The 57671-nt window shown below is 44.3% G+C and carries 47 protein-coding genes and 1 pseudogene (1 of these 48 running past the window's edge); 33 read left to right on the top strand and 15 right to left on the bottom strand.

All coding sequences use genetic code 11. The features are described 5' to 3' along the window. Positions 1 to 35: 35 nt before the first annotated feature. The 3 genes from I3248_RS05475 to I3248_RS05485 all read left to right on the top strand — a co-directional run bounded on the left by I3248_RS05475 (position 36) and on the right by I3248_RS05485 (position 2510). A complete protein-coding gene (locus I3248_RS05475) occupies positions 36 to 635 on the top strand; it encodes a YigZ family protein (RefSeq protein ID WP_238062905.1) in 600 nt (199 codons plus the stop codon). A 239-nt stretch (positions 636 to 874) separates the two neighbouring features. Next, positions 875 to 1921, top strand: a complete 1047-nt coding sequence (locus I3248_RS05480; protein ID WP_238062857.1) for an alpha/beta fold hydrolase — start codon at positions 875 to 877, stop codon at positions 1919 to 1921. 40 nt (positions 1922 to 1961) lie between these two features. After that, entirely contained in the window at positions 1962 to 2510 is a 549-nt protein-coding gene (locus I3248_RS05485) for an acyl-CoA thioesterase (protein ID WP_238062858.1), read from the top strand. 653 nt (positions 2511 to 3163) lie between these two features. Here the strand turns inward: I3248_RS05485 and I3248_RS05490 are convergent. Then, a complete protein-coding gene (locus tag I3248_RS05490; RefSeq protein ID WP_238062859.1) occupies positions 3164 to 4108 on the bottom strand; it encodes an alpha/beta hydrolase in 945 nt (314 codons plus the stop codon). A gap of 306 nt (positions 4109 to 4414) precedes the next feature. Between I3248_RS05490 and I3248_RS05495 the strand changes: the two genes are divergently transcribed. Further along, the gene (locus I3248_RS05495; RefSeq protein WP_192994479.1) at positions 4415 to 4573 is read left to right on the top strand and encodes a hypothetical protein; all 159 of its coding nucleotides are present in this window, start codon (positions 4415 to 4417) and stop codon (positions 4571 to 4573) included. 57 nt (positions 4574 to 4630) lie between these two features. On the opposite strand, the gene I3248_RS05500 is transcribed toward I3248_RS05495, so the two are convergent. Further along, complete coding sequence (locus tag I3248_RS05500; RefSeq protein WP_238062860.1) at positions 4631 to 5359, bottom strand: aspartate/glutamate racemase family protein; 729 nt, start codon at positions 5357 to 5359, stop codon at positions 4631 to 4633. A 175-nt stretch (positions 5360 to 5534) separates the two neighbouring features. Here I3248_RS05500 and I3248_RS05505 point away from each other — a divergent pair, with 175 nt between their 5' ends. The 8 genes from I3248_RS05505 (at position 5535) to I3248_RS05540 (ending at position 12753) form a co-directional block, all read left to right on the top strand. After that, positions 5535 to 5759, top strand: a complete 225-nt coding sequence (locus tag I3248_RS05505; protein WP_238062861.1) for a DUF2798 domain-containing protein — start codon at positions 5535 to 5537, stop codon at positions 5757 to 5759. Positions 5760 to 5882: 123 nt separating this feature from the next. Continuing rightward, entirely contained in the window at positions 5883 to 7046 is a 1164-nt protein-coding gene (locus I3248_RS05510; protein WP_238062862.1) for a DUF2157 domain-containing protein, read from the top strand. Further along, the gene (locus I3248_RS05515; protein ID WP_238062863.1) at positions 7039 to 8187 is read left to right on the top strand and encodes a DUF4401 domain-containing protein; all 1149 of its coding nucleotides are present in this window, start codon (positions 7039 to 7041) and stop codon (positions 8185 to 8187) included. The genes I3248_RS05510 and I3248_RS05515 overlap by 8 nt, the downstream gene beginning before the upstream one ends. Then, the gene (locus tag I3248_RS05520) at positions 8184 to 8822 is read left to right on the top strand and encodes a GDYXXLXY domain-containing protein (protein ID WP_238062864.1); all 639 of its coding nucleotides are present in this window, start codon (positions 8184 to 8186) and stop codon (positions 8820 to 8822) included. Before I3248_RS05515 ends, I3248_RS05520 begins: the two co-directional genes overlap by 4 nt. Before the next feature lie 142 nt (positions 8823 to 8964). Next, positions 8965 to 9153 carry a zinc-binding dehydrogenase gene (locus tag I3248_RS05525; protein ID WP_238062865.1) on the top strand — a complete coding sequence of 63 codons (189 nt, stop codon included), beginning with the start codon at positions 8965 to 8967 and terminating at the stop codon, positions 9151 to 9153. 238 nt (positions 9154 to 9391) lie between these two features. Then, the gene (locus I3248_RS05530; protein ID WP_238062866.1) at positions 9392 to 10369 is read left to right on the top strand and encodes a zinc-binding dehydrogenase; all 978 of its coding nucleotides are present in this window, start codon (positions 9392 to 9394) and stop codon (positions 10367 to 10369) included. Between the two features lie 341 nt (positions 10370 to 10710). Continuing rightward, complete coding sequence (locus tag I3248_RS05535) at positions 10711 to 11691, top strand: zinc-binding dehydrogenase (protein WP_238062867.1); 981 nt, start codon at positions 10711 to 10713, stop codon at positions 11689 to 11691. A gap of 42 nt (positions 11692 to 11733) precedes the next feature. Further along, positions 11734 to 12753, top strand: coding sequence for an oxidoreductase (locus tag I3248_RS05540; RefSeq protein WP_238062868.1), 1020 nt, complete (start codon positions 11734 to 11736; stop codon positions 12751 to 12753). Between the two features lie 111 nt (positions 12754 to 12864). Here I3248_RS05540 and I3248_RS05545 read toward each other — a convergent pair whose 3' ends face one another. The 5 genes and pseudogenes from I3248_RS05545 to guaA form a co-directional block, all read right to left on the bottom strand. Then, positions 12865 to 13890, bottom strand: coding sequence for a hypothetical protein (locus tag I3248_RS05545; protein ID WP_238062869.1), 1026 nt, complete (start codon positions 13888 to 13890; stop codon positions 12865 to 12867). A 169-nt stretch (positions 13891 to 14059) separates the two neighbouring features. Then, positions 14060 to 14581, bottom strand: coding sequence for an NAD(P)H-dependent oxidoreductase (locus I3248_RS05550; RefSeq protein ID WP_238062870.1), 522 nt, complete (start codon positions 14579 to 14581; stop codon positions 14060 to 14062). A gap of 268 nt (positions 14582 to 14849) precedes the next feature. Continuing rightward, positions 14850 to 15092: pseudogene (locus I3248_RS05555) on the bottom strand (GMP synthase (glutamine-hydrolyzing)); the annotation flags it as partial. An 11-nt stretch (positions 15093 to 15103) separates the two neighbouring features. Continuing rightward, positions 15104 to 16087, bottom strand: coding sequence for a transcriptional repressor TCF25 family protein (locus I3248_RS05560; protein ID WP_238062871.1), 984 nt, complete (start codon positions 16085 to 16087; stop codon positions 15104 to 15106). A 48-nt stretch (positions 16088 to 16135) separates the two neighbouring features. Continuing rightward, complete coding sequence (guaA, locus tag I3248_RS05565; RefSeq protein WP_238062872.1) at positions 16136 to 17746, bottom strand: glutamine-hydrolyzing GMP synthase; 1611 nt, start codon at positions 17744 to 17746, stop codon at positions 16136 to 16138. Between the two features lie 367 nt (positions 17747 to 18113). On the opposite strand from guaA, the gene I3248_RS05570 reads away from it, so the two are divergent. The 6 genes from I3248_RS05570 to I3248_RS05595 all read left to right on the top strand — a co-directional run bounded on the left by I3248_RS05570 (position 18114) and on the right by I3248_RS05595 (position 26983). Then, on the top strand, positions 18114 to 18608 hold the full coding sequence (locus I3248_RS05570; protein ID WP_201559595.1) for a cupin domain-containing protein: 495 nt from the start codon (positions 18114 to 18116) through the stop codon (positions 18606 to 18608). Positions 18609 to 18792: 184 nt separating this feature from the next. Beyond that, on the top strand, positions 18793 to 20544 hold the full coding sequence (locus I3248_RS05575) for an FAD-binding oxidoreductase (RefSeq protein WP_238062873.1): 1752 nt from the start codon (positions 18793 to 18795) through the stop codon (positions 20542 to 20544). A gap of 189 nt (positions 20545 to 20733) precedes the next feature. Further along, the gene (locus tag I3248_RS05580; protein WP_238062874.1) at positions 20734 to 22380 is read left to right on the top strand and encodes a glycerol-3-phosphate dehydrogenase/oxidase; all 1647 of its coding nucleotides are present in this window, start codon (positions 20734 to 20736) and stop codon (positions 22378 to 22380) included. Positions 22381 to 22566: 186 nt separating this feature from the next. After that, on the top strand, positions 22567 to 24135 hold the full coding sequence (locus I3248_RS05585) for an FGGY-family carbohydrate kinase (RefSeq protein ID WP_238062875.1): 1569 nt from the start codon (positions 22567 to 22569) through the stop codon (positions 24133 to 24135). Positions 24136 to 24545: 410 nt separating this feature from the next. Further along, complete coding sequence (locus tag I3248_RS05590) at positions 24546 to 26075, top strand: AAA family ATPase (RefSeq protein WP_238062876.1); 1530 nt, start codon at positions 24546 to 24548, stop codon at positions 26073 to 26075. Between the two features lie 17 nt (positions 26076 to 26092). Next, positions 26093 to 26983 (top strand): hypothetical protein, encoded by an 891-nt coding sequence (locus I3248_RS05595; RefSeq protein ID WP_238062877.1) that lies wholly within the window; start codon positions 26093 to 26095, stop codon positions 26981 to 26983. A 418-nt stretch (positions 26984 to 27401) separates the two neighbouring features. On the opposite strand, the gene I3248_RS05600 is transcribed toward I3248_RS05595, so the two are convergent. Together I3248_RS05600 and I3248_RS05605 are read right to left on the bottom strand one after the other, a co-directional pair. Continuing rightward, complete coding sequence (locus tag I3248_RS05600; protein ID WP_238062878.1) at positions 27402 to 28565, bottom strand: MalY/PatB family protein; 1164 nt, start codon at positions 28563 to 28565, stop codon at positions 27402 to 27404. A 67-nt stretch (positions 28566 to 28632) separates the two neighbouring features. Further along, positions 28633 to 29430 carry a crotonase/enoyl-CoA hydratase family protein gene (locus I3248_RS05605; protein ID WP_238062879.1) on the bottom strand — a complete coding sequence of 266 codons (798 nt, stop codon included), beginning with the start codon at positions 29428 to 29430 and terminating at the stop codon, positions 28633 to 28635. A gap of 206 nt (positions 29431 to 29636) precedes the next feature. Here I3248_RS05605 and I3248_RS05610 point away from each other — a divergent pair, with 206 nt between their 5' ends. Together I3248_RS05610 and rlmF are read left to right on the top strand one after the other, a co-directional pair. After that, on the top strand, positions 29637 to 30293 hold the full coding sequence (locus tag I3248_RS05610; RefSeq protein WP_238062880.1) for a LysE family transporter: 657 nt from the start codon (positions 29637 to 29639) through the stop codon (positions 30291 to 30293). Between the two features lie 65 nt (positions 30294 to 30358). Further along, the gene (gene rlmF, locus I3248_RS05615) at positions 30359 to 31390 is read left to right on the top strand and encodes a 23S rRNA (adenine(1618)-N(6))-methyltransferase RlmF (RefSeq protein WP_238062881.1); all 1032 of its coding nucleotides are present in this window, start codon (positions 30359 to 30361) and stop codon (positions 31388 to 31390) included. Between the two features lie 127 nt (positions 31391 to 31517). On the opposite strand, the gene I3248_RS05620 is transcribed toward rlmF, so the two are convergent. The 5 genes from I3248_RS05620 to dnaA all read right to left on the bottom strand — a co-directional run bounded on the left by I3248_RS05620 (position 31518) and on the right by dnaA (position 39471). Then, entirely contained in the window at positions 31518 to 32126 is a 609-nt protein-coding gene (locus I3248_RS05620) for a manganese efflux pump MntP family protein (RefSeq protein ID WP_238062882.1), read from the bottom strand. Between the two features lie 135 nt (positions 32127 to 32261). After that, positions 32262 to 34817 carry a DNA topoisomerase (ATP-hydrolyzing) subunit B gene (gene gyrB / locus I3248_RS05625; protein ID WP_238062906.1) on the bottom strand — a complete coding sequence of 852 codons (2556 nt, stop codon included), beginning with the start codon at positions 34815 to 34817 and terminating at the stop codon, positions 32262 to 32264. Positions 34818 to 35327: 510 nt separating this feature from the next. Further along, positions 35328 to 36575 (bottom strand): DNA replication and repair protein RecF, encoded by a 1248-nt coding sequence (recF, locus tag I3248_RS05630; protein WP_238062883.1) that lies wholly within the window; start codon positions 36573 to 36575, stop codon positions 35328 to 35330. Between the two features lie 25 nt (positions 36576 to 36600). Beyond that, positions 36601 to 37776, bottom strand: a complete 1176-nt coding sequence (dnaN, locus tag I3248_RS05635; protein ID WP_025645323.1) for a DNA polymerase III subunit beta — start codon at positions 37774 to 37776, stop codon at positions 36601 to 36603. A 195-nt stretch (positions 37777 to 37971) separates the two neighbouring features. Continuing rightward, the gene (gene dnaA, locus I3248_RS05640) at positions 37972 to 39471 is read right to left on the bottom strand and encodes a chromosomal replication initiator protein DnaA (protein WP_201610998.1); all 1500 of its coding nucleotides are present in this window, start codon (positions 39469 to 39471) and stop codon (positions 37972 to 37974) included. Between the two features lie 682 nt (positions 39472 to 40153). Between dnaA and rpmH the strand changes: the two genes are divergently transcribed. From rpmH to I3248_RS05680, 8 genes are all read left to right on the top strand, one after another. Continuing rightward, positions 40154 to 40288, top strand: a complete 135-nt coding sequence (gene rpmH / locus I3248_RS05645; RefSeq protein ID WP_007394757.1) for a 50S ribosomal protein L34 — start codon at positions 40154 to 40156, stop codon at positions 40286 to 40288. Positions 40289 to 40467: 179 nt separating this feature from the next. After that, positions 40468 to 40839 (top strand): ribonuclease P protein component, encoded by a 372-nt coding sequence (rnpA, locus tag I3248_RS05650; protein ID WP_238062884.1) that lies wholly within the window; start codon positions 40468 to 40470, stop codon positions 40837 to 40839. 1 nt (position 40840) lies between these two features. Further along, a complete protein-coding gene (yidD, locus tag I3248_RS05655; protein WP_269117147.1) occupies positions 40841 to 41239 on the top strand; it encodes a membrane protein insertion efficiency factor YidD in 399 nt (132 codons plus the stop codon). A gap of 307 nt (positions 41240 to 41546) precedes the next feature. Beyond that, positions 41547 to 43229: a membrane protein insertase YidC gene (gene yidC, locus I3248_RS05660; RefSeq protein ID WP_025645316.1), complete on the top strand. Its 1683-nt coding sequence runs from the start codon at positions 41547 to 41549 to the stop codon at positions 43227 to 43229. A gap of 194 nt (positions 43230 to 43423) precedes the next feature. Further along, positions 43424 to 44836, top strand: a complete 1413-nt coding sequence (gene mnmE / locus I3248_RS05665) for a tRNA uridine-5-carboxymethylaminomethyl(34) synthesis GTPase MnmE (RefSeq protein WP_238062886.1) — start codon at positions 43424 to 43426, stop codon at positions 44834 to 44836. 127 nt (positions 44837 to 44963) lie between these two features. Continuing rightward, complete coding sequence (gene nrdR / locus I3248_RS05670; protein ID WP_025645312.1) at positions 44964 to 45428, top strand: transcriptional regulator NrdR; 465 nt, start codon at positions 44964 to 44966, stop codon at positions 45426 to 45428. A gap of 155 nt (positions 45429 to 45583) precedes the next feature. After that, positions 45584 to 46639, top strand: coding sequence for a bifunctional diaminohydroxyphosphoribosylaminopyrimidine deaminase/5-amino-6-(5-phosphoribosylamino)uracil reductase RibD (gene ribD, locus I3248_RS05675; protein WP_238062887.1), 1056 nt, complete (start codon positions 45584 to 45586; stop codon positions 46637 to 46639). A 650-nt stretch (positions 46640 to 47289) separates the two neighbouring features. Next, positions 47290 to 47964: a riboflavin synthase gene (locus I3248_RS05680; protein WP_238062888.1), complete on the top strand. Its 675-nt coding sequence runs from the start codon at positions 47290 to 47292 to the stop codon at positions 47962 to 47964. On the opposite strand, the gene I3248_RS05685 is transcribed toward I3248_RS05680, so the two are convergent. Next, positions 47954 to 50947: a response regulator gene (locus I3248_RS05685; RefSeq protein WP_238062889.1), complete on the bottom strand. Its 2994-nt coding sequence runs from the start codon at positions 50945 to 50947 to the stop codon at positions 47954 to 47956. The genes I3248_RS05680 and I3248_RS05685 overlap by 11 nt on opposite strands. Before the next feature lie 363 nt (positions 50948 to 51310). On the opposite strand from I3248_RS05685, the gene fmt reads away from it, so the two are divergent. The 5 genes from fmt to dprA form a co-directional block, all read left to right on the top strand. Next, complete coding sequence (gene fmt, locus I3248_RS05690; RefSeq protein ID WP_238062907.1) at positions 51311 to 52363, top strand: methionyl-tRNA formyltransferase; 1053 nt, start codon at positions 51311 to 51313, stop codon at positions 52361 to 52363. Between the two features lie 98 nt (positions 52364 to 52461). Further along, entirely contained in the window at positions 52462 to 54018 is a 1557-nt protein-coding gene (locus I3248_RS05695; protein WP_238062890.1) for a transcription antitermination factor NusB, read from the top strand. A 101-nt stretch (positions 54019 to 54119) separates the two neighbouring features. Next, positions 54120 to 55538, top strand: a complete 1419-nt coding sequence (gene thrC, locus I3248_RS05700) for a threonine synthase (protein ID WP_238062891.1) — start codon at positions 54120 to 54122, stop codon at positions 55536 to 55538. A gap of 212 nt (positions 55539 to 55750) precedes the next feature. Continuing rightward, on the top strand, positions 55751 to 56845 hold the full coding sequence (locus tag I3248_RS05705; protein WP_238062892.1) for a LysM peptidoglycan-binding domain-containing protein: 1095 nt from the start codon (positions 55751 to 55753) through the stop codon (positions 56843 to 56845). A 91-nt stretch (positions 56846 to 56936) separates the two neighbouring features. Continuing rightward, a protein-coding gene (gene dprA / locus I3248_RS05710; RefSeq protein ID WP_238062893.1) for a DNA-processing protein DprA crosses the window boundary here: on the top strand, positions 56937 to 57671 show its 5' portion. The gene runs 489 nt beyond the window's last position; 735 of the gene's 1224 nt are visible here — the first part of the coding sequence; the start codon lies at positions 56937 to 56939; the stop codon falls past the right edge of the window.

Raw genomic sequence — 57671 nt, forward strand, 5'->3', positions numbered from 1 at the left:
CTATCTATTATAGTAATAAATAGGTAGGTTTGTATATATTTTATTTAACTGTTTGCAACCCCGTGACCGCACGGCTTGAGATTAAAAAATCCGAGTTTATTGCTTATGCCTATCCTGTAAATTCACGTGAGCAAGCGATGTTTCATGTGGAACATCTACAAGAAAAGCACCCTGATGCTCGGCATTGGTGCTGGGCCTATATCATTGGCGACCCTGATAATACTACGAGCGCAGGTTTCGATGATGATGGCGAGCCGAGTGGTACCGCAGGGCGACCAATACTAGGCGTGCTGCAGCATAAATCTATCGGCAATATTATCATTATCGTGGTACGCTACTTTGGCGGTATTAAGCTTGGCGCAGGCGGTCTCACTCGTGCCTATGCAGGCTCTGCACAAGCAGCAGTCGATCAGATGATATTGCAACCTTTCGTGCCGATGACGCAAGTGCAAATACTAGCGGACTTCGCGACTGAAGCTCAGTGTCGTTATGTGGTTGAGAGCTTAGAGGGCACTATCGAAGATGTCGCCTATAGCAAACAAGTCACTTTGACTGTAACTATCGCAGAGGCCGATATTGAAGCCTTAAAAACTGAACTAGCGATGGCAGGTAAAGTGATAGAGCCCACAGATTAGTATGTTCTAAAGAAGTAAACTGAGCTTAATTAAATAATACAGTAATCATCTGTTCACTGAGCCGTTCACCAAAATCTATTGGAAGCTTGCTGCGAGCTTAGTATGATAATAAGTTCGTTAAATTAACAATGTATAGACTCAGTCTTATAAAACTGCTTTGTTTCACGTGAAACTAGCTATTTAAATCATACTCATATTTTCTATTTATACTTTTATTTTACAACTTTAGAAACCCTACTATGACGACCTTTACCTATAACGCATTTAAACCGCCTTTTTGGCTGACTAATCCGCACTTGCAAAGCATCCTGCCAAAGTTTTTTGCGCCAAAAGCACCCGAGTACAGACGAGTGGTGCGTAAAGATTCCTTGGACGAGAGTGATATTGCCTATGATTTCTATGATGCGCATCCTATAGAACATTCAGAAAACTTAGAAAATGGTGAACTTGAACAAACGCCATTAATCGTTTTGTTCCACGGTATGGAAGGCAGTAGCGATAGCCATTATGCCCGCGCTTTGGCTTATCAGATGCACGCGCAAGGGTGGCACTTTGTGGTCGCCCACTTTCGTAGTTGTGGTGGTATTCCAGCTAGTGGACGGGTGTTTTATAACGCGGGTGATACGGGCGAAGTGCACTACATGCTGCAAAACCTAAGCGAAAAATACGCCAATATGTATGCGGTCGGCATCTCACTGGGTGGTAATGCCTTAGCCAAATACATGGGCGAATACGGCGAGAAAGCGCTCTGTAAAGGCGCGGCTGTGATCTCCGCCCCTGTCGATATGTCATCAGCGGCGCTGAGTATGCACAGCTTTTTGAGTCATCGCATTTATACGCCTTATTTGCTTAATCCGATTATTAAAAAAGCCCTTGCCAACGACATCAGCAAAGAGGAGATCGACTCTATCAAAGCGGTCAATCGTATCAGCGACTTTGACGATATCTTTACCGCGCCGCGTCATGGCTACCGCTCTAACAACGACTACTATCATAGCGCCTCAGCCCTGCCCTACTTGCGAGATGTCAAAAAACCCTTATTGTTGATTAGCGCCAAAGACGATCCGTTTTTGGGCTTTACCGCCACCGCGAACGATGTCTCCGACTGCGTCACTATTATCGATACCAAGCACGGCGGGCACGTCGGCTACATTCGCTATCGCTCGGATAGCAAACAAGCTCAGGGCCGTGATAAAAAATCCAGATTCGATATCAATTGGCTACCCGAAACCGTCAGCGCCTACTTTCACTCCATCGGTGTGGACGCTACCGTCAAGTCAAAATAAGCGCATCACGAGCCTACCCTTAAACTTTTGAGACTCTATTATGTATCCTTACTTGCGTTACACTAAGTCGATCGTTGATGCGTTTATCACTAATAAAAAATCTCAACCGTTAGCGTTTGAACAGGTCAGCGAAGTCACTGTACGCTGTAGTATTACCGATATCGATCCGATGTTTGAGATGAATAATGGCCGTGTATTGACCGTCTATGATATTGGCCGTACAGATTTTATCATTCGCACGGGGCTTGCCAAGCAGCTGCTAAAAAACCGTTGGGGTATGGTAGTGGCAGGCAGCACCATTCAATACCGTAAGCGTATCCGCCTGTTTGATAAAGTGACCATCAAGACGCAGCTCGTCGGTATAGATGAGCGCTGGCTCTATCTTGAGCATTCGATGTGGGTTAAAGGCAAACCTTGTTCCTCGGTGCTATTACGCACGGGCGTCACCAAAGGCGGCAAAGTCATTGAAACCGCCAAAGTGTTAAAGGCGTTAGGTGAGCCTAATTTAGTCATGTCACCTGAGCCATGGGTGCAAGAGTGGATAGCGTCCAATAAGGATCATCGTTGGCCGCCGATGGCTAATGACTAAAATACTCTACGATAAGTCTCTGACTACCTTATCCTCCTTTACCTTAAGCTTTGAGAGCAGACCATGTACCCCTTTATTCGTCATACCGTCTCACTTATACAAGCTGTTTCGCAAGTCAAAAAGGGTCAGAGGCTAGCCTTAAATGAGGTCAGTGAAATTGAGTTTCGCTGTCAGTTGACGGAATATCTTCTAAATCATATAGTCTAGACAAAAACGCGGTTTCATCTAATCTTCCAGCCCAATCAATACCTTCTACCTGCATAGCATCGAATATATGACGTCGAGTGATTTGAGTTATTTTGTTCATGAGATTCTAAATTCTTTCAAGTTTATAGGTTTAATTATATCGGTTTGGAACACTCAACTACAAAACCGTAGTCAAACATATTGACTACGGTTTTGTAGTGAACTCCATCAAAAGCACTAAAAGTGGACATGGGAAGCAGTTTAGCCCTGAGCACCGTTAAAAAATTGCACTGCAATTTTAGGTGAACTTGGAGAGCGGTTTAGCCCCGATTGCAGCGGATATACTTGGCTGCACACTGTGTTGCGGGGACTTAGGTAGGCGGGATATCGAGGCAACAGGAGCACGACTGCCTATTAGTCACCGCCACAGTGGCAGCTAAGATAGTAGCGTAAAGCGGGAATAGCTACTATTTAATCCCCTCCCGAAACCCTTTATAATCCTCCGCCGTTTGCTCTACTGCCTCTATCATCGGTACGTGACCGATATCTTCCATCATAATGACTTGCGCTTGCGGGATGATGTCTTTAATCACATTGACCGTTTCAGGTTTGATGACTTGATCCTTCTCACCCCAAACCACGAGCGTTGGAATATTATAGTCCGCGATGATTTGAGCACGCTCCTCGACATTATCAGTGACGATTTGCTCAAGGATTTTGGCGTCCAACTCCTTATTATTGATACGCTCTTGCGCGAATACCGCTTTGACTGACTTGGGCAAATAAGGCGGCTTATACATGACAAAATCGTACATCTTGTAGAAGTCTTCTTTGCTATTGATCAGCAATGGGTTGTTCTCAAGGGTTGCGCCCTCAAGCGATTTTGGCACGCCTGCTGACCAAAACCCTGCGCTATCGACAAGCCACAGACTCTTGACGTCTTTTGGGTACTTTGCGGCATAAGCGACACTGATCGCGCCGCCCATCGAGTTACCGCCGATGTGAATATTGTTTGCTAATCCTTTAGCTTGCAACAGCTCATGTAAGCGCGTGGCCTGTGCCTGTGAGCGGTAGTCTGCGCTCATAGGTTTGCTCGACTCGCCAAAACCCAGCAGATCAGGAATGATCAGATGATAGTCCTCTAACTCGTCAGCGATACGGGTGAAGTTGTCCTTATTGCCGCCAAAACCGTGAATAAGGAGTAAGGGCTCGCCTGTTAGGTTGGCGTTTTCGGCATAAACTAACTTGTCGCCAGAAGTTAGCGTAAATGATTTGACATCCAGATCAGACTTATTGCGCTCATATTGAATGATTTTTTGGGTAGTGTTAACGGCAAGCGTATTGGGCGCTGTGGTACAGCCTACGATAGAGAGACTAAATAGTGCGGCAAGGCCTAAGCGTTTAAATAGCATGGAGGCATCCTTGTTTAGAATTAAGGTGGAAACAAAATCTGACTTTGATTTTAGCGCTAAACTTGTGCCTAGATTTTTTAATTTATAACTTTCTAGTCAAAACCTTATCTTCTATGTTCATATACAAGACTATCGTTAGCTTTTGTTTACCTTTCTAGCCCAGATAGCTTAGGCATTGTTATTTATAATAGGAGCGTTTTATAGCAGTAGTGGTTATAACTACAACCCTAAGCTCACCATCTATTCTCAATTAAACCCAACTGACACTCATCAAAGCCCAATCAAAGTGGCATAAAAGGATGCACCTTGAGCGACACGAGTACGCCCTCCAGTAAATCGCGTGACCTTACCAAAGGGTCTATCGCCAAAACCATGCTGCTATTTGCCTTGCCAACGACACCATGGAGACGGTTACCGCTGCGCCGTATCATCAAAGTGCATGAAAAGGTTCATGGTAGCCATTAACCAACTTACGATAAAGGCTAAACGGTCGCAGCAGGTTTTATGCTATCTTTGCAGTATTTAGCCGACTGCCTTATCCAATAAAAACCTTACCGCCGCTCGCGCATGGATAGCGGTGGTATCAAACACAGGGATGGGGCTGTCCGCTTGCTTAATCAGCATGCCAATCTCAGTACAGCCCAAAATCACCCCCTCGCAGCCTGCATCAGCTAACTGCTCAATGACCCTTTGATAATATTCTCTTGAGCTATCCAATAACTGCCCTTGGCACAGCTCCTCATAGATAATTCGGTGCACCTCTACCCTTGCGTCTTCTTCAGGTATCACCACTTGCAAACCGCTATCTGTCAGGCACTGCTTATAGAAATCTTGGGTCATGGTAAACTGCGTACCGAGCAAACCTATCTTAGTCAGGCCCTGCGCTTTAATCGCTCTCGCGGTGGCATCGGCAATATGAATAATCGGTAAGCCTGTGGCCTCCTGTACCTCATCAGCTACCTTGTGCATGGTATTAGTCGCAATAAGCAAGCCTTGCGCGCCAGCCGCTTGCAGACGTTTGCCGCTACTCGCTAATATCGCGCCCATCTGTGCCCACTCGCCTTTTGCTTGCAGCTCACCAATCGGCGCAAAGTCTAAGCTATGAATAAGCAGGTCCGCTGAATGCAGGCCACCTAACTCAGCCTTGACCCCTTCATTGATCAGTCGATAATAGCTCTCGGTACTCTCCCAACTCATGCCACCGATGATGCCTAATGTACGTTGTGGTCTAGCCTTATCGTTACTTTTCATAGTCTATTCTTATTGATTGGTCTGGTTTATTTATGCTATCGATATCGTTAACATTTAAAGGACTTGGTGTTTGATAATAACCAATTTACCTAGTTATATATAGGTTATATGATAGCTCCCTATAAAACCTTTAGGACAAAAATGCGTTATGGCACTACCGAAACTAAGAATACGTATGAGCCGCAAACTATATCGCCTAGTATTTACTGGACTAATGGCCATGATGATGTCGCTTATTATTTCAGCGGCGCTGATACTGGTCAAAGCAGGCTATAGTGATCATTTCTTCGCTGACCTACTTAGCTCATGGGGGTTGGCCTTTGTTTTTGCATGGCCAAGTGCGTATATCTGCGCATATTTTATCCAAGAGCATGTACTGAGCCGTATTGAGTTTTATTAGTTTACTCTTAAAACTCTCAAACCCTTTAGCTGCAACCGCCTACCTCTGTTTACTCAACTCTATAAATGCCGCCTAAAAAAAACCGCTAAGATAAGCTAAATATTCTGTTAAACAGAGGGCGCTATGAGTCAAACGCGACGTGCTATCGAACAACTCATTGAACAACACAAACTTCCTCTCAAGCATGCAGAGGCTGCTACCAAACACCTAGAAGTCTATCCCAGCAAAAGCACATGGCTTAGCTTCTTTGATAAAGCCTTGCTGATTATCGGTGCGCTGGCATTGGTATTATCACTGGTGTTTTTTATTGCTTATAACTGGCAAAATTTGGGTAAGCTAGGCAAATTCGCTTTGGTCGAGGGCGCTCTGGTTATCACTATTGCGCTCTACGTGGCTCTCTCTTTTCGGCGCAGGTTTCATTTTATTCGCCAGCTATTATTGCTGGTCGCTAGTATCATTACGGGTAGTTTGCTGGCGCTATTTGGGCAGGTATATCAGACCGGCGCGGATACTTGGCAGCTGTTTTTTGCTTGGGCAGTATTGATTACCCCTTGGGTCATTATTGCCCGCTTTCCGGCACTGTGGCTATTGTGGCTTGGGCTGCTTAATACTTTTCTATTGCTTTATTTGGAGGTGGTAGATCTATCGTTCGTTGATAGTAGCTATCAAGATGTTATAAGAGTGGCGATATTGGCACTGATCAATCTGGTTGCCCTAAATCTTTGGCTTATCTTTTTGGGTCAAAAACGTGCGATGGCTAGCCAAGTTAATAGCGAGATTGTTGGTTCAGATACTTCTATTGCTAGTCCTAACCTTTCAAGCTCCAAAACGACTTACGACGATATACTATTGCAAGCTCAAGCAGGTTTGCACTGGAGTACTTATCTTGTCGGTTTAATCAGCACTATCGCTATCACTTTCCTCGCTATTATTACTGTTTTTGATGTGGATAGTGTGTTGGCGACGCTCCTGTCTTTATCGCTTTGGGCGGGCTGGTGCGCCTTTATGTATTGGCGTTTTTATCGACAGCGCAGTGATCTACTGATGCTGACCTACCTTTGCTTTTCTCTCATTATTGTAGTGATGTCTTGGGCAGTTAAAATACTACCTAATGACTTTGATGCAGGCAGCCTACTTGTCTTAACCCTTCTACTGATTGGCATGGTTACTTATGCTATCATGTGGTTATTTGAAGTTATAAAATCAGATAACTCTCCTTCTGAAGACCTTAAAATCTTACAAGCGGTGAATACTCCTTTGAGTAAAAAAGGAGCCGATCATGAATAACAACGACCAACAAGCGCTGGCATCACTACAAAATATCGGTCTAATCGCTAAGGATTTTAGCGTATATAACGACCATTTAGATGACGACTCACAGAAACATACCCCTTGGTATCTGCAACTTTTTATTGGTTTCGGTGGCTTGTTAGCCAGTTTGTTTTTTACAGGTTTTTTGACTTTATTTTTGGCTCAAAGTAATGTGTTAAAAAGCGCTATAGGCCTTATTATAGTAGGTCTAGCTTTAAGCGCTCTTGCCTTTTGGCTCTTTAAGACCGCAAGCAAACATCGCAATCTATTCGTTGAATATTCAGCCTTTGCTATCAGTATCACAGGACAGTTGTATGTCGCCGCTGGATTGTTCTTTTATGCCGTAGAGCGCCCCTTATCAGTCTGGCTATTTTTGATTATTCAAAGCTATTTGACTTTTATCATGCCCAATGTGGTGTATCGACTGCTAGGTGCTAGCCTCGTGCTTGGGCTTATGGTCTATTTGTTCAATTATTATCAGTTCCCTGAGCTAAGTTTAGGCGTATTAGCGCTATTGACTATCGTGACGCAATTGCAACGCTATCCGCTATTACGGCGCGTTCCTCGTCCACATCAAGTCTATGCACAATCTATTATTAGCGCGTTTGGCTATGCAAGCGCCCTTGTGTTACTTGGCGTTTCGGTCTATTTTATCGTTGCTGAATATGATGTCAGCTTCGATAATGACGGTAACCCTTTTCGTTATAACTACTATTTAGCGCAAGGATTATTGGCCCTTGCTAGCTTATGTGCCGCTTACTTAATCTTGAAGCGCTACCGTATCCAACTGCTCTCAGCAACGGGACTGATTATAGTCGGGGCTACCACCGTGCTTGGAGTGGTATCGATTTACGTTTCAGGGTTGCTCGCCACTAGCCTTATTATTGTCATAGCGTTTGCCAATAGTCAGCGAGTGCTATTAGCGCTTGGTATTATCGCCTTAGTCAGCTATATATTTTGGTATTACTATCAGCTCGATACGTCATTATTACTCAAAGCCGCTTCTATGCTTATTATCGGAGTTGGCTTATTGCTGATGCGCTGGCTACTGATCAAACGTTACTTTGCCAGTAATGCGGCATTAGCAACGAGTACTGATAAGGAGCGCTTGTCATGAATAATAAGACTATGGCTCAAAACTCATCCCTGCTTAGCTCGATTGGCTGGCTTGAAAAACGAGCGGTTAGAATTACTATTGCGCTGTTTGGCTTAATCGTTATCTTAGTAGTAATGACTCTCAATGTCGCCAAATACGAGACCCATTTAGCCACTGGTGATACCGTACTGCTTGAGCTTGCGCCCGTTGATCCACGCGGCTTTATGCAGGGCGACTATATGACGCTACGTTATGCGCTAGAGAATGAGGTATTTGCCGCCTTAAATACAGATTCGGGCAGCTATCCTACTCATGAGGAAGGCTATGTCATCGTCGCTTTGGATAATAATAATGTCGGACAGTTTGAGCACTTGGCAGAGAGTAAACCTGACAACTTAAGCACAAATGAGAGGGCGATTTATTATCGTCTCCGTAATGGCGTACTCAAACTGGCGACCAACGCTTTTTTCTTTCAAGAAGGTCATGCCGAGGCTTTTGAGGCGGCTGAATATGGCTTATTCCGGGTTAATGATGACGGTGAGCCTTTACTGACTAATATGGTTGATGAGAAGTTTAAGGTAATCGATCCTAAGATGAGTAACCCTGAAACGAATAGCCTTGACCATGAAGCGAGTATTGATAATGAATCCTTGTAATTTTTCAAAAAATTCATAGCTAAAACCACTCACAACATCAGGTAACCAAAGTTGCCTTGTCAGTGATCCAAACCCCTTGTTAAGGTAGTTCTAAATTGTTTTCTTAATAAATACTATTTAAGTCAATAAAAAGGAGCATCCTATGCAAGCCTATTTACTCCATAAAGCAGGTGGTATTGATAACCTAATCTTAAGCGAGATTGACAAGCCGACACCAAAAGCTGACGAGGTACCGCACATGTTTAAGACTTTTGCCTTTGCAAAGCTGCACGACGCTCATCGTCAAGTGGAGACCAATCATACTGTCGGAAAAGTAGTGGTTGAGGTTTAACTTTTTAAAATTCTATTAGGGCGTGTCTTCATTTCAAAAATGGCGATAAAAATGTGATAAATTGTCGTCAAACAAGAAAAATAGCGTAGACAATATCGGGATATTAACCAGCTATTTGACGATGTTTGGCAAGATTTAGCCATTTTTAGCCCATTTAGATGACTATCGAGTGAATTGAAGACACGCCCCACTCTAACAATACTTATAAACCCTTATAAATGATAAAAAGGAATATATTATGCGTAGCGCAACTTATAACGAATTTGGCAAACCAACCGAAGTATTGAGCCTAGGCGATAGTCCTATCCCAGAACCTAAGCCCACCGAGGTGCGTGTAAAAACCGTGCTCGCCTCTATCCACAACCATGATCTGTTAACCATTCGCGGTCAGTATGGCTTTAAGCCAGAGATGCCTGCTATCGCAGGTTCCGAGGCGGTCGGCGTAGTCGATGCTGTGGGTAGCGAGGTTAAAAATCTCAAAGTCGGTCAGCGCGTGGCGGCGGCCAGCGTGCAAGCGACTTGGGCGGAGTACTTCGTCGCTGATGAGGATATGGTGTTTGCCATCCCTGAGAGCTTGGATGATGAGATGGCTGCGCAGCTGATCGCTATGCCGCTTAGCGCGCTTATGCTGCTTGAGTTCTTAGAAGCCAAGAGCGGACAATGGATTATCCATAACGCGGCGAACGGCGCAGTCGGTAAATCGCTTGCGATGCTAGCAGCGGCGCGCGGCGTCAACACTATCAATGTGGTCCGTAGCAGCGATGCCATAAAAGAGCTAGAAGCAATCGGCGCAGAAAATAACGTCAGCACTGATAATGAGGACTGGAAAGAGCAAGTCAAAGCCATCCTTGGCGAGGATAAAATCAGCGCAGCGGTCGATTCAGTCGGCGGTGAAGATGGCGGCGAGCTACTATCACTGCTCGGTCATGGTGGCACCTTGGCGTCCTTTGGCATCATGTCAGGCCAGCCCATGACGCTCAATCCGACGCATCTTATCTTTAAACAAGCCATCGTAAAAGGATTTTGGGGCAGTAAAATCAGCCAAGAGATGAGCGTGGATAATAAACAGCGCTTAATCGATGAGCTAATCGAACGCGCGACCAGTGGCAAGCTCCATCTGCCTGTGGAGGCTGTGTTTGATTTGGCAGATATCAAAAAAGCGGTCGATGGCAAATTGCAGTCAGGCAAAAACGGTAAGGTGCTGTTAAAGCCATAAGGGCTATTAAAACCATAAGAATTTACTACGCGTAAATTACCTGATCTAAAGTCCTTTAACAGCTCACTCAAAACAGTGCTTCTTATGATAGAAGCGCTGTTTTTTTATACAGAATGTTAATTCTGGTGCAAAAGTAGCACTCGTTAAGAAAGCCTTATGCTTAATCTCGACTCCTTTACAATTCTAAGTCAGCCACAACGTTAAGTAACCAAAATCAAGTTGAGAACGCTTAGTCTGAGTTGTTATCGTTTATAAAAAGCAAATTGCTAAACTTAATTTCTTTGAGTACTCAATAATCTCTTTAAGGGCTCAAACTGATAAATAATAAAAAGGATACTTCTATGCGCACTGCAACTTATAACGAATTTGGCAAACCATCTGACGTGCTTAGCGTGAGTGACAGCCCGACTCCAGAGCCCAAAGACAACGAAGTCCGTATCAAGACTGTCTTATCTTCCATTCATAATCACGACCTTGTTACCATCAAAGGCGAGTACGGTAATAAACCTAAACTGCCTGCGACAGGCGGTAGTGAGGCGGTAGGGACTATTGATGCTTTAGGCAGTGAGGTCACAGACTTTGAAAAAGGTCAACGCGTCGTAGTCTCAGGCGTACAAGGCACGTGGGCGGAGTACTTTATCGCGCCAGTTCAAAGCATCATCCCGATACCAGATGCTATCGATGATGAGATGGCCGCTCAATTAATCGCCATGCCAATGAGTGCGCTGCTGCTCATTGAGTTTTTAAACATCAAGCCGGGTCAATGGATCATCCAAAACGCCGCTAACGGTGCGGTCGGTGAATCGATGGCAATGCTCGCTCCCGAGCGTAATATCAATACCATTAATCTAGTACGCAGCAAAAAATCTGAGCAAGAGCTGATCGATTTAGGTATCACTGACAACAACGTCGTGACTGATAACGACGACTGGAAAGAGCAAGTCAAAAAAATCATTGGCGATGCTCAAATCAGCGGCGCAGTCGATGCCGTTGGTGGTCAGCCAGGCGGCGAGCTAGTATCAATGCTGGGTAAACATGGCGTCATGGCGTCACTCGGCGCAATGTCAGGTAAACCGCTGATGCTTAATCCTAGCAATCTGATTTTTAATTTGGCGCAAGTTAAAGGCTTTTGGGCGAGTGATATGATGCAAACCATCAGTAAAGACGATATGCAGCGCTTAACTGGTGAGCTAATCGAAAATGCTGCTAATGGCACCCTAAAACTACCGACTGGCGGTGTTTACGATTTAAACGATATCCAGAAAGCGGTTTCTGATGAGGTACAATCAGACAAAAAAGGTAAGATACTCATTAAGCCTTAATGTATCGCCGTAAAGTTTATTTACCAAAAGAGGAATAATATTATGTCCAATCAAACAAACTCTGATAATAAAACCTTTAAAGCCTTAGTGGTCGAAGAAACCAGCGACGGTAATTTCGAAAAAAGCATTCAACAGCGCAACCTCAGCGACCTGCCTGACAATGATCTATTGATCGAAGTACATTACTCCTCGCTCAACTATAAAGATGCCATGTCGGCCTCAGGCAATAAGAGCATCACCAAAAACTATCCGCACACCCCTGGTATTGACGCGGCAGGCGTGGTGGTCAGCGACAAGTCTGGCACTTTTAGCGAAGGTCAAGAAGTCGTGGTATTCGGCTATGATTTAGGTATGAACACCGCAGGCGGACTCGGGCAAATGATTGCCATCCCTGCCGACTGGGCATTGCCTTGCCCTGAAGCGCTGAGCCTAAAAGAAGCGATGATCTATGGTACAGGCGGCCTAACGGCGGCGCTAAGCATCCAAAAGCTGGAAAAAATGGGCGCAAAGCCAAGCGATGGCCCCGTTGCCGTATCAGGCGCGACAGGCGGTGTGGGCACTATCAGTATCGCTATCCTCTCGCAGCTGGGCTACGAGTCTATCGCCTTCTCTGGTAAGCCTGAGCAAAGCGAACACTTGAAAGAGTTGGGCGCCACCGAAGTGCGCCATCGTGACACCATCAATGAAGTCGGCAATCGCCCTGTTGGCCGTCCGCTATGGGCCAATGCCATCGACACCGTCGGCGGTGACTATCTTGCCAACCTACTCAAGCAAACCAAACCAGGTGGTGCAGTGACGACCTGTGGCCTTGCAGCATCAGCGTCATTTTCGATGACCGTATTGCCGTTTATCACGCGTGCGGTATCGCTACTGGGTATCGACTCGGTATTTATCCCACTTGAGGACAAAAAAGCGATTTGGCAGCGCGTAGCAACCGACATGAAACTACCCAATCTGGAGCAATACGCAGAAGAAATCACCCTTGAGCAAACGCCTGAATACCTAGAGCGCTTTATTGATGGTAAGGCTGTGGGACGTTATGTGGTGAATGTGCAGGGTTAGGTTTTAAAACAATCAGTATTGATAAAAAAGCAGCACTCCTTTTGGGGTGCTGCTTCTTCCAAAATTTTTATTATCAAAGATATACTATGAATAGTCTTATCCTAGAAGTTTTTACTTTTTCCCATCTTGCTTAATATTGTCTAATAATATTGTAGCCACTATTGAATTACAGATACTATTAAAATCTGGCTGAAAACCAATAAAGCATACACCAACTAGAATCTTACTAGACCATCCAACGAACTTAAACTCCATATCAGAATATTTTAAGCTGTTACTAATTTGCTCTCTTAGAATAGTTATGCAATATATATAATATATTATAAATATCTGATAGTAGCTTAAATTTAATTTCTCTAAAGAATTTTTACTACTTTCAGATAGTTCATTAAAGTCATCTACAGAAGATATTTCATCGCTTATCCTTGCATCTATCGTTTTAACTTCAGCTAAAAAATCTTCTGTTACTTCATATCCTTTATCGTAGTTTTGTGTCCATGTTTTGTCATTTGGGAAGTTCTTTAGCCTAGTTATTGCTTTGAATGACTCAAGATTGTGTAGTGACTCAACCTGCTTAATGATACTAACGTATTCTGACATGGTTGATTCAGGAATAATTCTAGATGTTTGCAGCTCTCTCACAAGATTAGCAAACTCACTTCTATCAAACGCATTCCCAGCTGTATTGAGGGAATCTCTCAATGGCTTTAAAGACTTTCTGAATTGACTGAATGATGCCATAGTATCTTTATATACATTATTTCTATCCATCTTTTGTATAGCACTTTCTGCCGCGAGCATGACATTGTTGTTCACACTCAGACTTTCTGCGATTTTACGGAAGCTATCTTGCAAAGCAATAGATTCTCGCATCTGGGGCTGCGCAAGAGTTGCTGAGACACTTGAAGCTATAACATTAGCAAAAGCCAAATTTTGTTGTTCAAAATTTTTGCTTGCAATATCTGCAAAACTTGCAGCTGGATTAAAATGCTCATACTGGCTTGATATCCCCTGTATACTATTTAATCTTTCGAAATTATGAGATATCGGGTGCATTTGACTCAGAACTCTATCGAACATTTCACTCATTTCTAACATCGATAGTAATTTTTGCTCTTTTTTAGGCTCTTCATCCACATTTAAATTCCTTTTGCTAACAATTTTTAATAATGATTTCTAGCTTTTAAGATAGCACAATAGTCCACAAAGTATTATATTAACTTTTACCTGTTTTTCATTGGTTTAGACAATAAAAAACACCCAACCAAGTTGAGTGTTTTTCTATTGCCTATCAATCGTCCAAAGCTTACAGCTTACTGATAATCTCATTCAATTGCTGATTAAACGTTTCATCCGTCACTTCCCCTTTTTCCACATCAAAGTTATCAAAGAAGTTAGGCAACGACAATGCGCCTTTGACATCGGCGGCAAAGAATGGCGCTGAGCCTTCGGCAGCAGCAAGGACGCTTTGCGCGCCGCTTGGCCCTGGTGAAGTGGCCAGCATGATCATCGGCTTGTCTTGATAGACTTTCATATCGATACGCGACGTCCAGTCAAACAGGTTTTTGTACGCGGCGGTGTACGAGCCATTGTATTCAGCAAAAGAAATCACAATCGCGTCCGCTTCGCCAATCGCTTGATAAAAATCATGTGCAAACGCAGGAATGCCGCTTTCTTTTTCGCGCTCTTCGCTGTATATCGGCATCTCAAGATTATGAATATCAAGTAACGTCACGTCCGCATCGTCGATTTGCGTGGCGGCATAGCGGGCCAGTTTTTGGTTGATTGAGTTTCGGCTATTGCTGGTGCCAAAGGCAAGTACGTTCATTATAAAATCCTTATGATTCTTGTGCTATGTGGTGGCAGCGTCACGCTTAGATAGCCTGTGCCGCCTTATCGTGTGCCACTATGATACGCCTTATGAACGTGATGACCGATTTGTAATAGTTGATAATGTTGATTGATATTACCAATCGGTTGGGTAAAGATGGCAATTTTTAGTCTTGTAGTGCAGCGTGTGCCGCAAAGGTGAGAATGCCACCCACAAAAAAGCCCATACAACGATGGGCTTTTTTTATGCGCTTAAAACTAGAAAATTATTCCCACTCAATCGTCGCAGGTGGTTTGCTTGACACATCATACGTCACGCGTGAGACGTCAGCGATTTCATTCATGATGCGATTCGATACTGTCTCAATCAAATCATACGGTAGATGAGCAAAGCGCGCAGTCATAAAGTCCACCGTCTCGACGGCACGTAGCGCAATCACCCACGCATAGCGGCGGCCATCACCGACCACGCCAACTGATTTGATTGGTTGGAATACCGAAATTGCTTGCTTAAGAAGGATTATTTTTTCTTCTTTTCGGCACGTTTTTTCTCAATCAGGGCTTGAGCGGTAGCATGCTCTTCCCACCAATCGCCCATCTGCTCCCAGTAAAGATAAGCCTGCACTTTACTACCAATTTCGATACCATAACTATTGATGCCCATACCGCGTGGTCTAGGATGACGCTTTTTAAGAATTTCATGCGCCACTTCAGGTAAGTTATCTTTTGCGATATCCCACTCTTTTTCAGCTTTATCTAATTTATCTTGATAACAGTAAGCCAGCACCTTACCGAAAGCGATATTTGCAAGCATATCCTCAGGATAGCGGTCACAAAGTTGAATGATTTTTTGGTATTGCTCGGTGAGCATATAAAAATCTATCATGCGTTCGCGAATGCCTAGATTATCATTAGGGCAGACTTGTAATAGCTTTTCACCTTCTACGCATGCTAAATCAAATTGACCATTATCGGCATATAAGTTGACCAATTGAAACAATGCTCGCAGAAAAGGGCGGTTTTCTAGGATACCCCATGGTAGTTTGCTTTTTTTCCAATCAAACTTATTAGGAAAGCACTGTAAATAAAGACGCATACATTCGCGACTGCTCAGCAATGCCGTAAAGCTTTCACCAACTTGTTCACATAAATACGCTGAGTTAAAGTAGGCATCAGGATCATCTAGATTCTCTAATACCAAGAATTCTGCTAGCTCTAAAGCTGCCTCATAACCCTCTTTCTCCAAAATCATTTGGATCATTTGAAACGAGGTTGGCGGCTGCTCATCAAAGTCTTGCACGATTTCATGCTGAAACTTAGTCATGACTTCATTCATAATGTCATTGATATCACGACCTTTTTTTACCTCGGCATCTACAAAGGCTTTTATTTTAAGATTAAGCGCTCTACCAGCGCCAAGCGCATTTGATCTATTGTCAGCCGACTTATCGCTAACGTCATCTTCAAACATCCACTCGTTTTGTCCCACATGCACCAGTTTCATAATCCATCACTCCTTTGCGTTGATATTACAATCATAGCATATGAATAATTATTCCCACTCAATCGTCGCAGGCGGCTTGCTAGACACATCATACGTCACGCGCGACACGTCTTTGATTTCATTCATAATGCGATTCGATACTGTCTCAATCAAATCGTACGGCAGATGCGCAAAGCGTGCAGTCATAAAGTCCACGGTCTCAACGGCACGTAGCGCGATGACCCACGCATAGCGGCGGCCATCACCGACCACGCCGACCGATTTGATCGGCTGAAATACCGCAAAGGCTTGCGCGGTTTTGTCATACCAGCCAGAGCGCTCCAGCTCCTGCATAAAGATAGCATCGGCAAGACGCAGGATATCAGCATATTCTTTTTTCACTTCACCAAGGATTCGCACGCCTAGACCTGGCCCTGGGAACGGATGACGGTAAATCATCTTCTCTGGTAGACCAAGTGTGATACCAAGTTTACGCACTTCATCTTTAAATAGATCGCGTAACGGCTCAACCAATTCAAACGCCAAGTCATCTGGTAGACCACCAACGTTATGGTGGCTCTTAATCACGTGCGCTTTGCCTTGATGTGATTTGGCTGATTCGATGACGTCAGGGTAAATCGTCCCTTGTGCTAGGAACTCAATGGCTTTGCCATCGCTTTGTGCGCTGATTTCGCGGGCACTATTGGCAAACACATCGATAAAGGTTTTGCCGATGATTTTACGTTTGGCTTCTGGATCAGACTCGCCTGCTAGCGCGTCTAGGAACAAGTCTTCGGCATCGACACGGATGACTTTGACGCCCATGTTTTCGGCAAACACTTGCATCACTTGATCACCTTCGTGCAGACGCAAGAGGCCATTATCGACAAATACACAAGTGAGCTGATCGCCAATCGCTTTATGCAGTAGCGCCGCAACCACTGAACTATCGACGCCGCCTGAGAGACCGAGCAGTACTTGTTTATCACCGATTTGCTCTTTGAGCTGCGCAATACGCATATCAGCGATATTGTCTGGCGTCCACTCACCAGCACAATCGCAAATCTGATGGACAAAACGACCTAGCAGCGCTTGACCTTGTAGGGTGTGCGTCACTTCTGGGTGGAACTGTAGACCGTAGTATTGCTTGTCATCATTAGCCATAATCGCAATCGGGCAGCTTGGTGTGCTGGCGATGATATCAAAGCCTTGTGGCGCTTCGATGACCTTGTCACCATGGCTCATCCAGACGTTTAGCGTGGTCGATTTGTCTTCACTGACGCTATCTTCGATGCCACTAGTAAGCTTTGAGTGGCCATTGACATTGATGGTTGCCGCGCCAAATTCATGAATATCACTGGCATGAACCTTACCGCCGAAGCGATCTGCCATCGCCTGCATACCGTAGCAAATGCCAAGTACTGGTACACCAAGCTCAAACACAGCGTCATTGATACGTGGGCTGTTTTCTGCATGCACACTCTCAGGGCCGCCCGATAGGATGACACCTTTGGCACCAAAGTCCATGATGCGCTGAGTGTCGATATCATAAGGGAACATCTCACAAAAAACGCCAGAGTCGCGCACACGGCGAGCGATGAGCTGGCTATATTGCGAGCCAAAATCAAGAATAAGAATACGATCTTCTTTGATAGTAGGGATAGCAGCGGCAGTGGTCATAAATCGATGTCCATCAATAAGTAAAATTATCAGCCTATTTTAACAAGTTTAAGCCAATCATGGGCGACTAGATAACGTGGATTAGGTAAATAAACAAAAGCGTTTCATCTGCAAATAAATCATAAGCGTACCTACTCAATTAACTACATAAAGTCAAAAAATATTCGCTACTATAGTTAATTCACTTTAAAACCGATACCGTGCTACTGGAATACTTGTTTTGAATAACAGCTGCGTAGCATCGAAAAGTGCGAAGCGCACAGCAAGCAAGGAAAATTTGTACCAGTAGCACGGTATTATTAACGTATCGATTTTATTTCATATTGACTATATAAGCTTAAGTCTGAAAAAATAACGGAGATAAACCATGACTAGCCTACCCAAGCCCAAATTCGACGATCCAAAAGACTATATCCTAACTAAGTCCGATATCGCCGCGATTCCTGAAACCAAGCACGTGCATCAGTTTAACGACAACGCCACTCGTCATACGGTATCTCTAAGCGATATTGTTGGACTAAACGCCTTTGGCTTACACCTAGTACGCGTTGAGCCGGGCGATGAAACCACCCAGCACCACTATCATGAAGAGTCAGATGAGTTTATCTACGTATTATCAGGCGAGCTATCACTGCGCTATGGCGATAAGACTTATCCTTTAAGTGCTGGCGATTTTGTTGGTTTTCCAGCGTACGGTGCAGCGCATTCGATGCGTAATGATAGCGATAGCGACGCCACCTACCTTATGGGCGGAAGCAGACCGCCGATTGATATCACCAACTATCCAGACATCAAACGTAGAATGTACAAGATCCATGGAGAAAAGGAATTTGTCGATTTAGAAGATTTGGGTAAAGTTTAAAGGGTTATCCAAACACAAAAAGGGCATGTCTAGTTATAACTTATAAACAATAGTTTTTTTGTTGCTATCAGTCAAAAACATTAGTATGGTGATTAATAAACGCTATTTATGCTGAGCTATTTAACCCAACTAACCGCTACCTCTAACCACAAGTACAGTGATTACAATCGACAGGTATGTCTCTATGCGCAAACTCAAACTCCCTACCCGTAAACACGCTAAACCCTCCTCTACTCTGCAAATCTCTGATAGCGACAACAACGATAACGCCAACCTAGACATGACTGCAAAAACCAATACCTCTCTTAACACCCCCATCGAGCAAACGCGCTGGAATGGCTGGGGTAACGTCAATATCAATAAAAAAGTCTCGCCGCATGGCGCAAAACTTATTAAATCGCATATCGGCAAAACCAAAAAACTCAAATCAGTTAGCTTACAGCAAGTACTAAAAACCGTGCCACAATCGCGTTTACCTAAAGCTATCAGTGCTCTCGATATGGTATCAATCGACCAAGAGGTGCGGCTGAGACACGCCCGTGGGCAAAGCTTCCCCGATTGGATCGCGATGCACAGCGGCGACTTTGAAGTCTTCCCTGACGGCGTGGCGCACCCAAAATCGACCGCTGATGTCGAGCAGTTATTAAAACTTGCCCAAGAGCACGATCTGATTGTTATTCCTTTTGGCGGTGGTACTTCCGTAGTCGGACATATCAATCCGCAACAGGGCGCGCGGCCTGTTTTGACCGTCGCCATGAGTAAAATGGATCGCCTTATTCATTTAGATTTTGATAGCCAAATTGCGACCTTTGGCGCGGGGACGCAAGGTCCAGCAGTCGAGGCACAATTGGACGAGCACGGTTATCGCTTAGGTCATTATCCGCAGTCGTGGGAGCTATCGACGCTTGGCGGCTGGATTGCGGCGCGCTCAAGTGGTCAGCAATCGCTCGGCTATGGTCGTATCGAGCAGATGTTTGCTGGCGGCACTTTAGTGACCCCGCAAGGCGTGCTAGAGATTGCTGACATTCCTGCATCCTCAGCAGGGCCTGATTTGCGTGAGATGATGATGGGTACTGAGGGCCGCGCCGGTATCTTTACCGAAGTCAAGATGCGCGTGCAATCACAACCTGAAGAAGAGCTATTTAAAGTGGCGTTTTTGCCGAATTGGGAAGCGGGCAAAGCGGTACTCAAACAAGCGGTGCAAAACAATGTTCGCCTCTCTATGCTACGCCTAAGCAATGCGGTCGAGACTGACGCGCATTTGCATCTAGGTACGACGCCAAGCCAGTTTTTAGCGATTAGCACTTATCTAAAAGCGCGCGGACTCAGCTCAGATAAGGTAATGCTGACTTATGGATTCTCAGGCGATAAAGCACAGAATAAACTAGCAGTGACGCAGTTTAATAAATTGTTAAAGCAAAATGGTAGTGTCACGGGTAAAATCACCAATATTATGGGTAGTGTTTGGGCGCACGGGCGTTTTAAATTCCCATATCTGCGCGGTACATTATGGGATCGCGGCATCATGGTTGATACCTTTGAGACCGCTACCAACTGGAGCCGTATTGACGAGCAAATGGCACAGATGCAAGAGGCGGTAAAAACGGCCTTAGCGGACGAAGGAGAGGAGGTGATGGCCTTTACCCATATCTCGCATGTCTATAAGCAAGGCGCAAGTCTATACACCACTTACTTCTTCCGCGCCGCCAAAGACCATGCAGCAACACTAAAGCGCTGGCAAAAAATCAAACACGCGGCCAGTATGAGCCTTGACCATGGTGAAGCGACCATATCGCATCAGCATGGCGTTGGCCGCGATCATGCCCCGTACCTGGCTGCCGAAAAAGGTAAGCTTGGGATTCAAGTGACTCATGATATGCTCAAAAGTCTAGATCCTGAGCAGCGTATGAATCCAGGGGTATTGCTCGAAGATTAGTTTTAATTAAGAGCTTTGTTTATAGACAGTTTAGTGGAAGAGCGCTACAGCGTGACTAATATTTGTTTTGCGCCGCCTCTGTCGGCGTAAGCACAGCACGCAAGAAAAATGAATATCAGTCGCGCGTCATTATTCAACGTATTTATTTCATTGGGTGTCAAAGTAAATTGTTATTAAGAATAAAATCTTATGAACCAAAGCAAACAACGCCAGCAAGCCCTTGCGCCCTTAACGAAATCTGAACCTTGGGATATGCTCATTATCGGCGGCGGTATCACGGGTACCGGCATTGCCCGCGAGGCAGCAAGGCGTGGCCTTGTCGTATTGCTTATCGAGCAAAAAGACTTTGCTTGGGGCACCTCCAGCCGCTCAAGCAAAATGGTGCATGGCGGTCTGCGTTACATTGCCTCAGGCGATTATAAGACTACTTTACTTAGCGTGCGTGAGCGTGAGCGTATGCTCACTGAAGCAAGCGGTCTAGTTAACGAGATGCATTACGTCATGCCGCATTATAAAGGTAAGTTTCCGCCGCCGTGGATATTTAATACCTTGCTACGCGTCTATGACAGAATAGCGGGTAAGCGCTATTTTAAATACTTTAAAAAAGACGCTTTTTTACGGCTAAACCCTAATATCAAGCAAGATAAATTTTTGGGCGCCAGCCAGTTTAGCGATGCGGTCACCGATGATTCGCGCTTAGTGATGCGCGTACTTGACGAAGCCATTCATGACGGCGCGCACGCTATTAATTATCTCAAAGCCGAGTCACTTATCACCAATGAGCAAGGCTTGGTGGTGGGTGCAACTTTAAAAGACACCGCTTCTAAAGATAAAGATCAAACCTATAAGGTTCACGCCAAAGTGGTGGTCAGTGCGACAGGCGCTTGGGCCGATACCTTACGTATGCAAGCCCGCGAGCAAACTGAGCAAAGCTTCAACAAGCAAATACGTCCCTCACGCGGTAGTCACTTAGTCGTCAGTCAAGAGCGCTTACCTACCTCGCAAGCCTATACCTTTTTGCATCCTGCTGATAAAAGAGCGGTGTTTGTCTATCCGTGGGAGAACCGTACGGTACTTGGCACCACTGACTTAGATCATCCGCCACTTAATGACGAAGAAGTCGGTATCACTAGCGCAGAGGTCGATTATCTACTAGCAGCGACTAACTCATTGTTTGATGATACCGATCTCAATCGAGAAGATGTCATCAGCACGTGGGCAGGCGTACGACCGCTGATAGCAGATAGCGGCAATGGCAAACGCGTCAGCCCGAGTAAAGAAAAGCGCGATCATAGCGTCTGGCTCGATAATAATCTCGTGACCGTCAGCGGCGGCAAACTGACCACCTTTCGCCTGATTGCCCTTGAGGTGCTTAAAAAGTGTCAAAAGGTGCTCGCGCTTGATGACTCTGCTACTCACAACCAAGCGATAAATGGCGATCAGGTCTTTAGTAAAGTAGCACCCATCCATCCTAAGTTTGCGACGCTACCCTCTGATCTACAACAGCGCTTACAAGGATTCTATGGTCTACAGCTCGATACTTTACTTGAGCTGGCGCATGAAGAAGACTTAGCTTATGTCACCGATAGCAACACTATTTGGGCGGAGATTCGCTTTGCCGCGCGCTTTGAACAAGTCATACATTTAGATGATTTACTACTGCGGCGGACGCGCTTAGGCTTAATCCTACCGCACGGTGCGATGACACCACTGATTAGCGCCAGACTGAAGCAAATTTGCCAGCAGGAGCTGGGCTGGGATGAGCAAAAGTGGCAACAAGAAGTCGCTCGCTATAGCGAGTTATGGCAGCGTTATTATCATTTGCCTGCAGCTTAGTGCTTTTTATACCTACATTTAAGATACTTTAAGAGTTATGCTGTGCGGCTGGTATAAATTTTCCTTGCTTGCTGTGCGACTTCGTCACTTTTCGATGCTGCGCAACTATCTCAAAAGGAGCATCCCAGCAGCACATAGCAAATGTGTATCAGTTTTAACTAGAACTGAGTATAGTTAAGGACGACTATGACCGATAATTCTGCAAACCCGATTTATTTCTTAGCTATCGACAACGGCACTCAAAGCGTCCGCGCGCTTATCTTTGATCAATTCGGCAGCGAGATTGCCAAAGCCCGCGTGCCTATCGAGCCGTATTTCTCTGAACAGCCCAATTATGCCGAGCAGCACGCCGACTACTATTGGCAAAAGCTATGTGAGGCCTGTCAAAAGCTGTGGCAAAGCTGCGAGATTAAACCTGAACAAATCGCCGGCGTCAGTCTCGCCACCCAGCGCTATACTATGATATGTCTGGACAAAGACATGCAGCCGCTACGCCCCGCTATCGTTTGGATGGATTTGCGCCGCGCTGAGACTCATGACATTGGTTTTTTACACCCGCTGACTAAACTCATCGGCATGGGCGAGTTAGTCAAAGACGCCCAGCAAAAAGCGCGCTGTAATTGGCTTGCGCAAAACGAGCCTGAGATATGGGCGCAGACCGCGCACTACGTCAATCTCTCCGCCTACCTCACTTATCAGCTAGTAGGTGAACTTATCGACTCAAATGGTCATTCGGTCGGCTATCTGCCGTATGACTACAAAGCGCAAACATGGCTCAAACCCAAAGACCTTAAATGGCGGCTGTTTAGCTGTACCCCCGAGCAAATGCCCAAAATCATCCCACCAGGCCAAACTCTTGGTGAGATAAGCGCCAAAGCTGCCAAAGTCACAGGTATCCCAGAGGGCACGCCGATGATTGCCGCCGCCAGTGACAAAGCCTGCGAAGCCCTAGGCGCAGCGGGACTGTCCGCCGATACTGCGTGTCTTAGCTTTGGCACCACCGCCACCATCAACACCATCTCCCCCGACTATGTCGAGATACTCAAACACATGCCCGCCTATACCGCCGCCGCCCCGCACTACTACAATCACGAGTACATGATTTATCGCGGCTTTTGGATGGTCAGCTGGTTTAAAGAACAATTCGCCCACTATGAGCAAGCGCTTGCCAAAACCCAAGGCATCGATACCGAAAAGCTCCTCGACGCCGCCGTCAAAGACATTCCAGCAGGCAGCATGGGACTTATCATGCAGCCCTATTGGTCACCGGGCGTGCGTCATCCGGGGCTTGAGGGCAAAGGCGCACTCATTGGCTTTGGTGATGTGCATACCCGCGCACACGTCTACCGCGCTATCTTAGAAGGACTGGCTTATGAGCTTAAGCTTGGCTTTGATACCATTTCAAGGCGCACCGGCAAACCCATCAAACACCTGCGCGTCTCAGGCGGCGGCTCCCAAAGCAGTGCTGCCATGCAGCTCACCGCCGACATCTTTGCCATGCCCGCCTACCGCCCGCACACTTTTGAAGCCACTGGCCTTGGCGCTGCCATCAACTGCGCGGTGGGTCTCGGCGTCTATCCTGACCACGCGACAGCTAGCGACGCCATGACTCATTTAGGCGACGAATTCGTCCCCATCAAAGCCAACGTGCAACTCTATAAACGCCTGTATAACGAGGTCTATCTGAAGATGTACGAGCGCCTAAAACCCTTATACCAAAGCATTCAAGACATCACAGGCTACCCCGTCAAGTAGTCTTCGCAAGTTTGAGGTGTCGGCGTATTAGCAGTGTTCAAAAGGTGGGATGATTGTGGCTGATAAAGTGTGGGAGCTAATCGCGCCTTCTGCTTGTATCTGTACCCCTAAGCGTGGCGGGCACTAACGGCTGATGGCATTCCTGTATTCTCGATACTACCCTCAGCCACAGTCCGCATCGCCATTGTCGTCAGCAGGATAGCCGCTACTGTCAGGGCTAAACCGTTTTTTAGGGCAACCTCTTAAGATATAGCAGAATTTTGTTAGATACTATAGAGTGCTTTATTTCGGATATAATTTTCCAAACTTTGATGAAAATTCTAATCATTATAGTTATTTTTTGAAAAACCTATATAATAAATGGTGAAAAATTACTTAACATTTGTATTTAAAACCATAAAGGCTCTCAAATGACTACTTTCTATGTGAAAGAGTATAAAAAACCTTCTGAAGAAGTTATTCCAGTAGGTTCTTTTATTCTTTCAACTGATCCTTGGGATGATTATGGGTTTGAGACTAAGTTTCATATGTACTATAAAAAATCATCAATCTCCATAGTTCCAATTGGAGAGGTAAAAATTGGTTTTAAAGGTCAAAGACCCAAACTAGATTCAGATAATGTAGTTGGAAAAACATATGAACACTCTACAAGAAAAGTAATAGATAGAAAGTTTCAAAGTCTTGATAAGGATTTTTTCTCTATAGGCCAAAGTCCAGAGTATTACGAAAATATATATAAAATATTTAGTGATGAGACAGCGAGGGTTCTTGGGTACTTGAATGATATAGCTTTGCATACAAACTTACTTGAAGTTTATAGAGATGAATTAGTCCTTAAGGACTCATTATTAAGGTCTCAAGATGAATGGTCAATAAAGTACCAGTTTAATCAAATTATCTATGGTAGGGAAAAACTAACAGACTTTCATTTTCTATTCAATTACAAAGAAAAGGATCTAAAGTTTAGAGTAAAAGCTTTATCCAACCCACCTTCAAACATTCATGCGTTGATAGGGCGTAATGGAGTAGGTAAAACAACCATTCTAAACTATATGTTTGACGAACTAATTAATAAAAATGAAAATAGAAAATTTAGTGCCTTTAGAGTTACTGACTCAATAGACAAAAATTATTTTAGCAAAGCTATTTATATATCTTACAGTGTATTCGGAGACTATTTACCAGACTTAAAAACTAGAGACAATTTATCATATATCGGATTTAAGTATAAAAAGAACGATGAAGTCTTTATTAAGAACGTTGATATTCTTAATAAAGATTTTATTGATTCCTTTAAACTAATACGCTCCTCGACATCACTTAAAAAAACTTTTATTAAAATATTAGAAGATATATCTGAAAGCTATGATAATGATATAATTCGAAAATTAACTCTCAATATTAATGACAGTAAAAATAATAACTTTGAATTTTTTAAAGACTTAAGCTCTGGGCATGCGATAGTATTACTAATAATTACAAACCTTATTTCTACAGTTACTGAAAAAACTCTTATACTTTTTGATGAACCTGAAACACATTTGCATCCTCCTCTACTTTCAGCATTAATTAGAGCTATAAACTTTATTCTTATTGAGAAAAATGGTATCTGTATTTTTGCTACACACTCACCAGTCGTAAGCCAAGAAATACCTCAATCTTGTGTGCAAATAATTAGTAGAGTCGGTGATGAAATTAGTATCTCAAGACCTGAAATAGAGAGCTTTGGAGAAAATGTAAGTAGCTTAACTCATGAGATTTTTTCTCTTGAAGTCAAATCTTCGGGTTTCTATAAACTACTTAGAAAAACTTTTTATGAAAATAACTGTAATGTGGAAAAGGTAATAGAGATATTTGATAATAAATTAGGCTCCGAAGCTTTGGGCCTATTATATTTACTTAAACATAATTATATTAAAAATGGTAAAAAATCAGACTAGGGTTATCAATTTATAATATGAAAAGAATAGAAAGACCTAATATTAAGTATTCAGACATACTTAGCTCATGTATTAAGTCCCTGAATAATAGCCATTTTAAAACTCTGATCACTGCTAAGAAAGGTGTTTTCTTAGAATCAAGTGAACTTTATATTAGTCTTGGTGAGTTACATCAACTTAAAAGCTTTGTTAATAAGGAACTGCAGGTCACAAACAACAAAGAGTATAGGGAAAAAATTGTAAATCTTTATGAAAAACTAAAATCAAATAAAGAACCATCAAAATTTCACGATAAAATTATGATTGCGAGCAAACGCTGCGTTTATTGTAACCAAGGGCTTGCAAACACCTTAGACCATTTTTTACCAAAGGCTCAGTTCCCCCTTTTAAGTATTGAGCCAACTAACCTTATCCCGTGTTGCTATGATTGTAATTCTACGCTAAATGCGCTGAGCCTTCGTAAAAATAGTTCTACTAATCCTCTGCTTATACATCCATATTTCAATCAAGATAATTCTATATACGATGAGCAGTGGATATTTGCAAAGGTTCCTAGTAACCAGCCATTCTTTGATTCGACTAATCGTGACTTTACAACCTTAGCAGTTACTTTTTACACCGATTTTAATAAAACTCAAATACATAAAAGCATGCATAAGGGACTTAACTTTCAATTTGAAAATCTAATACATGAAAAGTATGTCGATGCGGCTATTTCTATGATTGCAAGTGAAATTATAAGGATGAGAAGATTTAAAGGTACAGCAAATCAGCTTATATCAGTACATAAGAATTACCTTCTAAACAGAGCAACGATACATCCCGTAAACAGTTATAACTCTGTTATTTACCATGCATTAGGTAATTCTGATTTGTATCTCGAAACCATTCAAGATGAATTCTTCTAAGTCTATGAAAAAGTTTCATTTGGTATTTATAGTTAATACTTTGATTATATTCACTTTCCCTTAAATTCACCTGCCTGTATTTAAACAATTGCCATAGCTTCCTCTTTCACATTCTCTGAATGAAACAAACGTGGTAGATAGCCATGAATATTTACTAGTATAGCTCTTGTGCAATGATGGCTAGCATTTAGCGCTGAAGATAATATAGTCGACTCACTTTAAAACAGATACAGTGCAGCTGGGATGAATTTTGCGCAGCCTCTGTCAGCGTAGACACAGCATGCAAGTAAAATTTATAGCAGCTGCACGTTAATATTAGCGTATCGACTTTATTTCAAACTGACTATAGTGCTTTTACTACTGATAAACCTTTCTGTCATTTCATTTGCACTAATTCCTTGCGCAAGAAGCACTAAGACTAAACTCCACCCTCAAAAGCCGAATAAACCCGATTTAACCCCTCACGTAGCAGCGCCTCCGGACACGCCACATTAATACGCATTTTCAGATGCCCCTCGCGGCCGTATTTAATACCAGAATTCAGCTCAACTTTCGCCGCACGCAGTTTGTCATACAGCGCCTGATTGTCCTCACCGTATGCCGAGCAATCGAGCCAAATCAAATACGACGCCTCAGGACGCATAACCTTAATATCAGGTAGATGCCCTGCTAAAAAGTCTATCGTAATCTCGATATTGTTCTCAATATAAGCCAGCACCTGTTCAAGCCATTCTCCTCCTTCTTCATAGGCACTTTGCATCACCGTATAAGCAAATAAATTCAGCTCATATTCATCATTTAGCTGCTGCTGCTGGCTGATTTTTTTGATTAAAGCGTCATCTTTGGCAAAGATCATCGAGCCTTTGATGCCCGCCACGTTAAAGGTTTTGGTCATCGAGGTGAGACTCACCACCTTGTGCGCGTAACCTGCCGCTTCTGCTAACTTTAAGAAAGGCGTAAAGGTATGATCAGTCAAGGTTAAATCTTGATGAATCTCATCGCTGACGATGGCGACATCGTGCTTTTTACACAGTGTAAGCAGCACTTTAAGCTCATCAATAGTCCAGACGCGTCCGCCCGGATTGTGCGGGTTGCATAGCAAGTATAGCTTAACCTTATGCTCGATAATTTTAGCTTCGATATCTTTTAGATCTAACTGATATTTTTCATCGACTTCCTTTAACGCAGATGTCACAAGCGTGCGCTTATTTTGCTGCACCTTAGTCATAAACGGCGTATAAATAGGATCATTGACTAGTACCGCGTCGCCTACCTCGGTGAATATCTGCATCATCAGCGCAAGACTTGGCACCACCCCTGGCGAAAATAAGATATTATCCTGTGTCAAATCCAAGCCATAACGATTGCTATGCCAGTTGATAATCGCCTCATACAAAGCGCCGGTCGGTTTGGTATAACCCAAGACGCCGTGATCGGCCGCGCGCTGTACGCTAGCCAAGACAGGCGGCGCGGCTTTAAAGTCCATATCGGCGACCCATAGCGGAATGGTATCGTCACTATAGTGCCACTTAAGTGATCCCGTTCCGCGTCTATCGATGATTTCGTCGAAGTTATATTGCACTGGTATTGTCCTTGGTCATACGGTTAAAGAAAGCTTTACATCATGCGTTCGGTAGCATTACGAGTCTCTACCTACCCTTAAACTCAGGCTCGCGGCGCTCAACCATCGCCATTGCGCCCTCGCGGGCATCTTCTGAATGAAATAAATGCGGCAGATAACCATGAATATTAGCCAGCGCTGACTTTGCACCATTACGGCTGGCATCTTGCGCCGAGGATAGCAGCCCTTGCACGCCAAGCGGGGCGGAGGTGCTGATCTCTTTGGCAATCGTTAGCGCGCGCTCGTACTCTTCACCATTGGGTACGACTTCACTGACTAGGTTTAGTTTATCGGCGGTTTGCGCGTCAAAGTTTTTACCGGTTAATAGATATGGCATGGCTTTTTGCCAGCCTGCCGCCGCGACAAAGCGTACCGTCGCCCCGCCAAACGGCATGATACCGCGCTGCACTTCCATTTGCGCAAAGTTGCTATTGTCGCTTGCGATAACCACGTCACTGTTAAGCATCAACTCAATTCCCGCGGTAAAGCAGGTGCCTTGTATCGCCACCACCACAGGTTTGGTGCGCAGCTTACCGCCGATACCCCATGGATCGATTTCATCGTCACTAAATTCAAACGCGCCTTTATTCCATTTATCTTGTAGCTCCATCAGATCAAGACCAGCGGTAAAGTGCTCGCCATGGGCGAAGATGAGCGCACAGCGTAGATTATCGTCGTTCTCATAATCTGTTAATGCCTCGGAGAGTTGTTTGATCATATGGCTGTCAAAAGCATTGCGTTTGTCGGCGCGATTAAGCCCGATGAGACAAATGTAGCCGTCAGTTTCATAAGTGATGCGATTGCTTGTATCGTTTTGGGTGGTCATGGTTATATCCTTTTTAGGTTTGTCGTTATCGTAGGGTGTGATCTCATTTTTAAAATAATGCTACTGACTTTTAATATAGACAGCCTATCGCCATTACACAAGTGGCCGTACTAAACGCCTTACAAAATGAATAGCAGTTGACCGCGATTCTAATAACTGCCACCATCATGAGACTGTCGACAAACATGACAATTTACGAGTATCTTATGGAATTTTGGCACGGTTTTTTGCTTATCACTAGCGTGCACTTGCTAGCAGCTGCCTCCCCTGGCCCTGATTTCGTCTTAGTTTCACGTGAAACTTTAACCAAAGGTCGACGTACTGGCTTGATTTGTAGCTTAGGGATTACCTTAGGTCTAGCCGTGCATATTATTTACTCAATCCTAGGACTGGCGACAGTGATAGCGCACTCACAGCCACTATTAACTGCTATCAAATGGTTAGGCGGCGCTTATCTTATATATCTAGGTTGGCAAGGAATTGGCGCTAAACCCAAAAAACCAGTAGAAACGACCACTTTTACTAATAATTATAATAGTAATAGCAATGTTACAGATAAAACTGAATCTAGCTTTGCTACTCTGCGCCGAGGTTTTTTTTGTAATGTGTTTAATCCCAAAGCGCCAGTCTACTTTGTCGCTATATTTACTTTAGTATTATCACCCGATATTCCACTTTGGCAACTCTCTATCTACGGCGTATGGATGATGGTATTACAGATGGCCTGGTTTAGCACGGTGGTGATGCTATTGTCGATTCCTGTCATCCTCAAACGTTTTCAGCGTTTTGAGCATTGGATAGATCGCGTACTCGGTACAGCAATGATTTTATTGGGCTTAAACCTGATCTTCCGTAGCCGATAAACCATTTAGCGTTGATGAAATCTGCTAAACTAGACGGTTATCTTCAGACTTTATAGCCTACTACTATGACTAATCCCTCTTCTAGAAATAACCGTCCAAAACATAGAAATAGATCCCCAGCAACCGCGAAAAAACTCGGTCAATTGCATCCGCGCAATCCCCATCAAGGTCGCTATGATTTTGAGCTATTGACCCGCGCGCTACCTGAACTTGCCGATTACACTATTACCAACCCGAAAGGCGAGCCAACGATTAATTTCTCCGACGCTAAGGCCGTACGTGTGCTTAATCAAGCACTACTCGCGCACTATTATGGCGTCAAGTTTTGGGATATTCCTAAAGGCTACTTATGCCCGCCGATTCCTGGGCGCGCCGATTACATTCATTATATTGCCGACTTGTTGGCGCAGACTACTCATGTGAGCGAAGACAATACGCCGCCTACAGGCAAAGATATTCATGCACTTGATATCGGTACTGGTGCCAGTGCTATCTACCCTATTGTTGGCAGCCAAAGCTATGGCTGGCGCTTTACCGCGAGCGACATCGATCCGGTCTCAGTGAATACGGCGACGGTAATTAGCCAAGCCAATCCCAAGCTCAAAGGCGCGATTAAGATCAAACTGCAACCTGAACCTAAGCATATCTTTAAAAATATTATCGGTCGTCAAGACTATTTTGACGTCGTCATATGTAACCCACCTTTTCATGCCTCATTAGAAGAAGCGATGCAGGCCAATAGCCGTAAACAGCATAATTTGCAGCGCCATCGCGGCAAAAACGAAAGCGCGCAAATCAGTCGTCACTCTACAAAGTCAGGCAATGCCGCGCAAAACCTTAACTTTGGCGGTCAACATAAAGAATTGTGGAGTGAGGGCGGCGAGATTGCTTTTTTAAGTAATATGATAAGAGAAAGCCAGCAGTTTGCTGCATATGTAGGCTGGTTTACCAGCTTAGTGTCTAAGTCTGAAAACGTGAAACCTTTACAGCAACTACTAAAAGATCTGGATGTGGCGCAAATGCGTATTGTTGAGATGAGCCAAGGTCAAAAGAGCACGCGGGTCTTAGCTTGGCGTTTTGATACTGACGAAGCGTAATTATTGCTAAAGCGTACCTTTAGCGTTTCACGTGAAACAAAAAACCGCTTTGGCTATCAAAGCAGTTTTTTTTAATCCATTTAGATGACTATATAGATTGAATTATAGATTGAATTGAGGGCATACCCTAGCCAACAAACATGACCTTTAAGCCAATGAGGATAAGTACAAAGCCGCCGAGCGCTTCTGCTTTATCTTCAAGATACGTACCTGATTTTTTGCCCAAGTAGATGCCGATAGCGCTAAAAACAGCTGTGACAATCGCGATGATTACACAAGCAAGCCACGCATTGAGAGCGAGTAAGTTTAAGGTAAAACCAGCGGCCATCGCATCGATACTGGTGGCAATGGCGAGGGTAAATATGGTGCGATGACTGATGTTTTTCTTTCGGCTATCGTTTATAGAAGCCGCTTCATAATTTACTCGTAGCCCCTTATCTACGCTCTCTTCCTCATCTGCCAAAAAGACTTCATAGAGCATCTTGCTACCCAGTCCGATAAGAATAAATCCACCGATCCAAGGCGCAGCAGCAGCCAACCAACCTAACAGTGCCGCACCCAGCAAATAGCCGATAAGTGGCATCACACCCTGCGCAATACCAAAATATAACGCCGCATAAATAGCCAAACGCAAGGTATAGCGTGGGTTTTGTTGTTGGGATTTAGCGCCCAGTCCTATCGACACCGCAAACGCATCCATCGCTAGCGCAATAGCGAGTAACAGTACTTCGATCATCTGATGTCCATCAATTATAATTGCCAGCTTATGACAATTTACTTATAAAAGTTTCACGTGAAACAAACTTATTATTAAAAAAATACCGCAATGTGTATCAAAGCGGTATTTTATATTTAATGTAAACGCTAAACCTTAGATATCAAGGTTAGAGACCGTTAATGCGTTTTCCTCGATAAACACGCGGCGTGGCTCGACATGATCACCCATTAGACAGGTGAACATATGATCGGCAGCGATAGCATCTTCGATGGTGACGCGTAGCATACGGCGATTCTCTGGGTCCATCGTCGTATCCCACAACTGGTCGGCGTTCATCTCGCCCAGTCCTTTATAACGCTGAATGGCCAAGCCGCGACGGGCATCTAGCATCATTTGCTGCCAGAGGTAATCAAAATCGCGTATCGGAATATCTTTAGTAGTACCACTACCCGCTTCACGGCGAATAAAGGCGCTATCTTCTAACAGAGTATTCCACTCCGCTGATAAACGCAGCAGCTTGCTATACTCACCCGAGTTGATAAAGCTAGCATCGAGCAAGTAATGATGCGCCAGCTGATGCACATACACCGTGATACGCGGTAGCCACTGGGCCTTGGTCGATAAGGCATCGCTATCAGCCGCCTCACTCTCATCAGCAGTCAATGCGGGGGTCATACCCAGCAGATCAGCGGCAGCAGCGTCCATATTTTCTGGTTGCGGCTCATGGATATTGACCAGTTCAATCTCAGGGCTTAGCTCATCACCGAATTGATTCAGCTGAGTTTGTAGCTGCGTCTGCCACTCCTGCATCGCTGACTTATCATACGTCATGTCTGTGCTCAGTTTCGGGGTATGCGTCAGCGCATCTAACAGCGTCGCTGGGAAACGAATTTGCAAACGAGCTTTGATCAGCTGCGTTTGGTTATAGTCGTTAAGCAGTGTCTCAAGCGCTTGACCAGTAATCGCTGGCGCATCTTCAGAGACGTGCAGCTTGGTATTATCAATCGTTGAGGACAATAGATAAGCTTTTAGTGCTTCATCGTCTTTTAGATACAGCTCTTGACGACCTTTTTTCACTTTATACAATGGCGGCTGTGCGATATAAATATAACCACGCTCAATCAGCTCCGGCGTTTGACGGAAGAAAAAGGTCAGCAGTAGCGTACGAATATGTGATCCATCGACGTCAGCATCAGTCATAATGATGATTTTGTGATAGCGAACTTTATCCGGATCATATTCATCAGGTCCGATACCACAGCCAAGTGCGGTGATTAGGTTGCCTACTTCAGCAGATGACAGCATCTTATCAAAACGCGCGCGCTCCACGTTCAAGATTTTACCTTTAAGCGGCAAGATAGCCTGAGTTTTACGGCTACGACCTTGCTTTGCCGATCCGCCCGCAGAGTCACCCTCCACGATGTAAAGCTCTGATAGTGATGGATCTTTTTCTTGGCAGTCTGCCAACTTACCAGGCAAACCTGCAATATCTAACGTAGTCTTGCGGCGCGTCATCTCACGAGCCTTGCGAGCAGCATCACGAGCTCTAGCGGCATCGATAATCTTATTGGCAATCGCTTTAGCTGCACTTGGGTTTTCAAGCAAATAATCATTAAACTTATCGTGCATCGCCGATTCGACTGCTGACTTGACTTCGCTCGATACCAGCTTGTCTTTGGTCTGGCTTGAGAATTTTGGATCAGGCACCTTCACTGAGACAATCGCACTTAACCCTTCTCGTGCATCATCACCGCTGACCGCGACTTTTTCTTTCTTGAACAGATTTTCGCGATCCATATAGCTGTTTAGACCACGCGTGAGCGCTGAGCGAAACCCTGATAAGTGCGTACCGCCATCACGCTGCGGGATGTTATTGGTAAAGCACAGTACTTTTTCGTTATAGGTATCTGTCCATTGCAGCGCCACTTCGACCGCGATACCGTCGTCTTGCTCACTGGTAAAATGAAAGACCTCATTGATGCCTTCTTTGCCTGCGTTAATATAGCTGACAAACTCAGACAGGCCGCCTTTGTGCTCAAACTCATGGCGCTTATCGATACGCTCATCAGTCAAGACGATACGCACCCCTGAGTTAAGAAAAGACAGCTCGCGTAAGCGTTTCGCTAAGATATCATAATCGAAAACAGTACCAGTAAACACATCACTACTGGGATAAAAGCGGATTTGGGTCCCTGTCTTATCCGTAGCTTCCATCTGCTGGATTTCACTGTCCGGCACACCATCAGTATAAGTTTGGCTGTAATGGTAGCCTTCACGCCAAATATTCATCTCCAACTTTTTTGATAAAGCGTTGACGACTGAAACGCCGACACCATGCAGACCGCCCGAGACTTTATAGCTGTTATCATCGAACTTACCACCAGCGTGTAGTACCGTCATGATCACCTGCGCCGCTGACACGCCTTCTTCAGGGTGAACATCTACGGGTACGCCGCGACCGTTGTCCATGATACTAACCGACTCATCTTCATGAATGATAATATCAATCTGATCACAGTGACCGGCGAGCGCCTCATCGATAGAGTTATCGACAACCTCAAACACCATATGATGTAAGCCAGTACCATCATCGGTATCGCCAATATACATGCCTGGACGCACGCGCACCGCCTCAAGTCCGCGTAAAACACGGATGTCCTTGGAGCTATAATCAGAGGGCAAGCCTTCAGGGGTTACAGTATCAAGCATATCAGTCTCAAGCGTACTGTCTAAACTGGTTGTATCCAACTGCTCGTTATCGATAGGTAATGAATCACTCATGTGCATTCCTTAATCAAGCCGTGATCAGCTAATAATCGTGCGTCAGCTTTATACAAATCAGAATAAAGCCAGCATCTTTACAATATGTCTTAGATTTCAATTTTTAACTGTAGGAATTGACTTCCACGGTCTTATTACCAGTAATTTAGCACCTTATTGGTAATAAAAATTATGAAATAAAAGCTATAGAATAGTCGCTGAAAATAGGGCAAATATAAAGCCTTATTTTAACATTTTTTTGGCTGTAAGTCACTGTTTACTGGTGATTTATAGCACCTTTAGCAGTGTCTTTGACAGCAGCTTTGTCTGTAATTGAGTGATTAGGATTATAATCTACAATTAGTAGTTACTAGCAGGCTGTATAGTTATAAAAACAAGACAATAAACAGATTAAATGAGTAAAGCTCAATTAGATCTGTAATTAATAAAACCCATAAGTCATTCAAAAGGTGTCAACTCACCTTGTTTCATGTGAAACATATTGGGAGACGACCAATATTGATTGACTATCGGTAACACATCGGCCGTCAAGCTAGTCATAAACACCTGACAAGGCAGCTTAGCCAAAGTGGATAATAAGATATCTATCGCTCTATCGTCTAGTTCAGCGGTGATATCATCTAATAGTACAACTGGTGTAGTTATGGCTTGGTTATCAGTTTGCAGGTTTTGACTGGCCGATTGTTCAGCAGAGTCATCGTTGAGCAATAGTGGTAATTGCGACAGGCGTAATGCGGTAATAAGTAGCTTCTTTTCGCCGCGGGATAAGACGTTCGCAGCTTGCTCTTTTAACGTAGGTAGCTTTTGCTCTTTTAACGCAGACAGCTCAGTTGTGCCCGTCTGATACTCCGTTACTGATTTAGACTTCTCATCTTTTATACCCATCTCACTCTGGGAGCGCCAATGCACATGAATATCGGCACGGTGGCTACCGATACGAGTATAGCCAAGCTGTAGATCTTGGGCAAGACGCTCGTCTAACTGTAAATCTAGTGGTATCGCGACATCGTAGCCTGCATGGTAGCTTAGACTGATTTGCTGAGCATAAGACGGTAGCAGCTGCGCTATACTTTTCTCAAAATAAGGCTGCCAAGCTAGAAATACTTGCTCACGATAATGATGAATAAGTGCCGCATGGTTAGCTAGAGCTTTATTCCAGGACTTAATTTCTGCTAATTGCACTTGGGTTAGACTTCTACTTTGCTTAAGTAAACTGTTACGCTGTTTTAATAAGCGCTGATAAGCTATCCACTGGGGATGAAAACTTTGTTTCATGTGAAACACTAACCAATCGAGTAGCTGACGACGACTCGCACTGCCCTGCTCGAGCATGTCCATTGATGAGGGGTCTATCAGTAATGTGGGTAGTTGTTCGGTGAGGATACTTTGGTTATACACGGTATTTTGATTGAGGCGCAGGACGGTAGTAGCGTCAGTCTGCTTTTGAATCGCTAAACTAGCGCCGTCGGTTAAGACAGCATGGACAATGGCCGATGGCCTATGGTGCTGAACATAGCGTTTAGGCTGACTATGACGAAAGCTCTTACCGCGTGACAATAAGAATATCGCCTCTAACAGCGACGTTTTGCCACTACCGTTTTCTCCGATGATGACATTACATGCTGCTGCTTGCAGTTTGACTTGTTGAAGGTTACGTAAGTCTGTCGCTTGTAAACGTTCAATCATAATGATTACGAAAACCTTATCAAGCTTAGATACGCATCGGCATAATAACGTATTGATGGAACTCATCGCCTAGCTGGTTGACTAGCACCGAGGCGTTAGATTGGCTCATATGCATCTGTACATCGCCTTGTACCACGCCGAGCACATCTTGCAAGTAAGCGGCGTTAAAAGACAGCTCCATAGGCTCGCCTTGATACTTAGCTTGTACCATCTCCACCGCTTCGTCTTGTTCGGCATTGTTAGCTCGTATCTCAACCATACCATCGCTAGCAAAGTTAAATACTACTCCGCGTGACTTCTCATTACTCAAAATCGCCACTCGGCGCAGTACGTCAGTCATCTTTTCTTTACTAAACAGAGCCAGCTTATCAGTATTACTAGGCATAACTCGGCGATAGTCAGGAAACTTACCATCAATCAGACGCGCGGTAAAAGTGACCATCAAGTCCGTGCTGACTTGTCCGGTGCTATCAACCTCACCGAACGGTAGACTCACTTGCAAAAACTCACGACCGAAACTTAAGGTAACATTATTGTCCTTATCTCCTAGCATCTTACCCAGCTCAGTAGCCAAGCGCTCAAGCTCAATCACTGCCTTACGCGGCAAAATTGCCTGCATATTCAAATCGCTATCGATATCGATCACACTACGCGCTAGCGCTAACCGGTGACCATCAGTCGCTACGGTGGTTAGCTGCTGCTGCGACACATCAAAAAGCATACCAGTCAAATAGTAGCGAACATCCTGAATCGCCATCGCAAACTGAGTCTTATGAATAAGATCTATCAGTCGGCTACGGCTAATCGTCAAGGCAGTGATATTCTCAGGATTCCCTAAGCTCGGATAGTCCTCGCTTGGTAGAGTGCCTAAAGTAAAGCGGCTTTTACCACTCGTGAGTAAGCAGCGCTCGTTTTCTTGCGTCGTCAGATTGATCTGCGCTTGTGCGGGTAACGATTTGCAGATATCTTTTAGCTTTATCGCTGGCAAAGTCGTTGTACCCGCTTCAATACAAGCACCAGCAGGCAGCTTAAGTTTGGAAGTCAGCTCAACTTCTAGATCCGAAGCGGTCAGTATCAGCTCAGACTCAGAGAGTTGCAGTTTTATATTACCCAAAATCACCATATTATGGCGCTTATCAGCGGCCTTAGCGATTAAGTTAATAGCTTTTAATAACGACTCACGATTAATCGATAATTGCATGCTAGGTACTCTTATTTTAGAAAATCTGTTTTTTAGGAGTTTAGGCTCAAAGTGATATCGCTAAGACATCTATCCTTAGAATGACCTTAAGTTTAAGTGATTGAATAGTACTCATTATAAACTATATTTAGTCGCTAAAATACCGCGCTACTGTTTTGCCTGTTCCTGCTTATTGTGTTATCTAACTCATTCACGTTATCCGGCTTGTAGCATCAGCGCTAGCGCCTTGTAGTCTTTGTCTACCGTAGGATCCTCAGCGCGTAACTGCGCTACTTTTTCGCAGCCATGCATAACCGTTGTATGATCGCGGCCACCAAAAGACTGACCTATATCTGGGTAACTATCACCTGTCAACTCCCGAGACAGTGCCATCGCTATTTGCCGTGGTCTGGCGATACTACGAGTACGTTTGCGGCCCATTAGATCTTTGACGCTGATATCGTAGTATTCAGCGACTACTTTGCGGATATTATCCATATTGACCGCTTGTACGCGCATAGCCACGATATCTTTGAGCGCATACTGTACCATCTCAAGCGTCACTGGAGCTCCAGTCAAATTAGAGTTGGCAAATACCTGATTGAGTGCACCTTCCAACCTTCTCACATTAGAGACTACATTCTGTGCGATAAACAAAGCGCATTCTTTGGGTAGTATCATCCCAAAAGAAGCAGCCTTTCTTTGCAATATCTGTACGCGAGTATCAATCTCAGGAGGCTCGACAGCAACTGTCAATCCCCAAGAGAACCTCGAGCGAAAGCGTTCATCAAATTCAGTCATTTGTGACGGATGACGATCCGAGGCCAGAATAAGCTGTTTATCGCCACTAGTGAAATCTGCAAATAACGTCAAAAACTCATTACTACTTTTTGTCTTTCCAGCTAATACATGAATATCATCAACAATTAATAAATCCACTTTTTTTATTTTCTTTTTAAAATCTTCTATTTTATTATTTCTTAAAGAATATACTAATTGATTAATAAACTTCTCAGAAGTGAAATAATAAAAACTTCTATTATTTTTCACATAGCGCTGAGCAACAGAATGCATTAAATGTGTTTTTCCCAGACCTGAAGGGCCATATATGAATAAAGGATTATGCCTATTTTTTGATTGACGCTTGCTCAGCTCGTAGCAAGCCTTGTAGGCGAGGTTATTCGACTTGCCGGTGACAAAGGTTTCAAAGGTGAATTCAGGGTTTAGATAGCTAAGAGACTTTGCATCAGCAGAGTCATTGGACGCTGCATATTGTTGGTTATTTCCAGCATCTACTTTAGGGTCAGAACCAAAGTTACTAGTATTATTTTTTGATGACGCTGGGGTAGGGGAGGGGAGATGAGGGTCGTTATTAAACGAAGTATCTTGAGAGTTGGCATGTTCGCTAGAGTTGATATCTGTAGCGCCTTGTGCATGGTTCTGATCTTCGACTTGAGTGCTCTGGTTGGCATTATCGACACGGACTACCACGTCAATAATACTACCTTGACTGTGTTTAGCGACCAGTTGACGAATGTCTTCTAAGTGGTTTTTTTTAATATAAGAAACAAAATAATCGTTAGGCGCTCTAATAACAAGGGTTTGCGCTTCCTCATGCGCAGACAAAGGTCTTAACCACATCGTAAAGACGTTATCTTTGACATGATAACGTAAATCGTCCAAGCATTTATCCCAAAGTGTCGCCGTGTCTATCATAAAAAACCAACCTCATTAGCTTGTACTCAACAAGTACCTTAGCGCTTATATTTAAAATAATAGCAGTATTCACAGCCAAAAATCCTAGCTACCACTTCTTAATAAGGACTGATATCTGCAAGCTTAGTAATAACAATTTAAATAGATCTCTTGCTAGAAACCTCGGTAGCCTAAGACGGCTAATTTACCATAAACGGCCTGTGGATAACATCCCATATTTTGGGGATAACTCTGTGGACAGTTTTGGGGATAACTCACAACCTTAACTTACCCACATTTCACCCACAGCTTATCCACAGGGTTACCCATAGCCTATCGTTTTGATAAATAACATTATAGTAGAGTTATCCTCAGAAAAACCGGCTCCCAATAACAACAATACTTATATATATTAATAGTTAATTATTATAGAGAACGCTGAAATCTGTGGATAACTTTTTAAAACAGTGACAAAAGTAACTGTAATAATAACGACTAGAACGACGCAGATAACTAGCAAAGTCTCTTTTGTTAACGTCTTTAACGACACTAAAAGAGCGCTTTGAGCTCTATTGGAATCTATCAACAGCGTAACGATCAAAAGCGCTAGGAAAACAATGCATTAGTTCGTTGACCTGAATTTGTGACAATGGTATAATCCTGCATTATTTTGAATTTAGTCCATTATTTTGATAGGTGAGTTATGAAACGTACATTCCAACCCAGCGTGATCAAGCGTAAACGTACTCACGGTTTCCGTGCACGTATGGCCACGAAAAAAGGCCGTCAAGTATTGGCACGTCGCCGCGCTAAAGGACGTCATCGTCTTACTGTGTAATTGGCAGATAATCTCAGCAGATAACTATAACTGAGAGATAGCCATCTATTAAAAGCGCCTATATTGGCGCTTTTTTTGTCTCTATATTTCGTATCTAATTTATACTTAAGACCCTCATCAAACGCTGCGGTAGTTGCTCATTTCATAACTATCGTAGAGCTCTCATTTTAGGCCTTACTATGTCCAACCCTATTTTAGCTACCGAGACCTTCTGCTTTACTAAAGAGCAGCGCCTACTCACTCCAGCGGCTTTTCGTGAGGTGTTCGATGCTCCTGAGCGTAAACTCCATCAAAGTCATCTTATGGCTTTTGTACGCAGCAACACTCTTGAGCAGCCTCGGGTTGGGATGGCGATTACTAAGCGTAAAGTACCTACTGCGGTGAGTCGTAATCTACTCAAACGTTTAATTCGAGAAAGTTTTCGTAAGCAAGCGGATAATCTAGAAAACAAAGATATCGTTTTTTTTGTTAAAAAATCTATAAAAGGATTAGAAAATAAAGAGTTGATAAAAGAGATAAATAATATATTTAAAAAAATCGAAAAAAAATAAAATGATTTATTTAAAGATTTTAGTTAATAGGGCTTTTTATTTTATTTTATTAAATTTTATTAATATCTATCAAAAGATAATAAGTCCGATGCTACCAGCACGCTGCCGCTATTACCCTACTTGTTCGAATTATGGCAAGCAGGCGCTCGCTTGGCATGGCGTTTGGAAAGGAGGTTGGCTGTTACTAAAACGCCTTGGCCGCTGTCAGCCTTGGGGTGGGCATGGCGTTGACTTTGTTCCTATTCCCTTAGCTAGCTATCACTACAAGCCTCTATGTTCAGCTTTGACAGGAACAGATGAGAAAAATGAGTTAAATGACGCTAATAGTCGTCGACTAACTAGTAGCGTCTATCGCGATAACAGTAGCTATGTCGCACGGCTAAACTACCTTATGCGCTAAAAAAGTCTTAGATATGGATAACTTTTCATCTCAATAACTTGTTATAGTTATCCACAGCTTATCCCAGAGATACTCATATCTCGATAGTTATCCACAATCTATCCAAGTTACTCCCAGTTATGCTCAGTTATCCCCAGCCTATCCACACTCTTGGTATCATTTAGGCTTAATTTTTAGTAAAATAATGCACATTTTATGTTAATGATTGCTAACACTGCTATTGCTAGCATCACGATTCACGATTTAGTGAGTAATCGTGATGCGTGCTTTAATTTTAGTTCCCTAATATTTAATCTAGGACAGGTTTATGCAAAAGATATTACGGGTAATGATCATCATTGCGATGCTAATTACCGCTTATCTGCTGATTTTGGCATGGCGAGATGATTATGCTGATGCGCCAGCTGTAGAAACGACGCCGAACGCGGCGACTACAGTAGGAGGTGATATCCCCTCTACCACTGGCGCTGCAGGTGACATTCCGGCACAGACGATACCGGTTGACAATGGTCTTGCGACCACTACTCCGGCGCAAGACACCAATCTTATCTCTGTGACCACCGATCGTTATGATCTCAAGATCAATCCTGAAGGCGGCGACATTGTTTATGCTGCACTAAAGCAATACGATGCGACGCTCGATAGCGATGAGCCTTTTGTGTTACTAGAGAATAATAGTAATCGTGTCTATGTTGCTCAGTCAGGCTTAATCGGTCCAAACGGTATCGATACTGCTGATGGCCGAGCCAGTTATCGTTCTGCAGCTGATAGCTATACGATGAAAGAGGGGCAACAGACCTTATCAGTACCGTTAACTTATCAACAAGATGGCGTCACGGTAACGAAAACGTATACTTTCACTCATGGCAAATATCCCATCGATGTTAGCTATCAGATTCAAAACAGATCAGAGCAGCCGTGGCAAGGGCAGATGTTTGCTCAGCTCAAACGTGATGATAGCAAAGATCCTGGAATGTCTGATAAAGGCGCGCTGAGTATGGCGACTTATCTAGGCGGTGCTTGGGGTACGCCGGATGATCCGTACAATAAGCTTAAGTTCAACAAGTTTAGTAATGATGAGCTCAATGTTGCTAGTGATGAGGGCTGGGTTGGTATCGTCCAGCATTACTTTGTATCGGCTTGGACACCGGACAACTTCACCGGTCAATTCTTCAGCCGCGAGACAGGTAACGACTATTTCATCGGTTTTAATAGTCAGCCTGTCAATATTGCTGCAAATAAGCAGCTAACTTTAGACGCCACTTTATATGCCGGTCCGAAAGTACAGTCTGAGCTCAAAGAGGTTGCTGTCGGTCTGAATCAAACTGTCGATTATGGTTTATTGTGGCCGATATCGAAGATACTTTTTGCTATTCTTGATGGTATTCATAAAGTATTAGGCAACTGGGGTTGGTCTATTATTGTACTGACTATCTTAGTGAAGATATCGCTGATGTGGTTCTCTAATAAGAGCTACTATTCAATGGCGAAGATGCGCTCGTTGGCACCGCGCTTAGCGGCTCTAAAAGAAGAGCATGGCGACGATCGGATGAAGATGTCGCAAGAGATGATGAGTATTTATAAGGAAGAGAAAGTCAATCCGATGGCGGGTTGCCTGCCGATTTTGATGCAGATGCCTATCTTCTTAGCGCTATATTGGGTACTGGTTGAGAGTGTTGAGCTGCGTCACGCGCCGTGGATTTTATGGATTCAAGATTTATCTGCAATGGATCCTTGGTTCATCTTACCGTTATTAATGGGCGTCTCGATGTACATCCAGCAGCAGTTAAATCCGCAGCCTGCTGATCCAATGCAAGCTAAGGTGATGAAGTTTTTACCCATTATCTTTACCGCCTTTATGTTGTTCTTCCCAGCGGGTCTAGTACTGTACTGGACAGTGAACAACTTGTTTAGTATGACGCAGCAATATATCGTCAATAAGAAAGTGGAAGAAGAACAAAAACGTCGTACCGTTAAGGTGCTAAGTTAATTAAGTTCTGATGATGTAGTCATCTAAAACCATCGCTTAGGCGGTGGTTTTTTTATAGCTGAGTTTATTATGATTGTTTACTAAGCAAAGCGAGAGTATCGAGACGGCCTATTTCAACTTTACTTTGTCAGTATTAGATAAGGCGTCTATAATAGAGGTTTTGGTTATTGAGAGTGGTTGTAAATGCTATGCAAATGCCAGTAAAAGCTCAATCAGGGTTGACTACGATTGCGGCTATCGCTACGCCATTAGGGCGCGGCGGTGTCGGTATTATTCGTCTATCTGGAGTAAAAGCTTATGACATCGCTTGTCAATTAACCGGTAAAAGTAGTTTTACACCGCGTCTAGCGAGTTTTTGCCGCTTTTATCAGGCTGACGGTACTATCATCGATGAAGGCTTGGTCTTATATTTTAAAGCTCCGCACTCATTTACGGGCGAAGATGTCATTGAGCTTCAAGGCCATGGCGGGGTAATACTACAGAACTTGCTATTAGCTCGAGTGTTTGAGCTAGGCGCTAAGCAGGCGACGGCAGGAGAATTCTCTTACCGCGCTTTTGATAATGATAAGCTAGATTTGGTGCAAGCCGAAGCCATCGCTGACGCTATCGATGCTACTAGTGCTGCCGCTGCAAGCAGCGCTATTCGCTCATTGAGTGGTGAGTTTTCAGATAAAATCAATCAGCTATTAGAGCAGCTTATTCACCTGCGTCTACACGTCGAGGCGGCGATAGACTTTCCTGATGAAGAGGACGTTGATTTCTTATCTGACGGGATAATCCAAGACAAGCTTGAACAAACCCAAGCTCAAATACAGCAAGTACTAGCGACCGCTAAGCAAGGCCAAATGCTGCGAGATGGTATTCACGTAGTGTTAGCGGGCAGACCTAATGCCGGTAAATCAAGCCTGCTCAATCGCCTTGCTGGTCAAGAGCGCGCTATCGTCACCGAAGTCGCAGGCACTACGCGTGACACGCTAAGTGAGACTGTAGTACTTAATGGCTTAACCTTGCATTTGACTGATACTGCTGGTCTACGTGACACTGAAGATACGGTCGAGCGTATCGGTATTGAGCGTGCCCGTACGGCTATCATGCAAGCTGATATTTTGCTACTGGTCTATGATGTGACTCGTGATATTGAAGGCGAGAGCACGCCATTACAACTTGCAGAGCAACTGTTCGGCGAGTTACCAGAAGCTAAGCGTCTGTTGATTATTGCTAATAAAAGCGACTTATTAGCGACGTCTAGCAGCGATAGTCTATTAACAGATGCACAAATTAAGATGCAGGATAAAGGCTATGAGCAGATCGATGTTTCATGTGAAACAGGTGCGGGTATCGAAGACTTAGTAGACGCGTTATGTGCTAAAGTGGGCTTTCACCCACCTGAGAATAGTCTTATCGCCCGTACTCGGCATCTAGACGCTTTAAGACGTACTGCTAGCTATTTATCAGAAGCTCATGAGCAACTAATAGTATTTAAGGCAGGAGAGTTAGTGGCTGAGAGCCTACGACAAGCACAAGGCAGCTTAGGTGAGATCACCGGTGAGTTTAGCGCCGATGATCTTTTGGGTAAGATATTCGGCAGCTTTTGTATTGGTAAATAAATCCGCATGGGCAGATAAGTTAACGTAACAACCATACCAGTAGCACACCATTATAATCATACTCTTTTGCGTGAAGTCGCTGTAGCTTTCAAGCAAATATAATGGCTAGAATTGGAGAGGATAAATTATGCATTGCCCTTATTGTAACGCTTCAGAGACCAAGGTGATGGACTCACGCTTAGCTGCAGAAGGGGCGCAGGTGCGTCGCCGTAGGCTCTGTAGTAGCTGTCAAGAGCGGTTTACTACCTTTGAGATGGTAGAAGTGGTGATGCCGCGTATTATCAAATCTAGTGGCAAAATAGAGCCCTATGACAATGAAAAACTACGTCGCTCTATTTTATTGCCGCTGCAGAAGCGTCCGATTACCACTGATGAGCAAGAGGCGATGATTAGCCGTATCGAAAAGCGCGTCAGACAGATGGGTGAGCGTGAAATCAGTAGTAAAGTGTTGGGTGAGATTATCATGAGTGAGCTAAAAGTCTTAGACGACGTCGCTTATGTGCGTTTCGCTAGTGTCTATCGTGATTTTCAAGACATCGATGCTTTTCAGCAAGAACTGGCTAATATACGTCCTGCTGATAAAAACGATTAGTTAGCTGCTATTCTGTGACTGGCTTTACTATCAGCTTCATGTGCTTTATTTACGTGAAACACTTTTATAGGTTTAACAGCGTCATTATTTATTAACAAACTTATCAACAAGCTTGCCAATACCTTTACCCACTCCAATCACACTAAGCTTTTATTATGTCTATATCCGATCATGCGCAGCATGCCCAAGATAACTACTTTATGATGTTGGCTATTGAACAGGCTAAACAAGGACTGTACACCACTAGGCCTAACCCTGCAGTAGGCTGCGTTATAGTGCAGTCAGGGGAGATTGTTGGACAAGGCTTTCACCCAAAAGCTGGCGAGCCGCATGCCGAAGTATTCGCCTTAAGAGCAGCAGGATCGCAGGCAAAAGCAGCAACTGCTTACGTCACTTTAGAGCCTTGTAGTCATACCGGGCGTACGCCGCCTTGTGCGCTTGCGTTGATAAATGCCGGACTCAAGCGTGTCGTCATCGCCGGTCTCGATCCCAATCCTCAAGTGGCGGGACGCGGAGTAGCACTGTTAGAGCAGGCAGGCATAGAGGTCACTATAGGCATATTAGAGGAGCAAGCAGAGCAGCTAAACCTTGGATTCTTAAAAGCGATGCGCACGCAACTGCCTTATGTCCGGCTAAAAATAGCGACGAGCTTAGATGGCCGTACTGCGATGGCAGATGGAGAGTCGAAATGGATAACGGGTGCTGCTGCTCGCGAAGACGTGCAAAGGCTTAGAGCGCGAAGCGGCGCCATCATTACCGGTAGTCAAACTATCATCGCCGATAACCCAAAGCTCAATGTGCGCTCATCGCAGTTAGGAGTTGATATCGGGCAAGTTCCTCAGCCTTTAGTTGTCGTGCTCGATAGGCGTCAGCGCTTAATATATGCTGCTGACTCCGCTTATGAGTTATGTCAGGAGCAACAAACGCTATATTGGCGCGAGGATGATCTACTGAGTCTGCTTAAGCATTTAGTTAGCGAATATCAGTGCTACGAAGTGTTAGTAGAAGCGGGGGCTAGTGTGGCTGGTAGTTTTCTTAATCAGCGATTGGTCGATGAGTTAGTTGTTTATCAAGCTCCTTGTGTCTTAGGGTCGCAAGCACGAGCTATGGTTGAAGTGAACCCATTGTCCTTGGCGCAGCAGCTACGCTTTCAATATACTGAGTCTAAATTAGTTGGCAGCGACTTAAAGCTGACTTTACAACCTTTATAGCAGCCCCTTAATAAGATGGGGATAAATACTACCAGCCTCACTGTTTCACATGAAACTGATGTAAAGTGTGGATAACTTATACTAGTTTGTTTCATATGAAACATTGTTTATTAAAAAATGATCATTATTTTGAAAAAATACTAGCTAAATCAATTGGTTGACTATAACTAAAAACGGTTAGAAGTAAATCGAAAAACAGCGCCTTTATTGTGGATAACTTCTTAAATATGCTTAGTTTCACGTGAAAATAGCTATAACCTTATTAAGTTATCCACAGCTTAGCCTTGTTATCCCCAGCATTGAAAATGATATTATTTGCTCAATTAAGGATAACTAAGTCAGTTCTATTTAGGGCGTGTTGAACATTCACAAATGCGCACTGCTGATCGCTAAAATAGTTCTAGTCTAAGTGAAAATTGCAGGTAATGCTTATTGCATTGGCTAGATTTTCGCAACGACTAGGGCGATTTTAGCATCAGCCTGCAGGGACAGGACTATTTTTTGCCGCTTTATTGATAAAAATAGACGCTTAGAATGACTAAACTTACCATTTTTATCTGCAAATCGCCTAAAAAAATAGTCTCTGTCAGTGCCATGGTTGAATATTCAACACGCCCTAATACCATAATCTTATAGAGAAAGAGGGTCATATGTTTACAGGAATTATCGAAAGTATTGGTCATGTCAAATCTATGCAACCTGTAGGTGGTGACATTCGCCTGACTATAGAGTCTGATGACTTAGACTTCAGTGATGTGAAATTAGGCGATTCTATAGCTTCGAACGGCATTTGTCTGACAGTAGTCGCTATGGGCAGTAATTATTATTCGGTAGATGTTTCACGTGAAACTATCGCTCGTACAGCATTAGAGTCCCTAAAATCCGGTCATATTGTCAATCTAGAAAAGGCTATGCTGCCGACAACACGGTTCGGTGGTCATATTGTCGCAGGGCACGTGGATGGTGTTGGCGTCATTAATAAAGTAGAAAAGGACGCGCGCTCCATCTACATTGAGATCGAGATTCCAAAGGAGCTGGCGCATTATACGGCAACCAAAGGCTCAATTACAGTAGATGGTATTAGCTTAACCACTAATTTAGTCCGCGATAATATCGTCAGTTTAAACATCATTCCGCATACCGCACAAGTGACAAATATTGGCAAACATTGGCTGTTAGGGAATAAAGTAAACATCGAGGTCGATATCGTGGCACGCTATCTAGAGCGCTTAATAAACAAAGACAACCGCTCAGCGAATACTATCTCTAACCCGCAAACGGATATCACTGAGGCTTTTTTGGCAGATAATGGCTTTATGAAATAAATCGTTGCAGTACGTCTTGGAGTTTGTCTCTTTGCACCGGCTTAGTCAAAAACTCGTTCATGCCTACTTGTTGGCAGTTCACTCTATCCTCGGCGCTGTCATTAGCAGTTAAGGCGATAATAGCAATATCATCGCCTGCATCTCTGATAGCTTGCGTCGCTTCTAATCCATCCATCACCGGCATACGGCAGTCCATCAAAATAAGCGCAACCTCTTGACGATGCGTCTTTAATAAAGCGAGTGCCTGCTCACCGTTTTCTGCAACCACACTGCGATAGTTGAGCTTAGATAAAAGCTTGCAAGTGACTTTTTGATTGATTGGATTGTCTTCTACGACTAGTATCAGCGGGGTAGTAGCCTTCGTTTCAGCAAGTGTTTGTTTAACCATTTCAGCGTTAGCTTGTTGGTCTTTAGTTGCTAAATTTTCGCTGGCAGAATTTGTTTTCTCTGTTTGTAATCCTGTTGGCGCTGGCTCTGATATTTGCGGCGCTGCTGACTGAGACTGAGACTGAGACTGAGACAAGCGTATCAGCTCAGAGAGCATTAAGGTAATATTGATAGGTTTGTCTAAGAAGCCATCAAACTTTTCTAGCAACGCTGCAGGTATGCCGCGCTCGGGCTTCCTACTTAGCAGAATCTTTGTTGCAGTGCTATTATTAATGATTGCATCTAGGGCATTGCTAGCATCAGACGATGCTTCAGATAAGGCATCAGGCAGTGTATCATCAGGGTCAGTGTCTGAGCGATCGTCGCCAGGTATATCCTCGATTGTCTTTGAAGAGGAGCTTCGCGTAGCATTATATTCTTCATAAAACTCATAATCTAACAAGAGTATAGGCATCAAGCTTGGCTCACTGGGCGTAAGCTCCTGCTCTAGATGAGCTAGCGTTGCTGCATTTAATTCGTTATAAACACTGATAGTCATCGACAAATAATCGCCGATACGCTGCAAGTAAGTCTCGCGTAGCGCTTGATCGACAACTGCGATTAGATGAATGCTAAGCAAGCTATGATGAAAATGATAGACCGGCTGATAAATAGGCGTATGACAAGGGATATACAGATCAAAAGTACTGCCGCATGCCGCTGCGCTCTCAACATCAATGAAACCACCAAGCAGCTGCGCAAAGCTTTTTGAGATAGCCAAACCTAGCCCGGTACCGCCAAACGTTTTTGTGATCTGGGGATTGGCTTGATTAAAATAGGCGAATAATTGCTGCTGCTCCGTCGCTGTCATGCCGATGCCCGTATCTTTAACCCTAAAACGAATCCACCTACAATCGCTATCCTGAGTACTAACGCGACTACTAACACGAGTACTATCTTGAGTATGAGGCAAAGCGTTAGACGTAGACGTTTTAGACGCGGAGTCTGGCGCGCTGATAGCAGCGTTTGCGGTGCTGAGCTTATTCAACGGGGCTGGGTCAAGCTCAGCCACTTCTTGCGTCGTTACCGCTTCTACAATGAGCGCCACATAACCACTATCGGTAAACTTAACGGCATTGTCCATAAGGTTCAATAGTATCTGGCATAGGCGCTGGCCATCGGTCGTGATATAGCGAGGACAATGAGGCTCAAAATAGTACAACATATCGATATCTCGACGACGGCTGTTGCCTATCATCAGATCGTTAACCTGCTGTCCAAGCTTAAAGATATCAGTAGATTCGTTAAGGATATCTACTTTTCCGGCCTCTATCTTGGCCATATCGAGCATATCATTCAGCATAGTCAGCATAGAGTGACTAGACTGAGTGAGAATGGCTAAAGTCTCGCGCTGCGCGGTGGTCAAACTGTCCTTGTCTACCAAGTCTAATGTACTGATAATAGCGTTTAGCGGTGTACGTAGCTCATGGCCGATGACAGATCTAAGCTCAGTAGATGATTTGGCTTGACTCTCAAGGGTGTGATTTTTTAGACGTAGATCTTCGCATTTCTTGACAAAGGAATTAACATTATTCAGCAGCGCCGTAAATCCGCGAACTTGACCATGCGCGCCGAACCAAGGAGAGAGATGCAGCTGATAAGGCTGGTTGTTCTCTAGACCATAAACCAGTAGTGTACGCGTGACGCGCTCAGCGCTAAGATCTAATAATAGTTGCTGCGTGGCTTTGTCACTACCTGTCAAAAAGTCGCTTAAACTATAACTGACTTCACTTTGAAAAACGGTAGCAAAAACCTGCTCAAAACGTGGGTTAAAAAAACTGATTTGTCCTTGCCGGGTGATCGTCAGCATAGGTAGCGGCGCGCCATCCACCAAACGCTCCAAGCGGTGTCTTAGGGTGTTGATGCGCCGATGGTCAAGATGCAACTGATACTTAATACGGCTAAGCGCATGCCCTAAGCGTAAAAATTCAGAGGTAGTCTTCTCTAATGGAAAAGGTGCTGGGGTATAGGCTTCCTTAGCATCCTCACTTAGAGTGTCAGTATAAAGTAGCAGCTGCTGCCAGTTCGCTTGACGGCGAAGCATATAAAGTAGCGCTATTATAAAAAGTACAAGAGCGGCTATCAACGGTAGCCAATAGCGGTAAGATGTCCAGTTGATATCCGGTATATGATGGCGCAAAACAAGGTAGAGCTGATACCCTCCTTTAAGGCTAATATCCGCTCTGAGCGTTTGGTTGTCTAGTTGATACAAGTTTTTTGCATTGGAGGTGGTCGCTGGAAAACTAACAGCAACAAGCGCAGTCTCATTTGGGCGCGTGTGATTATAGATATATGTCTGACCTGAGGGCAGCATAAAAATCAGCTGATAACTGATGTCTTGGAAATAAGGCTTTTTTAGTATGTTTTCGACATCGTCATTGGTTATCGCTGCATGTTCAGTCACGTCATACTGCAAATTATTAAAAATATCCAGACTACGTCTCTCGCTATGATGCCTAAGCTCCATATAAAGCGCTGCATAATACGAAGACAATAGGATCACTAAGGTCAAAGTATAAAAGAGCAGTAGGCGTTTTAGAGACTGAAAATTTTGCATAAGATTATAATCCTATGCTTGCAAAGAAAGGCAAGCGGATACAGTGATCACTAGAGTCTGAGAGTTAGAGCGGGCTACAAATTTGCAGCATGTTTTTTGCGTTAAAACCTTAGGGTTATTATTTGCTATGCTAAGACCACTATTATAATAGCAAGAAATTTGTAGATAACCTCATCTTAATCATCAGCATGACGCTCAAGGTGCTTAGTCCCTTGCTAACAGACATGGCACAAGCCCTCAAACTCACTTATAATATGACAAACTATAATATCATGTTTACCAGTAGCCGATAGTTAGGGCTTAGTACTGGCAAAAGCTATAAGAATTATAAGGAAAAGAATGACTGCTACTGACGATACATTGATGAATGACGCTGATATTGATACTGATACTGGTTTACCACTCTCTACAGCTAAAAGACGTGTGGTGTTTGCTGGCACCCCTGAATTTGCAGCGACTAGCCTACAGGCGCTTATTGCACAGCAAGAGTCGCTAGGTATAGAGATTGTTGCGGTCTATACTCAGCCCGATCGCAAAGCAGGACGCGGTCAAAAACTCAGTACTTCGGCAGTCAAGCAAGTGGCTATAGATAACGATATCGTAGTTGAGCAGCCTGCTACTTTCAAGAAGTCTAGCGCCGAGGGCATGGCCGCTCGGCAAACCCTGCGTACCTACCAGCCTGATGTAGTGATTGTCGCCGCTTATGGACTTATTTTACCGATTGGTGTGTTAAAGACGCCGGCTTTAGGCTGCTTAAATATTCATGCGTCATTGCTGCCACGATGGCGCGGGGCTGCGCCCATTCATCGCGCGCTACTCGCTGGGGATGAAGAGACAGGCATTACCATTATGCAGATGGACCAGGGACTTGATACCGGTGATATGCTCTATAAAGTGAGCACTGAGATTACTGAAGACGATAGCGCGGCAAGCTTACACGACAAGCTGGCAGACTTAGGCGCTCAGGCGATCATCACCGTCATGCAAGACTTAGAGAGTTATCAGGCCAAAGCCATCAAGCAAAATGATGCCGAGGCCAATTATGCCGAAAAATTAGTCAAGTCAGAAGGTGAGATTGATTGGGCGCAGTCGGCGGCGACTATTGAGCGGCAGATACGCGGGTTAAATCCTTGGCCAGGTACTTATACCTTTTTGCAGGATCAGCGAGTCAAGATTCTAGCCAGTTTGCCTGTCAATGAGACGCAGCCTACAGATAAACCTGCTGGTACTGTCATTAGTGTCGGCCGCAAGGCTATCTTAGTCGCTTGTGGAAAACAGGATGGTCAAACACAAGCAGGGACTCTAGCGATTACTCAGCTACAGTTTGCCGGTAGCAAGCCTGTCAGCGCCGAGCAAGTCTGCCATGGCAATCAATTAGACGATGGTGATCGATTCACCGCCAATCCTGATCAGTGATAACAGCTGAACAGTAATAACAGCTAGTCAATAACAAAGATCGGCAAACTCTAGCCAAACATGACGCTACTAATCAAACGTCAAGGAAATAAAACTTAATGAGACAACCGTCAACAGCGTCTAACCCCAATAGTAAAACTCCCAAACCTTCAAGTAATCTAAAAATGGTCGGCAGCGTGCGCGTACGTGTCATTCGTACTTTGCTTGCCATCCAAAATGGTCAGTCACTCTCAAGCGTACTCGACCCTCTACTGAACAGCTTGCACGAAGGCGATAAAGGCTTTGCCCATGCACTACTATTGACCACTTTGCGCCAGTGGTTTGCGCTTGAGCGTCTGCTCGATAGCCTAGCGGATAATCCTATCGATGAGATAGAGGTGCGTACGACTATCCTAGTGGGGCTGACGCAGCTGCTGTATCTAGAAGTCGCTGATCATGCCGCTATCCATGAAACGGTTGAATCGGTCAAGGAGATTGAGTTTGCGCACGCAAGCGGCCTGACCAATGCTATCTTGCGCAAAGTCGCTAAGAACCCGAGCAAGTTCCGTAAAAAATGTAATAAAAAACACAGCCTGCCAAACTGGCTCGCCTATCAGCTTAAGCAAGATTGGTCTGAGCATTACGATGAGCTGATGCGAGGTCTACGCCAGCCTGCGCCGATGTTCTTGCGAGTAAATACGGTTGATGCTTCAGTAAGTGACTACCAAAAAACGCTACAGCAAGCCAATATCAGCGCTGAATGGGTTGAGGTTAAAACAGGTCTGTCACTATCACAAGCTACTGATAATAAGGATAGAGTAAACACAGTCATTGATCATCAAGCGCTGCGCTTAGAGCAGAGCAGAGCAGTCAGCGGTTTACCTAGTTTTGCTGAAGGCGGCTTGAGTATTCAAGATCTATACGCTCAGCTAGCCGCGCCTATTATCCAGCAAGCGCTTGTGCATAAAGAAGCTACTGAGGCGAGTGTAGGCGAGGACAGGGCGGTGTCTAAGCTTACGCTATTAGATGCTTGCGCCGCTCCCGGTGGTAAGCTGGCCCACTGGCTTGAGCTATTAAATAGTGAAGATAGGTCAGCATTGTTTCATGTGAAACAAGATAAGGCTGACGATGCTAATATCAAGCTAGTCGCTATTGATAATGAAGCACCGCGTATAGAGCGCATTCACGATAACTTGCAGCGCTTAAATCTTGAGCAAGCCAATAATAGTATTGATCTAGATATTGTCTGCGCGGATGCGACGCGTTGGCAATTGGCTGAAAAGGGTTCTGATAAGTTAGCAGTGTTTGACGCTATTCTTTTAGACGCGCCGTGCACTGCGACTGGGGTTATCCGTCGCCATCCTGATATCAGTATTTTGCGTAGTGAAGAAGATATTGAACAAACTGCTGCCTTGCAGGCAGATATTTTACATAATCTGTGGCCACAGCTCAAAGTCGATGGTTATTTGCTTTATGTGACTTGCTCTATATTGAAGCAAGAAAACACGCTACAAATGCAGGATTTTTTAAGCAAAAATAACGATGCGACAGCTATCGAGTTTACCGATGACAGCAATTGGGGCATTGAGCAGGACATCGGCCGTCAGTGCTTGCCGATAGATAGCACAGGCGGGGATGGCTTTTATTATGCGTTGTTGCAAAAAATAGCTAAATAAACGTGCTTTAAATTACAGATGGATAATCGTGATTTGCGTCAGCCTACAAAAGCCATTAGCGAATTAGTAGTTTAATTAATAAATTAAAGACAGGATAAGACATGAAATATATCAGTACCCGTGGTCAGACTGAGCCGATGGATTTTAGTGATGTACTCCTTATGGGGCTTGCACCTGACGGCGGTTTGATGCTGCCTGAGCATTATCCAACAGTTGCCAGCGATGTGTTAGAAGAGTGGCGTCATCTTAGCTATACCGATCTAGCACTAGCGATTATGCAGCGCTTTGCCACCGATATTCCTCATGCTGATCTCAAAGATATTATCGATCGCACTTATACTGAAGAAGTGTTTGGCGATAGCGATATCGTGCCGGTGCGTAAGCTTGAGGATAACTTATATATTTTAGGCTTATCAAACGGTCCGACTTTGGCGTTTAAAGATGTCGCGATGCAGTTCTTGGGTAATGCCTTTGAGTACGTGCTTAAACGTCAGGACGCGCGTATTACTATTATCGGTGCGACCAGCGGCGATACGGGTAGTGCAGCCGAATACGCGTTACGCGGCAAAGATAATATCGAGGTCTTTATGCTATCGCCGCATGGCAAAATGAGCGAGTTTCAGCGCGCGCAGATGTATAGCTTAACTGACGACAATATCCACAATATCGCCATCAAAGGTATGTTTGATGATTGCCAGGATATCGTCAAAGCGCTGCAACAAGACGCTGAGTTTAAGGCAAAATATAACCTAGGGACGGTCAACTCGATCAACTGGGGACGGATACTCGCGCAGATTGTTTATTACTTTAAAGCATATTTCGCAGTGACGGATAGCAATGAAAAGACCGTTAGCTTTAGTGTGCCCTCAGGTAACTTTGGTAATATTTGTGCCGGCCACATTGCGCGTGAGATGGGACTACCGATTGAGCGGCTCATCGTTGCGACCAATGAGAATGATGTGCTCAACGACTTCTTTAATCAAGGTGCTTATCAGCCGCGCACCACGGACAAAACTTATGTAACCTCAAGTCCGTCGATGGATATCTCTAAAGCTTCCAACTTTGAGCGTTTTGTTTATCTATTATTAGAAAAAGATAGCGCGCGTGTTCATGAGCTGTTTGAAGGGGTGAAATCAGGGCAAGGTTTTGATTTGTCTGAGGTGATGGAACAGGTCAATAACCGTTATGGCTTCGCGGCAGGCAAGTCCACTCATGCCGATCGTCTGCACACGATCAAAGAAGTATATGAGCAATACGGAGAGCTGGTCGATCCGCATACCGCTGACGGTATTAAAGTCGCTAAAGAATTGCAGAAACAGGGGGAAGTGATTATCTGCGCTGAGACAGCATTGCCTGTGAAATTCGCTGAGACCATTATTGAAGCAGTTGGGCCGATAGAGATTGCTCGTCCTAAGCATACTGAAGGTTTAGAGGACTTAGAGCAGCATGTAACGGTGTTAGATAATAAAGCTGAACTAGTCGCTGAACAAATTCGCCAGCATGTTACGGCAAACGGCTAGTTGATTAGTTTCACGTGAAACTAGGCAACAAGGTTTTAGCCATAAAAGTTATGTTTTTGTAAGTTTGTGTCGCGTATTGTGCTATGGTGCATATCATTGTAAACTAAATTGTCGTAAAAGTTGGCAGTAAGCCTCTGAGATATCTTTAAGAAGGCTTGACTACAGTTGAATAAAGTTATGCCTGTGATTTAATTATACCTTGTGGATATCGCATGAATACCAATCTAAAAACGATAACAAAAATGCTCGTTGCTACTATGTTTAGTAGCGCTTTACTGATGACTACGGCTCACGCTAATAATCCTGCGCCTGCCATCAAGGCAGATGCTCCCAACCGCTATATCGTCAAAAAAGGCGATACATTATGGGACATCTCCGGACGCTACTTGGAGAGCCCATGGCGCTGGAAAGAGATTTGGGCGACCAATAAGCAAATCAAAAACCCAAACCTTATCTATCCTGACGACATTCTTATTTTATGTATCATTCAAGGCAAGACCTTAGTCGGTATTGATACCGGTGAGGGCTGCGCTGGTATTGAAAAGCAATTGATGGGTAAGGTGGAGCAAGAAGTCGTTGTGACCTCAGTCGCCAATAGTATCCCTGCGATTCCTTTGAGCTCTATTCAGCACTGGTTAGATCGCTATACCATCGTGCGACCAGAGGATTTTAATAGTACTCCTTATATTTTAGCTTCCAAAAACCGCAATTTGATTACCGCGAGCGGCGATAAAGTCTATGCCAAAGGCGTACCGCTTATCGTAGGTCAGCGCTATGGTATCTACCGTGAAGGCGAACGCTATGTCGAACCTAAAACCCAAAAGGTCATCGGTTTAGAGACCATGCAAGTAGCAAGCGGCATAGTGACTAGTGTCGCTGAAAACGGTATCAGTAGTCTGCAGTTGTCCGAATCTTATGGTAAAGAAGTGCGTGAAGGTGACAGAGTATTCGTTGAGCTAGATAACTCTATTCCGCCAGTGTTTTATCCAGCGCCCGCGCAAGTGAGCCGCGGCGGTATGATTGTACGAGTGATGGACTCTATCAGCTCAGCGGCGCGCGGCAGTGTCGTGGCTATTAACTTAGGTACGGCCCAAGGCGCTAAGCCTGGCGATGTATTGACCGTCTATCAAAAAGGCCCACTGGTACGTGATACCTTAGATAATGATAATGCTGTACGCCTGCCTAGTGAAGAGAGCGGCATGGTGATGGTGTTCAATAGCTTTGATGACATCAGTTATGCTTATGTACTGAGCTCAGAGCTGCCACTGAACGTCGGTGATCAATTACTACCACCGCCTTACTTATAAAGGCAAATTAGCTAGTTTATGAGCCGAAGGTCAGTAGTTAAATTCAGTTTCTTATTTGCACAAGCACTTCTCTTGTATGAGCTAGACGACTATGACGCCACCGCCTTCATCTCATTTAGATTCTAATCAGTGTGCAATATTAGCGCTGTGGTATGAGGTGAATGCCTCCTTATCCGCCTATCATAAGCTACTTAGTGCTTTTGGCGGTGCTCAGCAAGCTTGGGAAGCTGGCTTTGAGGCTTGGCAAGCATTAGGGATACATGCCGCTCATTTAGCACGTCATAAAAATAAAGAGCAGACATCCGCTAGTATCGACAGGATTGAGCAAGCGCTTACCGCTGGACAGTATCAGCTAATTTTTGCCGATCAAAGCGAGTTTCCAGCCCAGCTACTACAGATTTACGATCCGCCGCCGCTACTGTTCTGCCGAGGTAATATCAACCGCTTGCAGCAAGCACAAATCGCTATAGTAGGAAGCCGAAAGCCAACCGCTCATGCCCAAAAAACCACATTTGATATTGCTCAGTATCTAGCGCAAACCGGCTATGTCGTCACTAGCGGTTTGGCTATGGGAGTAGATAAACAAGCACACTTAGGAGCGCTTGCGCAAACCGATAGCGACTATCAAGGGCGTACGGTAGGCGTGATGGGTACAGGAATTGAGGTCTTCTATCCTAATCATCACGACAAGCTATTTAGTCAAATTATCGAGCAAGGCGGTTGTATCATCAGCGAGCTATTGCCGCATACTCAGCCCCATAAGCACACTTTTCCGCGTCGCAATCGGTTAGTTGCTGGCCTAAGTCTAGCGACGATAGTGACCGAA

The organism is Psychrobacter sp. Ps3, assembly GCF_022129275.1.
In the GTDB taxonomy this organism is placed as follows: domain Bacteria; phylum Pseudomonadota; class Gammaproteobacteria; order Pseudomonadales; family Moraxellaceae; genus Psychrobacter; species Psychrobacter submarinus.

Excerpts from the sequence above, each read along its gene's own strand:
- I3248_RS05480 (WP_238062857.1), top strand. The coding sequence starts at position 875 with ATGACGACCTTTACCTATAACGCATTTAAACCGCCTTTTTGGCTGACT.
- I3248_RS05485 (WP_238062858.1), top strand. The coding sequence starts at position 1,962 with ATGTATCCTTACTTGCGTTACACTAAGTCGATCGTTGATGCGTTTATC.
- I3248_RS05490 (WP_238062859.1), bottom strand. The coding sequence starts at position 4,108 with ATGCTATTTAAACGCTTAGGCCTTGCCGCACTATTTAGTCTCTCTATC.
- I3248_RS05500 (WP_238062860.1), bottom strand. The coding sequence starts at position 5,359 with ATGAAAAGTAACGATAAGGCTAGACCACAACGTACATTAGGCATCATC.
- I3248_RS05505 (WP_238062861.1), top strand. The coding sequence starts at position 5,535 with ATGAGCCGCAAACTATATCGCCTAGTATTTACTGGACTAATGGCCATG.
- I3248_RS05510 (WP_238062862.1), top strand. The coding sequence starts at position 5,883 with ATGAGTCAAACGCGACGTGCTATCGAACAACTCATTGAACAACACAAA.
- I3248_RS05515 (WP_238062863.1), top strand. The coding sequence starts at position 7,039 with ATGAATAACAACGACCAACAAGCGCTGGCATCACTACAAAATATCGGT.
- I3248_RS05520 (WP_238062864.1), top strand. The coding sequence starts at position 8,184 with ATGAATAATAAGACTATGGCTCAAAACTCATCCCTGCTTAGCTCGATT.
- I3248_RS05525 (WP_238062865.1), top strand. The coding sequence starts at position 8,965 with ATGCAAGCCTATTTACTCCATAAAGCAGGTGGTATTGATAACCTAATC.
- I3248_RS05530 (WP_238062866.1), top strand. The coding sequence starts at position 9,392 with ATGCGTAGCGCAACTTATAACGAATTTGGCAAACCAACCGAAGTATTG.
- I3248_RS05535 (WP_238062867.1), top strand. The coding sequence starts at position 10,711 with ATGCGCACTGCAACTTATAACGAATTTGGCAAACCATCTGACGTGCTT.
- I3248_RS05540 (WP_238062868.1), top strand. The coding sequence starts at position 11,734 with ATGTCCAATCAAACAAACTCTGATAATAAAACCTTTAAAGCCTTAGTG.
- I3248_RS05550 (WP_238062870.1), bottom strand. The coding sequence starts at position 14,581 with ATGAACGTACTTGCCTTTGGCACCAGCAATAGCCGAAACTCAATCAAC.
- I3248_RS05560 (WP_238062871.1), bottom strand. The coding sequence starts at position 16,087 with ATGAAACTGGTGCATGTGGGACAAAACGAGTGGATGTTTGAAGATGAC.
- guaA (WP_238062872.1), bottom strand. The coding sequence starts at position 17,746 with ATGACCACTGCCGCTGCTATCCCTACTATCAAAGAAGATCGTATTCTT.
- I3248_RS05570 (WP_201559595.1), top strand. The coding sequence starts at position 18,114 with ATGACTAGCCTACCCAAGCCCAAATTCGACGATCCAAAAGACTATATC.
- I3248_RS05575 (WP_238062873.1), top strand. The coding sequence starts at position 18,793 with ATGCGCAAACTCAAACTCCCTACCCGTAAACACGCTAAACCCTCCTCT.
- I3248_RS05580 (WP_238062874.1), top strand. The coding sequence starts at position 20,734 with ATGAACCAAAGCAAACAACGCCAGCAAGCCCTTGCGCCCTTAACGAAA.
- I3248_RS05585 (WP_238062875.1), top strand. The coding sequence starts at position 22,567 with ATGACCGATAATTCTGCAAACCCGATTTATTTCTTAGCTATCGACAAC.
- I3248_RS05590 (WP_238062876.1), top strand. The coding sequence starts at position 24,546 with ATGACTACTTTCTATGTGAAAGAGTATAAAAAACCTTCTGAAGAAGTT.
- I3248_RS05595 (WP_238062877.1), top strand. The coding sequence starts at position 26,093 with ATGAAAAGAATAGAAAGACCTAATATTAAGTATTCAGACATACTTAGC.
- I3248_RS05605 (WP_238062879.1), bottom strand. The coding sequence starts at position 29,430 with ATGACCACCCAAAACGATACAAGCAATCGCATCACTTATGAAACTGAC.
- I3248_RS05610 (WP_238062880.1), top strand. The coding sequence starts at position 29,637 with ATGGAATTTTGGCACGGTTTTTTGCTTATCACTAGCGTGCACTTGCTA.
- rlmF (WP_238062881.1), top strand. The coding sequence starts at position 30,359 with ATGACTAATCCCTCTTCTAGAAATAACCGTCCAAAACATAGAAATAGA.
- I3248_RS05620 (WP_238062882.1), bottom strand. The coding sequence starts at position 32,126 with ATGATCGAAGTACTGTTACTCGCTATTGCGCTAGCGATGGATGCGTTT.
- gyrB (WP_238062906.1), bottom strand. The coding sequence starts at position 34,817 with ATGCTTGATACTGTAACCCCTGAAGGCTTGCCCTCTGATTATAGCTCC.
- recF (WP_238062883.1), bottom strand. The coding sequence starts at position 36,575 with ATGATTGAACGTTTACAAGCGACAGACTTACGTAACCTTCAACAAGTC.
- dnaN (WP_025645323.1), bottom strand. The coding sequence starts at position 37,776 with ATGCAATTATCGATTAATCGTGAGTCGTTATTAAAAGCTATTAACTTA.
- dnaA (WP_201610998.1), bottom strand. The coding sequence starts at position 39,471 with ATGATAGACACGGCGACACTTTGGGATAAATGCTTGGACGATTTACGT.
- rpmH (WP_007394757.1), top strand. The coding sequence starts at position 40,154 with ATGAAACGTACATTCCAACCCAGCGTGATCAAGCGTAAACGTACTCAC.
- rnpA (WP_238062884.1), top strand. The coding sequence starts at position 40,468 with ATGTCCAACCCTATTTTAGCTACCGAGACCTTCTGCTTTACTAAAGAG.
- yidD (WP_269117147.1), top strand. The coding sequence starts at position 40,841 with ATGATTTATTTAAAGATTTTAGTTAATAGGGCTTTTTATTTTATTTTA.
- yidC (WP_025645316.1), top strand. The coding sequence starts at position 41,547 with ATGCAAAAGATATTACGGGTAATGATCATCATTGCGATGCTAATTACC.
- mnmE (WP_238062886.1), top strand. The coding sequence starts at position 43,424 with ATGCCAGTAAAAGCTCAATCAGGGTTGACTACGATTGCGGCTATCGCT.
- nrdR (WP_025645312.1), top strand. The coding sequence starts at position 44,964 with ATGCATTGCCCTTATTGTAACGCTTCAGAGACCAAGGTGATGGACTCA.
- ribD (WP_238062887.1), top strand. The coding sequence starts at position 45,584 with ATGTCTATATCCGATCATGCGCAGCATGCCCAAGATAACTACTTTATG.
- I3248_RS05680 (WP_238062888.1), top strand. The coding sequence starts at position 47,290 with ATGTTTACAGGAATTATCGAAAGTATTGGTCATGTCAAATCTATGCAA.
- I3248_RS05685 (WP_238062889.1), bottom strand. The coding sequence starts at position 50,947 with ATGCAAAATTTTCAGTCTCTAAAACGCCTACTGCTCTTTTATACTTTG.
- fmt (WP_238062907.1), top strand. The coding sequence starts at position 51,311 with ATGAATGACGCTGATATTGATACTGATACTGGTTTACCACTCTCTACA.
- I3248_RS05695 (WP_238062890.1), top strand. The coding sequence starts at position 52,462 with ATGAGACAACCGTCAACAGCGTCTAACCCCAATAGTAAAACTCCCAAA.
- thrC (WP_238062891.1), top strand. The coding sequence starts at position 54,120 with ATGAAATATATCAGTACCCGTGGTCAGACTGAGCCGATGGATTTTAGT.
- I3248_RS05705 (WP_238062892.1), top strand. The coding sequence starts at position 55,751 with ATGAATACCAATCTAAAAACGATAACAAAAATGCTCGTTGCTACTATG.